At 37.6% G+C, this 57,671-nt stretch carries 42 protein-coding genes (1 of these 42 cut by a window edge); 18 read left to right on the forward strand and 24 right to left on the reverse strand.

Features of this window, described 5'->3' with window-relative positions:
* A partial coding sequence (locus tag ADM90_RS02310; RefSeq protein ID WP_200908508.1) for a transposase occupies nt 1-467 on the forward strand: 467 nt, incomplete at its 5' end.
* Between the two features lie 422 nt (nt 468-889).
* Complete coding sequence (locus ADM90_RS02315; protein ID WP_053993456.1) at nt 890-2,536, forward strand: FIVAR domain-containing protein; 1,647 nt, start codon at nt 890-892, stop codon at nt 2,534-2,536.
* A 45-nt stretch (nt 2,537-2,581) separates the two neighbouring features.
* On the opposite strand, the gene ADM90_RS02320 is transcribed toward ADM90_RS02315, so the two are convergent.
* Nucleotides 2,582-3,742 carry a response regulator gene (locus ADM90_RS02320; protein WP_053993457.1) on the reverse strand — a complete coding sequence of 387 codons (1,161 nt, stop codon included), beginning with the start codon at nt 3,740-3,742 and terminating at the stop codon, nt 2,582-2,584.
* 362 nt (nt 3,743-4,104) lie between these two features.
* Here ADM90_RS02320 and ADM90_RS02325 point away from each other — a divergent pair, with 362 nt between their 5' ends.
* The gene (locus ADM90_RS02325; RefSeq protein WP_161804049.1) at nt 4,105-6,936 is read left to right on the forward strand and encodes a hybrid sensor histidine kinase/response regulator; all 2,832 of its coding nucleotides are present in this window, start codon (nt 4,105-4,107) and stop codon (nt 6,934-6,936) included.
* 126 nt (nt 6,937-7,062) lie between these two features.
* Here the strand turns inward: ADM90_RS02325 and ADM90_RS02330 are convergent, their stop codons facing one another.
* The 3 genes from ADM90_RS02330 to ADM90_RS24430 all read right to left on the reverse strand — a co-directional run bounded on the left by ADM90_RS02330 (nt 7,063) and on the right by ADM90_RS24430 (nt 13,614).
* Nucleotides 7,063-7,809, reverse strand: a complete 747-nt coding sequence (locus ADM90_RS02330) for a peptidoglycan recognition protein family protein (protein WP_053993459.1) — start codon at nt 7,807-7,809, stop codon at nt 7,063-7,065.
* 538 nt (nt 7,810-8,347) lie between these two features.
* Complete coding sequence (locus tag ADM90_RS23585) at nt 8,348-13,462, reverse strand: S-layer homology domain-containing protein (RefSeq protein WP_083448429.1); 5,115 nt, start codon at nt 13,460-13,462, stop codon at nt 8,348-8,350.
* A 2-nt stretch (nt 13,463-13,464) separates the two neighbouring features.
* Nucleotides 13,465-13,614 carry a hypothetical protein gene (locus ADM90_RS24430; RefSeq protein WP_161804050.1) on the reverse strand — a complete coding sequence of 50 codons (150 nt, stop codon included), beginning with the start codon at nt 13,612-13,614 and terminating at the stop codon, nt 13,465-13,467.
* 381 nt (nt 13,615-13,995) lie between these two features.
* Between ADM90_RS24430 and ADM90_RS02340 the strand changes: the two genes are divergently transcribed.
* Nucleotides 13,996-15,285 carry a GumC domain-containing protein gene (locus ADM90_RS02340; protein ID WP_053993460.1) on the forward strand — a complete coding sequence of 430 codons (1,290 nt, stop codon included), beginning with the start codon at nt 13,996-13,998 and terminating at the stop codon, nt 15,283-15,285.
* Nucleotides 15,286-15,500: 215 nt separating this feature from the next.
* Here ADM90_RS02340 and ADM90_RS02345 read toward each other — a convergent pair whose 3' ends face one another.
* The 4 genes from ADM90_RS02345 to ADM90_RS02360 form a co-directional block, all read right to left on the reverse strand.
* Complete coding sequence (locus ADM90_RS02345; RefSeq protein ID WP_053993461.1) at nt 15,501-17,423, reverse strand: AraC family transcriptional regulator; 1,923 nt, start codon at nt 17,421-17,423, stop codon at nt 15,501-15,503.
* 136 nt (nt 17,424-17,559) lie between these two features.
* A complete protein-coding gene (locus ADM90_RS02350; protein WP_053993462.1) occupies nt 17,560-19,470 on the reverse strand; it encodes a helix-turn-helix domain-containing protein in 1,911 nt (636 codons plus the stop codon).
* Between the two features lie 144 nt (nt 19,471-19,614).
* Nucleotides 19,615-20,559, reverse strand: coding sequence for an ABC transporter substrate-binding protein (locus ADM90_RS02355; RefSeq protein WP_053993463.1), 945 nt, complete (start codon nt 20,557-20,559; stop codon nt 19,615-19,617).
* A 102-nt stretch (nt 20,560-20,661) separates the two neighbouring features.
* Nucleotides 20,662-22,224: an AraC family transcriptional regulator gene (locus tag ADM90_RS02360; protein ID WP_053993464.1), complete on the reverse strand. Its 1,563-nt coding sequence runs from the start codon at nt 22,222-22,224 to the stop codon at nt 20,662-20,664.
* 94 nt (nt 22,225-22,318) lie between these two features.
* Between ADM90_RS02360 and ADM90_RS02365 the strand changes: the two genes are divergently transcribed.
* The 8 genes from ADM90_RS02365 to ADM90_RS02400 all read left to right on the forward strand — a co-directional run bounded on the left by ADM90_RS02365 (nt 22,319) and on the right by ADM90_RS02400 (nt 31,533).
* Entirely contained in the window at nt 22,319-23,260 is a 942-nt protein-coding gene (locus tag ADM90_RS02365) for an ABC transporter substrate-binding protein (RefSeq protein ID WP_235473272.1), read from the forward strand.
* 349 nt (nt 23,261-23,609) lie between these two features.
* Complete coding sequence (locus ADM90_RS02370) at nt 23,610-24,668, forward strand: AAA family ATPase (RefSeq protein WP_053993466.1); 1,059 nt, start codon at nt 23,610-23,612, stop codon at nt 24,666-24,668.
* On the forward strand, nt 24,661-25,206 hold the full coding sequence (locus tag ADM90_RS02375; protein WP_053993467.1) for a DUF6661 family protein: 546 nt from the start codon (nt 24,661-24,663) through the stop codon (nt 25,204-25,206). The genes ADM90_RS02370 and ADM90_RS02375 overlap by 8 nt, the downstream gene beginning before the upstream one ends.
* 590 nt (nt 25,207-25,796) lie before the next feature.
* On the forward strand, nt 25,797-26,753 hold the full coding sequence (locus ADM90_RS02380) for an ABC transporter substrate-binding protein (protein WP_235473274.1): 957 nt from the start codon (nt 25,797-25,799) through the stop codon (nt 26,751-26,753).
* A gap of 97 nt (nt 26,754-26,850) precedes the next feature.
* Nucleotides 26,851-28,473 carry an AraC family transcriptional regulator gene (locus tag ADM90_RS02385; protein WP_053993469.1) on the forward strand — a complete coding sequence of 541 codons (1,623 nt, stop codon included), beginning with the start codon at nt 26,851-26,853 and terminating at the stop codon, nt 28,471-28,473.
* Between the two features lie 34 nt (nt 28,474-28,507).
* The gene (locus tag ADM90_RS02390; protein ID WP_053993470.1) at nt 28,508-29,692 is read left to right on the forward strand and encodes a helix-turn-helix domain-containing protein; all 1,185 of its coding nucleotides are present in this window, start codon (nt 28,508-28,510) and stop codon (nt 29,690-29,692) included.
* 45 nt (nt 29,693-29,737) lie between these two features.
* Entirely contained in the window at nt 29,738-30,736 is a 999-nt protein-coding gene (locus ADM90_RS02395) for an ABC transporter substrate-binding protein (RefSeq protein WP_053993471.1), read from the forward strand.
* Nucleotides 30,733-31,533 (forward strand): alpha/beta hydrolase, encoded by an 801-nt coding sequence (locus ADM90_RS02400; RefSeq protein WP_053993472.1) that lies wholly within the window; start codon nt 30,733-30,735, stop codon nt 31,531-31,533. The genes ADM90_RS02395 and ADM90_RS02400 overlap by 4 nt, the downstream gene beginning before the upstream one ends.
* Nucleotides 31,534-31,621: 88 nt before the next feature.
* Here ADM90_RS02400 and ADM90_RS02405 read toward each other — a convergent pair whose 3' ends face one another.
* A complete protein-coding gene (locus ADM90_RS02405) occupies nt 31,622-35,971 on the reverse strand; it encodes an S-layer homology domain-containing protein (RefSeq protein ID WP_053993473.1) in 4,350 nt (1,449 codons plus the stop codon).
* 525 nt (nt 35,972-36,496) lie between these two features.
* Entirely contained in the window at nt 36,497-38,047 is a 1,551-nt protein-coding gene (locus tag ADM90_RS02410; RefSeq protein ID WP_053993474.1) for a sensor domain-containing diguanylate cyclase, read from the reverse strand.
* A 549-nt stretch (nt 38,048-38,596) separates the two neighbouring features.
* Between ADM90_RS02410 and ADM90_RS02415 the strand changes: the two genes are divergently transcribed.
* Nucleotides 38,597-39,781, forward strand: coding sequence for a CaiB/BaiF CoA transferase family protein (locus ADM90_RS02415; protein ID WP_053993475.1), 1,185 nt, complete (start codon nt 38,597-38,599; stop codon nt 39,779-39,781).
* 50 nt (nt 39,782-39,831) lie between these two features.
* On the opposite strand, the gene ADM90_RS02420 is transcribed toward ADM90_RS02415, so the two are convergent.
* The 4 genes from ADM90_RS02420 to ADM90_RS02435 all read right to left on the reverse strand — a co-directional run bounded on the left by ADM90_RS02420 (nt 39,832) and on the right by ADM90_RS02435 (nt 44,325).
* A complete protein-coding gene (locus tag ADM90_RS02420; RefSeq protein WP_053993476.1) occupies nt 39,832-41,307 on the reverse strand; it encodes a hypothetical protein in 1,476 nt (491 codons plus the stop codon).
* A 174-nt stretch (nt 41,308-41,481) separates the two neighbouring features.
* Nucleotides 41,482-42,036 (reverse strand): HPP family protein, encoded by a 555-nt coding sequence (locus tag ADM90_RS02425; RefSeq protein ID WP_053993477.1) that lies wholly within the window; start codon nt 42,034-42,036, stop codon nt 41,482-41,484.
* A 232-nt stretch (nt 42,037-42,268) separates the two neighbouring features.
* Entirely contained in the window at nt 42,269-43,627 is a 1,359-nt protein-coding gene (locus tag ADM90_RS02430; RefSeq protein ID WP_053993478.1) for an acetamidase/formamidase family protein, read from the reverse strand.
* An 83-nt stretch (nt 43,628-43,710) separates the two neighbouring features.
* Nucleotides 43,711-44,325, reverse strand: a complete 615-nt coding sequence (locus tag ADM90_RS02435) for a PH domain-containing protein (RefSeq protein WP_053993479.1) — start codon at nt 44,323-44,325, stop codon at nt 43,711-43,713.
* A 257-nt stretch (nt 44,326-44,582) separates the two neighbouring features.
* Between ADM90_RS02435 and ADM90_RS02440 the strand changes: the two genes are divergently transcribed.
* From ADM90_RS02440 to ADM90_RS02450, 3 genes are read left to right on the forward strand one after another with little or no spacing between them, the layout of a single operon-like run.
* Entirely contained in the window at nt 44,583-45,305 is a 723-nt protein-coding gene (locus ADM90_RS02440) for a response regulator transcription factor (protein WP_053993480.1), read from the forward strand.
* On the forward strand, nt 45,302-46,681 hold the full coding sequence (locus ADM90_RS02445) for a sensor histidine kinase (RefSeq protein WP_053993481.1): 1,380 nt from the start codon (nt 45,302-45,304) through the stop codon (nt 46,679-46,681). The genes ADM90_RS02440 and ADM90_RS02445 overlap by 4 nt, the downstream gene beginning before the upstream one ends.
* Before the next feature lie 30 nt (nt 46,682-46,711).
* Nucleotides 46,712-47,542 carry a hypothetical protein gene (locus ADM90_RS02450; RefSeq protein WP_053993482.1) on the forward strand — a complete coding sequence of 277 codons (831 nt, stop codon included), beginning with the start codon at nt 46,712-46,714 and terminating at the stop codon, nt 47,540-47,542.
* A gap of 400 nt (nt 47,543-47,942) precedes the next feature.
* Here the strand turns inward: ADM90_RS02450 and ADM90_RS02455 are convergent, their stop codons facing one another.
* The 10 genes from ADM90_RS02455 to ADM90_RS02500 all read right to left on the reverse strand — a co-directional run bounded on the left by ADM90_RS02455 (nt 47,943) and on the right by ADM90_RS02500 (nt 55,742).
* Entirely contained in the window at nt 47,943-48,173 is a 231-nt protein-coding gene (locus ADM90_RS02455) for a hypothetical protein (protein WP_053993483.1), read from the reverse strand.
* A 204-nt stretch (nt 48,174-48,377) separates the two neighbouring features.
* Nucleotides 48,378-48,584 (reverse strand): hypothetical protein, encoded by a 207-nt coding sequence (locus tag ADM90_RS02460; RefSeq protein WP_053993484.1) that lies wholly within the window; start codon nt 48,582-48,584, stop codon nt 48,378-48,380.
* Nucleotides 48,585-48,601: 17 nt separating this feature from the next.
* Nucleotides 48,602-49,009 (reverse strand): hypothetical protein, encoded by a 408-nt coding sequence (locus ADM90_RS02465; RefSeq protein WP_053993485.1) that lies wholly within the window; start codon nt 49,007-49,009, stop codon nt 48,602-48,604.
* Nucleotides 49,010-49,130: 121 nt separating this feature from the next.
* Entirely contained in the window at nt 49,131-49,490 is a 360-nt protein-coding gene (locus tag ADM90_RS02470) for a YxeA family protein (protein ID WP_053993486.1), read from the reverse strand.
* Nucleotide 49,491: 1 nt separating this feature from the next.
* Nucleotides 49,492-51,360 carry an ABC transporter permease gene (locus ADM90_RS02475; RefSeq protein WP_053993487.1) on the reverse strand — a complete coding sequence of 623 codons (1,869 nt, stop codon included), beginning with the start codon at nt 51,358-51,360 and terminating at the stop codon, nt 49,492-49,494.
* Nucleotides 51,347-52,114, reverse strand: coding sequence for an ABC transporter ATP-binding protein (locus ADM90_RS02480; protein WP_053993488.1), 768 nt, complete (start codon nt 52,112-52,114; stop codon nt 51,347-51,349). Before ADM90_RS02480 ends, ADM90_RS02475 begins: the two co-directional genes overlap by 14 nt.
* Before the next feature lie 204 nt (nt 52,115-52,318).
* A complete protein-coding gene (locus tag ADM90_RS02485) occupies nt 52,319-52,795 on the reverse strand; it encodes a glutathione peroxidase (protein ID WP_053993489.1) in 477 nt (158 codons plus the stop codon).
* A gap of 14 nt (nt 52,796-52,809) precedes the next feature.
* Nucleotides 52,810-54,144 (reverse strand): FAD-dependent oxidoreductase, encoded by a 1,335-nt coding sequence (locus ADM90_RS02490; RefSeq protein ID WP_053993490.1) that lies wholly within the window; start codon nt 54,142-54,144, stop codon nt 52,810-52,812.
* A 13-nt stretch (nt 54,145-54,157) separates the two neighbouring features.
* Nucleotides 54,158-55,303 (reverse strand): VanZ family protein, encoded by a 1,146-nt coding sequence (locus tag ADM90_RS02495; RefSeq protein WP_053993491.1) that lies wholly within the window; start codon nt 55,301-55,303, stop codon nt 54,158-54,160.
* Between the two features lie 151 nt (nt 55,304-55,454).
* Entirely contained in the window at nt 55,455-55,742 is a 288-nt protein-coding gene (locus tag ADM90_RS02500; protein ID WP_053993492.1) for a DUF6509 family protein, read from the reverse strand.
* A 142-nt stretch (nt 55,743-55,884) separates the two neighbouring features.
* Here ADM90_RS02500 and ADM90_RS02505 point away from each other — a divergent pair, with 142 nt between their 5' ends.
* Together ADM90_RS02505 and ADM90_RS02510 are read left to right on the forward strand one after the other, a co-directional pair.
* Nucleotides 55,885-57,063 carry a serine-tRNA(Ala) deacylase AlaX gene (locus tag ADM90_RS02505; protein WP_053993493.1) on the forward strand — a complete coding sequence of 393 codons (1,179 nt, stop codon included), beginning with the start codon at nt 55,885-55,887 and terminating at the stop codon, nt 57,061-57,063.
* A 244-nt stretch (nt 57,064-57,307) separates the two neighbouring features.
* Nucleotides 57,308-57,671: the start of a gluconate 2-dehydrogenase subunit 3 family protein gene (locus tag ADM90_RS02510; RefSeq protein ID WP_053993494.1), read on the forward strand. Its footprint extends 386 nt past the window's final position; the window shows 364 of its 750 coding nt (coding positions 1-364); the start codon lies at nt 57,308-57,310; its stop codon lies beyond the right edge, outside the window.

The raw sequence follows: 57,671 nt of genomic DNA on the forward strand, positions 1-57,671 counted from the left end.
CAAAATATCAGGTGTGCCTTGTCCATGTGGCACGCAATATCATGCATAAAGTCCGAGTAGAAGATCGCAAGGAAGTGTGCGAGGATTTTAAAACGATTCACCAGGCAAAGAACGCTGAAGCAGCGAAAAAAGCGCTCGAGACGTTCTGCGAAAAATGGGGCAAATCGTATAAAAAAGTCGCACAAGGCTTACTCGAAAACCCGTATTTACTGACGTTTTACGGCTTTCCCAAGGCGATTTGGCGAAGCATCTACTCGACGAATTTAATCGAGTCGTTCAATAAGCAAATCAAAAAATATACAAAGCGCAAGGAACAGTTCCCGAACGAAGAATCGTTGGAGCGCTTTTTAGTGACGCAGTTCGAAGACTATAATCAACGTTTCGCCACACGCTGCCACATCGGCTTCAATCAGGCCCGTGCAAAGCTAGAAGAAATGTTTGAGCAGCTGCACGAACCGGCAAACTAGACCGGGACGCGCCAGCGCGAAATTTGAGTGTGTAGGAAAGGGCTAGCCCTTTCCTACACACTCAAATCAACACTTCGAACAAGTACAATTGAATACACAGGTGATGAGTTCCCTTGAACGGGTGAATCGTCATTTACACAAAAATATTGACAGTACCCTTTTTCATCCCTAACACCTCACTTTGCTATTAATCATAAAGGATGCCCGTTTATAGCACAATAAAATATTTATCGAATACAGTAGAAAATTACATTATTATAGATAAATTTGCGGATATTATTGCAAGGATTTAGAAGGTATAAACAAGGACTTATGCCTTATTTAATTTTATATTTATAGTAAAACATGCGTCAACAATTCTATATTATAGAAGAATATGATATATTATCTATTAATTCGAAAAAAGATTGGAGTGACCACTAATGAGAAATAAAACGCTATCCATATTAATGTCTACGGCCATTACAGCCTCCTTAGTATTACCAGTATCTACTGCCAATGCTACTTCCTCTCTCAATCAGTCAAATTTATATGAGGCCCAGATAGCAGCAAAAACAACGGTGAAAGGTGAATCTGTCACAATAAGAAGCGTTACAAAAGACACGGTTCTGACAACCAATGGCACATTTAGAGTTAAAGACTCATTGAAGCCTCTTTTCGATACTTCAAATAAAGCAGCCTTAACAAATGCTCGAGCTACACTTGTCGTAAAAAATGGTCAAATTACAGACGTTACAGCACTAACATTAAATAAAGCAGGTACAAATAAAAAATCTGTATACTTTGACGCTGGAGATGCACAAATCTCAGGTAACCTTACCGTCAATGCGGACTATATGAAAATTCAAGAAGTCACTGTTGATGGTCAGCTTATTATTACAAATAAAGTGAAAAAGGCAATTACATTGGATGAGGTATCCGTTGGCGAAACAATTACACTAAAGCCTCTTTTAACAAAAAAAGCAAATTGGCTCTATGTTACTTTAATAGATACAAAAGCTGCCCATATCGACTTGACACGTACTAAAGTCAGTGTATCTTCTAATCAAACGATTGCAAAGGTGGATATAACAGGTGACGTGCCATCCTTTGAAGTGATGGGAGATGTAGAAAAGCTCACAATAGATGTGGACAGTAATTTCAGCCTCTACGGTGAAGGGAAAATTGAACAAGTTATTGTGGAAGGCGGTAAAAAAGTAGCCTTAGATTCAGACCACCATGTAAACAAGGTACAGGTAGACAATCAAAATGTCTCTGTGACGCTACCTGTTGTTGATAAAAAAGAACTCAATACATTACTTGCCTCCCCACCATATGTCCACGTATCTATTAACGGATATGATGTTTTAACAACAGAAAAGTGGACAATACAGGCAGATCGTACTGTATTTGAAACAGCAGTAGCAAGCGCAAGAGCTGTCGCTAACAATAGCAGTGCCTCACAAGAACAAGTGAAAAATGCTATTTCACACTACAAAAATGCACTAGCTGTCTATCAAGCTGTGCAAAAAAATGGCACAAAATATGGCTATGGCGATAAAGCCTCACTACAATCATTAATTTATTCAGTTCAATATGTATCGGTTTCTTGGTACAACGGCTCAGATGTTTATAATAATGCTCCTTGGACAACACAAGCTGAAAAAAATGCATTGGAATCCGCAGTTTCATCTGCACAAGCAGTTGTCAATAATTATAATGCAACGCAAAATGAAATCGTCAATGCTACTACGCAGTTAAACAATGCCATTTGGATCTATAAAAATGCTTATAAATATGGAACAAATGGCTATTATGTTGATAAAACTAATTTACAAACATTAATTAATTCAGCTAATGCTGCATCCTATGGTGTAATTATTTCTGCTTACGGAGACGGTAGTGATGTTTCTATTTACAACTACTGGACTACTCAATATGATTTGAATACGCTTAATTCTTATATTAACCAAGCCAATACAGTGTTTAACAATCCTTATTCCACTCAAAATGAAATTTCTACTGCCTATAATAATTTAAATAGCGCACTTAGTAACTTTAATCTAGCAAAAAGGTATAAATCCTACTAATGAAAAAGGACTCTGCAACCCGCAGAGTCCCTTTCATCTATTATGCTAACTAAAAGCATCCATTCGTGATAGCTCGTTAATCTGCTTCCAGCTTCGATACCAGCTTTCTACTTCCTCACACGGCTCCACTGCGAAATGCTCCCGAAGCATTTTCTTTAATAACAAATATTGCTCCTCCACAGCAGCCGCATTATTCAGCAAATCATATAGCTTCATCAAGGTGAAATAGTTTTCCTCCTCATCAGCGCAAAGTGCTTGAACCCTTTCCCGTACCTTCACAGCAGCAATGTAGTTTTGATTTATACTATAAAATTCACTTAATTGAGAGGCATGATGTAACCATAGTCGCCTCAAGCGCTCTCGCTCACCTTCAGCCCATAGATAATCGCAATCTCCTAAAAAATCACCCGTATACATTTGAAATACCTGTTCATGTTCTTCTAAGGTCGTTGCTTGGACGCGCGATAATAATTTTAAGCGAGATAGCCATTGTTCTACATCAACGACCGCATTTTCAACTAATAATTTATAGCCGGAATTTAACAAAGGACTTGAAATTTGAATGCTATCCAATCCATAGTGCTTTAATGTTTGACGTATTGTATAAATAGCTGTGTAAAGTTGCTTGGATGCTTTATCAATATCAGATTCTGGCCAAAATAACTCTAAAATGGTATCACGATAGATGACTTCATTACGATGATTCAGCATATAGGCAAATAACTCCTTTGCCTTAGATGTCCGCCATTTCATAAGCTGTGTATGACCGTCTGGTGACACAACATATAGCCCTCCAAAAAGCTTAAGCATTGTATGTTGTGCTGTAGCCTTTTTGTTTTTATTTGAGATTTTCCCAAGCCGTTCTAAGGTTTTTTCTAAACGCGGAATTTGTATAGGCTTCAATAAATAATCAATGGCATGTAGATTAAATGCATCAATTGCATATTGATCGAACCCTGTAGTAAATACAATCTCCACGTTAGGTAATAATTCTTGAATTTTTTCGCCTAATGCTAAGCCATCCATACCAGGCATCACTATATCTAAAAATACAACGTTTGGTTGTAGTTTTTCAATATGATTTAACACCGTTAGAGAATCGGTATATTCGCCAACGATTTCAATTCCAGGAACCTTACTTTTCTCAAGTAAAGTTCTTAGTCTCGTTAATGGTAAATGCTCATCATCTATTAGCACGATTCTCATGTGTACCCCTCCTTTTGGCTTATTCCTTATTATTATCGTTTACTTTTTATAAAGTTTGATAGAGAACTTACTACTTTAGAAGGTGAATTGAAGCTGTTTGTCGAAAAATTATAGTTATGATGAAAAAGAAAATATTATCCAAAAATTTCAAAATACTGTTGTTTTCTGGGCTGTTTTTTTGCTTTCTTACCCTTCTTCGCTTTACTTGGATGGATTTTACAAATATTTCAGAAGGAGTCGCTGCTAAACAAGGAGCGATCGATTTAACAAGCATAGATACTAGTCATGATTTTAAAGTTAGGCTCCAAAAGGAATGGGAGCTTTATCCTAACACCCTTCTTTTTTCAGAAAACACCAAATCAATGGGGTCACAAAAGGTTTATACAGATCAGCCCGAAGCTTGGGATCAGTATTTTCCACATAATGATGAAGTTCGTTATGGCTCTTATCGCTTAAAAATTTTAAAGGAACATGCTTCTCCTCAGATGTATGGCATCACAATACCTGAGGGCTTAGCTCCTTATGAGCTTTATGTAAATGGTCAATTAATTGGAGGGCTTGGAAACCTGACCTTAGATAATAAATATAACGCTCCTATTGGCAGACCTATTACGCATTATTTTACGCTAAATACAAGCGAAAGCGAAATTATTATACAAGGTGTGCAAATAAATCATTATGTACCGGGTGGTTTTAGCCGAGAAATAATTTTTGGTGATTTGCACTCAATGGAACAAGCCACATTCTTTTCTATTACTACTCAACTGGCAGTGTGCTTAATTTTTTCCTTTTATTTACTCTTTACAATTTTACTATGGATTATAGGTATTAGAGATAGATCGCTTTTTTACTTTGCAATGATTCTTATTTTTACATGTATTACGGTACTCATTTCCAGCAATAAAGTTTTATATAACTATATACCGATTAACTGGATTTGGGCAAATAGGCTGTTTTATTTTTCATACATCAATACCATGATGTTCTTTGTATTATTTCTACGTGAATTGATGAGGGAATATGCTAAGCCTAAAATATTGACGATTGTCCCATTGATCTGTGCTGCCTATCTATTATTTATTTTAACAGCACCTATTGAAAATATTCTTAAAACAAAAATTATATTTATCATACTTTTTATTCTCTCTCCTATCATTATAACTATCTTCACCTTGAATATAGTTATTAAAGGCCAAAGAGGTGTAATCTTTTTATTATTAACTGGAACAGCTATCGTAACCAATTCATTATTTTACTCTTTAAAGCAAAATAAAATATTGCCATATAGTCATTATCCTTTTGATTTACTAATCGGTATTACTGCTTTATCAGCATTTTGGTTTGCACGTTACTTCCAAACAACCATGCAAACGGAAGAGCTTTCTGTAAAATTACAAAAAGAAATTCATACAAAGGACGACTTTTTAGCAAATACCTCTCATGAACTACGCAATCCTCTGCATGGCATGCTGAGTATTGCTCAAACACTGTTGGCTAAGCAGGATCAAGCCTTCGCTAAACAAGATCAAGATGACTTACGGCTACTTGTAAGAATTGGTAATCATATGACCTCTATGCTGGATGATTTATTGGATTTAGTGAAATTAAAAGAAAAAACATTACGCCTACAGCCTAAACCATTAAATACGTATAATCTCGCTAGTGGGGTATGCAATATGTTTCGTTTTATGCTAAAGGGCAAGCCTATTGAGCTTATTGTGCGTATACCAAAAGATGCTCCTCTTGTCTTAGCAGATGAAACACGTCTCATTCAAATTTTTGCAAACTTAATCCACAATGCCATTAAATTTACTGAACAGGGCTCTATTACAATTGATGCTGAAGTAGTTAGTAAAAAGCTGTATATATCTGTTACAGACACAGGAGCTGGCATTGAAAAAGAGCTGCAAGAAAGAATTTTCGAGCCTTACGAGCAGGCTGATTCAACCATAACATCTGTTGGTGGGGGATTGGGATTAGGTTTAAGTATTTGTAAGGAGCTTGTGTCCTTGCATGGGGGAACACTATCAATGTCCTCCATTATCGGAAAAGGCTCAACCTTTACTTTCTCATTGCCAGTTGCTAAAACACGCAATATCGAAAATGATGGATTAAATATTGACCAGGATACAACATTATTCAAATATGCTCCATTATTAGATGATTTATCAGTAGAGCCTAGCATTACAGCTACTATGGATAAGGATTCATTGGTAACAAGCCGTTCACGCGTGCTTATCGTTGATGATGATGCTGTAAACCTACAAATACTTGTGAATGCTTTTTCGACGGAGTCCTTTGAAATTGAAACGGCTTTAAGTGGAGCTGAGGCTCTCGAAAAACTGCAAGAAAATAGCTTTGATTTAGTTATTTCTGATATTATGATGCCGCATATGTCTGGCTATGAGCTGGCTGAGCATATTCGTGAAAAGTTTTCTATTTCAGAGCTACCAATACTATTCTTAACAGCTCGACAGCAAAGTGAGGATATTCGACTTGCCTTTTTAAGTGGAGCCAATGACTATGTAAAAAAGCCAATGGAATACATGGAGCTAAAATCACGCGTGCAGGCACTTATTCAAATGAGGCAGTCCAGTGAGGAACGCCTGCGTATCGAGGCTGCATGGCTTCAAGCACAAATACAGCCTCACTTTTTCTTCAATACACTAAACTCTATTATTTCGTTACATGGTGTAGATGATGAAAAAATGGAGGAATTATTGCTTGCCTTTAGTGATTATTTACAAATGAGCTTCGATTTTAAAAATGCTGATTTAATCGTGCCAATCGATTACGAATTAAAGCTTGTGCGTGCCTATATTGCTATCGAGCAAATTCGCTTTGGCGATAAAATACAGGTAATGTGGGATATTCCTCAGCATATCGAGTTATTTGTGCCACCTCTAACTATACAAACCCTTGTTGAAAATGCTATTCAACATGGTATTTTACAACAGAGAGAAGGGGGTACTGTCACGATCTCTATTAAAGAGGATAAGAAGCATTTTACAATAGCTATCTCTGATAATGGAGTTGGCTTTGAGCATAAGGGTCCTAAAAAGAAATCAAGTGTTGGTCTTGTCAACACAGAACAACGTCTAAAGCAGTTATTTGGTGTCACATTAACAATAGACAGTGTAATCGGTCAGGGCACAAAGATTTCCTTCTCTGTTCCTAAGACTGATAGAAAATAAAACCAAAAAAGACTAGGCTTACAATAAAGAAGCCCAGTCTTTTTTGGTTTGTTTAAGGTTTAAGACATTGACAAGATTACATAGCATAGCTTACCATATGCTCCTAAACAAATTCTGAACAAAGTATTATTCAGCAATCACATCGGTAACTTCGGAAAGCTGGGCAGCCTTTATTTTCTTCTCAGCTGCCTTTGCTTCAGCTTTACTTGTAAAGTATGCTGTCTTAAGTCTCCATTTATCACTTATCTGCTCCATATATACACCCCAGCCAAAGCGATACTTCAATACATCATGGACATTTTCAGCGGCTTGTCGCGTTTCATATGTACCTGTTACAACATGATACTTCTCTATATCAGTCAGCATTTTTCTTTTTCGTACAGTTCCTGTTGGTGTATTTTTTATATAGGAGAGAAATTGTAACCAATTGGCTTGTCCTTCTCGCATTTTTCGCGGACAATTTTTGCCACTAAAATAATAATGCTGAACGACATTCTCGATCGGAATGCTTTCATCCCTCATAATTCTAGCAACTACCTCAGCCGTATTATGGACAGCTTGCAAATAATCTCCATCTGAATTTACACATATCGTAATTTGAATACCTTGTAAATTCCCCTTAGCTGACCCTGCCCCTCCACAGGCATAGTCAAATTCAAACGACTGAACAGCCTCCCTATCATCCACCGTTAAATGCCAACTCGCCTCTCGATGCATACCATTAAACTGTAATCGTGCATAGGCATCTGCATCAGCCCCTGATTTTTCATTATCTGTTTCATGAATAACAATATATTTCTTTGTATTTTGTTTTCCATACGTTACTTTAGCTGCCTGTGCTTCGGGAACTAAATATTGACGCCATACCACCATTCTATCCCATCCCTCAAATCATCATTGACATTTTTTACATTGAATACATTCGCAATTCTTTACTATTTCTAAACTAAAGAATAATACTTCTAGCTTACGCCAATGGACTCAACAAGTTCTGAACAATGCTCGATAAACAGAAAAAGACTAGGCACTAAAACACCCAGTCCATTTTGATATTTGTACGTTGTGATGTTCGTAATTATCACAGCTTTAACTTACCATATTCCTCTCAACAAGTTCTGAACAATGATAAAAAGCTAAAGTTACCTTGTATATTATGGTATGGAAAACCCGATATTATCTATATTTCTGTCTTCGTTTAATTCTTTACGCCCACACGCTGAATTACCTTCATCAACAATGAACTTTATGCGGGAACTAGCTCCTCTGTATTTTGGCTTAGCTCTTCTATACATTACATGATGTAAGCTTCTATCCTTTAATTCTTCGGAAAACAATGCAATGCTTTTGGCTTCTGTACAACCTAGAAAAAACAGGCATAGAGCTACTCCCCATGCCTGTTTTTCCTACTTGCTTATTCAGCTAGCTGTTCGTTACCATCCTTGTCTACATAATAAGCATGTGAACTTGCTGCTTCTTCAATCTCTTTAAATGCCCAGTGCGTCATTTTGACATCTGGGAAGCTTGGTGTAGTGACACCATGTAATGGACCACGCTCAAACATACGATTAATCATGACCACTGCCTGTGCACGTGTTAAGGCAGCGTTTGGTGCGAAGCGGTCATTGTCTAACCCATTGATAATGCCTGCTGCACGGTTTGCTTCAATAATCCACTGTGCCCAGTGTCCTTTTGTATCCTTGAATGTTAAAGCTATATTTTCTTCCACAGCCAGTTCTTTGAAGTTCGACACGACCGTTGCCATTTCCGCACGTGTAATATTCGCGCCTGCATGGAAGTTGCCTTCATTATCACCGTTCATGATACCCTGTTCCTTGACAAACGCAATCGCGCCTGCTGCTGGATGATTGGTTTGGACATCTTTAAATGGGGCTTGCTTCACTTGTTCCTCTGTATAGCCTAAAATACGTGCTAGCATGAACGCTACTTGCGCGCGTGTTACGTTTTTATCTGGACCAAATGTGCCATCTGGGAAGCCCTGGATATACGCGGCATGTGTGCCCTCTGCTTCCTTGGCTACCTGAATAATCGTAAAGGTACTGAATTTTTCTACTGTAAAGCGCAGACCTGGTTTGCCATCCTGCATCGTTACCACTTCTGGATGAACAACCTTTTTCTCCCCATCTGTATGCTCAATAAATACAGCTAAACTAGCTAAAAAGGCCTGACGCTCTGCTGCATTTGTTGGCAAAGTCACATCACGCAATGGTAATGTCACCACGACTGGACGAGACGATAAGTTGGTTTCAATCGTCATTGGACGTGCGACCACATGCACATCATTACTTGCCAATGTTTCACGTACCACACGCTCTGCACGGGCACGCTCCTCAATTGCCTGACGTTCGCTTTCTTTTTTCACAGGTACTAAGCGGAAATAGAAGTTATCGTCTACCCCATTCATCGAGCTATTTGGAATGGCAATATGGGCATTGTCTGTCGCAATTTCTAAATCTAAACCATTGTCACGTAAAACTTGTAAGGCTTCCTTTGGTACTTCTACTGTTGCTTGATCGACAGCGTCCTGTACATCTGGAATAACGATACGTGCAATGGTGTTGCCAATCTCTTTTGCCTTTGCCACTGCTTCTTGTGCTTGCTCAGCTGTTAAATTGACAAAGTCTGTCACACGCCCATCTGGATGGGTTGTACGCTCAATTTCTACCGTTGTTTTTTCCAGTGGATGTTCACCATCCACCTCTAAATCCACATGGATGATTGTTTTTGTCTCTTTTGGTGCTTCTGGTGTCGGGGTTGGTGCTGGCGTTGTTGTACCGCCACCGCCGCCCGTATTGCCACTGCTACCAGAACTCGCTTCACGGTATACCTTAATTGTATACTGTTTCACATTGCCATTTGCATCCGTTACTGTCATAACCATCGTATTCCAGCCTACCTGAAGCGGGATTTGATTGAGTGTACCTGGCTGCCCATTCACAGTTGTTGTCACGGTTGCACCATTTTCGACTGGAATTGCTGTAAAGTCAATGCTGGCTGTTGGATAGCCAACATTCATTGTGTAATCCGTTGTATCCGTTTGGAAGCTTGGGCTTAACGAGCCACCTGTTGATAGTGTTAAAGCACTTAACCCCTGTCCAACGTTTACAAGGGCATTTTGTGCCGCTGTTAATTGGGCGAGTGCCTGATTTACCTCTTCTTGTGTAGCTGTTGGATTATTAATGACCTTTTTCGCCGTTGCTAGCTTTGCCTGATATTCCTGCCAAGTTGCTGGCGTGTAGGGTCCCGCTGCTTCTACCTGTGGTTCCTCGCCCACTTTGGCAATCAGAGGTGCTTTATCTACTGTAGCTACTGTAAACGTATGTTGCTTGGTAACCGTTTGCTGACCATTTGTTGCTGTCGCTGTGACGGTGTATGTGCCATTTGGTAAATCTACTGGCGGTGTATAGCTCCATTCACCCGTTACGGGGTCCACATCGACATTTACATCTACTTCCACTACTTCACCATTTGGCTCTTTTGTGAGTGTAATCGTCACTGTCGATGGTGTCGTTGTCACATCTACTGTTCCACTGATTTCTGGTCGTGGATTCGTTGTGACTGTGTCTGGCTGTGTAATTTGGAATGCTGCGCTATATGGATTTTCTACTTCTTTATTAAAGGCTGCTACCTTCGCTCCATTTGTGCCTTCTAATGAGCCTGTACCATCATATTCTACCGTTACTGTTTTTCCAGTTACATCTGGTGTGTTCGGGAATGTTAACACAAGTTTACCGTCTACTACTTCAAAATTTGTTGGTGTTACTTTCACACCATCTACATCAATTGCAAAGCCTGTTAAATCCGTTAATGTAATGTCTTTATTGAAGTCCACTGTGATTTTATTGCCACTTGCTGTTTGCTCAAGCAAGGCTGTTGTTGGTTGTGGCACTACTTTTACTAACTTCCCACGTGCTTCTTGTAATTTTCCTAGTGCTACGTCTACCTGTTCCTGTGTTGCTGTTGGATTTGTTAAAATAAGTGTTGCTTCCTCTAACGCCTCCTCTAGCTCTTGCCAGCTTTCTGGTGTATATTCTTCCTCAACTAACGCATCAACCTCATCTACTTCTTTGTGAAGGTCTGTTTTATCCACAAATACCACTTTTTTAGATGCGCTTAATATAAATGCTTCATCTCCTGGCATACCGCCATACTCGATAACATAGCCTCTAACAGTATTATTTGTTGGAGAATAGTCATTCCATTTTCCAGCTTTAGCTCCTGGACCAAAGATATGTGCTACATACTCTATATTGCCAGAATTATTTGGTTCAACAGTTCCATCCCAATTTGTATAAGCGTTATTTACTGGTCCTGGATTTAGATCTGCGGGAGTTCCTGCACGATAGCCATCATAGAAAGCTAAGCCTTTTCCATCATCAGCTAAACCTTCTGGACCTGTTACCCACCGCCAATCACCACGCATTGTTTTTTCAGGGCTTGCCTCTGTACGGTTAATATCTTTTGCACCAAGCCAACCAAGACCTTGTGTTTTATCCTTTACAAACGTATTTTCCTCCTCAGTTGTAATTGTTACTAAATAACCTTTACGTCCAAAATAACTTTTTCCTTCTGCTTGTATCTTTGCCGCAAACCAGGAAATCGTTGCCTGAGTATCTATATAATCATAGAAATGCCCATTTGCACTGTAGGCTAAGGCGTTTCCTAAGGTAAAGATAATATTACGCTCACTACGATCAGTTGAGGTTGTCATAAATTGAACATTACGCAAAGCCTCTTGATATTCTGCAATAGACGCTGCACCGCTTAATTTTAAAATTCCTGTTGTACTATCATAATTACCTGTGATATTAGGTGTATTCGTAAATATAAGACTATCTCCTGATTTGAAATTCTCAATTGCTACGTTTGCACCGTTTAAATCATTCTCATAGCCTGCTAAAACAGTTGAATCAATTGTTACACCTGTGTCTATTATTATAGGAACATTCTCAAGTACATTATTGATAACGACCGCTACTGTATCTCCAGGAGATGTTGTAATAGCAGCTCCAGTTATCGGTTGTTTCAAATTGTCCCTTGCTGCATTTAAATTAGCTAATGCTGTTGCTACCTCATCAATTGTTTTACTAACATCTTCTAATACAACCTTTGCCTCTGCTAACGCTTGTTTAAAGACTGTCCATGTTGACACTGTATAGTCTGTCTCTTGTAAGTTTTCATCATTAATCTCATTAACACGTGTTTCTAAAGCTTTTTTATCCACATGTTTTACAAACGTAAAGAATCCACCATTTACAAACTCACTATTTGGTAATGTGACTGTGCCTGTTGTTTGGTTAAGTGGATATGCTTTTGTTGTTGCTTTAGGGAAGTTATTATTAGATTCATGCACATAAAGATATAACTGATAGTCGGCTGATTTTGCTTCTTCTACTTGTAATGTAATTTCTTCGTTAGTCCATATTCCATTTTTCTCTACTTTAAACACACGTGGCATAATCTTTGTTGTATTTGTGGTAGATTCAGTATGAGCAATTGTAGAAGGTAAATCCGTATTAGGAATTTCTATCGAGTAAAGACCTGATTGGTCATTATCACTAAATGTAAAGAACGTTAAGTTATTGTCGATTTCATTGCTATTATCTTTATTCGATACTTCAACTGTATCACCAAGTGCAATCGTCACAAACGCACCCTCTGCTTGTGATTTAGATTGCTTTTGATACAATGCACCATTATTATCTCGACCAATACCTGTGATACGGTGACCATAACCTGTGTTCTCACTTGCTGTCCACATGTTTGTGCTACCATTACTCGCTACATAATCAGTCGCATTACCATTTTCATCTTTAATTGTTAAACCATATTTTAAGCCGAGATAGCTGTTGACTTTTTGACGTTCTAAAGGAGTAAGCTCTCTGTTATATAATAATACTTCGCCTAGTATACCGTCGTAGCGTTTGGAATGAGAAGAGCCTAGGTAATAAGCTCCTTCAGTAGCTGATGATGCATAGTTAATCGTATTAGTTGAATTTTCTTCTAAATTTATACCATTAACAGTGAGCTTCATTTTATCTCCACTACTAATTACATTTAGAACATCGAGTTTTCCTAATTCAGGATTTTCATAACTAATACTTCCCGTACTACTAAAATACGTTCTAATATTTGATGACGTATACTCCGTATTATTGGCTACATATGCACCACCGAATTCCCATGGTATCCCTTTGTCGCTATTGCCTGCGTTAGCGCCTACGGGTGTTTGCACAGAGAATATCTCTCTTGCGTTACTACTATCAAAGGTAGTCCACGGTGCAGAATATTGACCATCAAGTGCATTGCCATCTGCCCTAAAGCTTCTTAACCCGTAATTGAAATTAATGAGTGATTGAGGATCATTCTTTTTAATTTTTCTCCCACTATAATTATCCCATACTCTATCTATAGCTAAATCTTGCAGTTTTTCAACAGGAACTCCATCACCTAACTCTGAATCTACACTTTTCTCTACGTCCACCCATGAAATTAGTCCATCACTCACTCCTACTCCCCAGGATAAACGCCTGCTGTGTATTCAGTATCAGCCTTGGCTTGTGGAGCTCCTACAAAAGACAAACTGCTGGCGACTAATGTTGTTGCAAGAAAGGTGTTTAGTGAACACCTCCACCATTTTTGTTGCTTTGTTTTGTACATACTATGCCCTCCTATCTATTCTTTATTTAGTTATAAAAAAGTTCATTAAGTATGTAATCTCCCCCTCTACATTAGATTTTTCTAAAAGAAATTAGAAACCTCCACCTTTAACTATATAAAACCGATATATACAAAAAATATACAAGGGCCCTACTAGGTATAAAACACTCATATGCGATTGCTGTTAACCCATACATGAAAAGTTTTTTTCACAGAAAAAACAGATAATGTCCTACCATCATCTGTTTGACATGCGAATATCATTTAGCCAAAAAGTTCATCCAAAATTTCTAGGCTATGCTAAAATTAAGATAACACCATATATTGGGCAAATTTCCGTTTCATCGACTATTCATCATAAAATAGGGGGCATCTTATCATATGAAAAATAAAAAAAAGTTGGCTTTATTGTCTATTGTGGCTGTTCCTTCGCTTCTTTACAGTACGCCAACATTAGCGGCTGAAGTGATAGAACACCCACAAACAGCCTATATCGCAAATAATTCTTACAATGCCAATGTAGCAAATACTGTACAGCTTATTAACAATATTAATAATACAACCGCTACCTTCCAAGCCAATTTAGAGGCTGCGCTGAAAGCCTATAATGCTTTAACAGAAGTGGAGAAGCAATATGTTACAAACCATGCTACGTTGTCAGCACATCAGCAAACAAGGCTGACTTATCGTAAGCTTGCTACTCAAATTGAAGAAAAGCTGGCTTCTGTAGACGCTACATCTGCTAATTATTATACAAATGTGGTGGAGACAAGGGATTGGTATAATACATTAAATGCTGCACAAAAATCCTTTATTAGTGAGGCTGCGCGAAAAATATTAACATCCACTGTTACACCCAATACATCACTCAATACAGTTGTCGCTAAAATTCAATTACTCAATGCCTCTCGCTCCTCCTTCCATAAGGATGTAGCAGATGCTCGTGCAGAGCTGAATGCCTTGCGTAGGTTTTCAAATGTCTCTTTACCTTCTGGCATTGAACAGCTATTGCTAGATGCTGAACAGCTTGTTGCCAATGACAAGACTGCTGCCAAGAAAGTAGAGGATGCTATTGCTGCTTTATCCTCTACAACCTCTACGGCTCATGATGTTCAGACCGTTAAAACAGCATTTGAAGCTTTAACGCCTGTACAGCAGCAGCTTGTGCCAAATGTTTGGACGTTAGTGGATTTTATACAGGGCGAATATACACTGCCGACAAAAGAAAATATACCTAAAAAACCTGACTCATCAGCTAGTGCAGCCATTCCTGGTGAAATCACAGCTATGACAAAAAGTAAAAAGACGTATAAAGCCAAAATTAACGTCGCCGCCTCCGAGGTTAACACAGAACGCTTTATTTTAACGACAAAGGACAAAATAACGATTATTATTCCGCCACTTTATACACTAGTCAATGAAGATGAAGGAGTAATGGAGATTCAAGTAACCAAAAGAGGCAATCGTATTACACTTGCAGTCACACTCAATAAAGAGCCTGTGGTATTTGATGCCAATATGGAAATCATAATTGAGGGTTTAACAGCAAATTCATCTATTATCCACTCTAATGAGTTAGGCAATCGAGTACCTGCCGATTTCATTATCAGTGGAAATCGACATATTGTCCAAACAACTATATCGGATACGTTCCAAATCGTATACAACTAAATTAAAAGTACTAAAGAAATATTAACGAGACCTATGTGGGTTTCCCCCCAATTAAAAATAGGTTTAAAAGAGAAGAACGTAAGCTTTCTATATATTAATAAAAAAGTAATAGACAAAGTCGATTTTTTACTTTGTCTATTACTAACTAAAAATATACGCTCCATAATGTTAGGCATCAATAAAGATTTATCAGGCGAATCATCAATTTTTTAAAATTATTTTGTCTTAGCTACTAGTTGCTCCACAATGAAATCTAGCTGTTTCGATAATGAATAGATGTCGTTGTAGTAACAAAAACCAAAATCCATTTCAATAAGCCTTCCTTCTTGAATGGCAGGAATATTAGACCAAACTGGATGATCCGTTAAATCCACCATGCCTTCATAGGATGAACGGATCACGTAATCACCTGCATAATCCGTTAATACTTCTAAAGAAACATCAATTGCCTCATCGGTGTTGTTTTTATTATCAATTTTCTGTTGAATAATGTCTGGTGCTTTCATTCCTAAGTACTCATAAATAGCTTGGGAACCGCGTCCAAAGGTATAACTTGTCACAACTGACATTTTCCCTTTGCCGCCTTCCATAATACTAACCGTTTTATCTGAAATACCTGCCTCTTTTAATTTCTCTTGACTATCCTCTACCTTTGTATAGAAATTAACTAAAAGCTCTTTTGCTTCTTTCTCTTTCCCTAGTACTTCACCAATCTTCGTTAAACGTTCATCTAGTGATATTGAGAAATCAATCATAACAGTAGGTGCAATTCTTTGCATTTGATCATAAAGCTCATCCTTACTTGGAATAATGATGACATCAGGTTTTAATTGGATCACTGCCTCAACATTTGGTTCAAACCATTCACCTAAACTTTCAACTGTTTTTAATTCTTCCTCAAATGCTGCTCCCTCTTGTATTTTAGAGGAGCCCACTGGTGTCACATCAACTGCTAGTACATCACCTGTATAATACATCACCACAACTCGCTCAGGGTTAACGGGTATTTCTACGTCTCCTTTCATAGTAGAGACAATTTTTGTTTGTGATTCGCTGACTGCTTGAGTGGTAGAAGCTTGTTTTTCCCCGCCTCCTGCATTGGTTGATGCTCCACTACTGCAAGCACTTAATAAAAGCGTCAGGCATAGAAAGAGTGTTGCAATAGCTGATAATCCTCTTTTATTCATCGGTTCATACTTCCTTTCATTATATTGATAACCATTCTCAATATAATCTTGGAAGCTCCAATCAACAATGGAGTATCTTTCAGACATTGAAGGACTATCTTTTACTAGATGCCTTACTTGTTCCTTTTGACGGTATTTTGTGGGTGAAACGCCCACTCTCTTTTTGAAAAGTCTACTAAAATAATAAACATCGCTATAGCCGACACCCATAGCGATATCGCGTAAGCTAGCATTTGTCTTCTCAAGCAAAATTGAAGCTTTTTCAATACGTAACTGAATGAGATACTCGATTGGACTACATCCTATTTGTTGCTTGAATTGAATGGATAAATGAGACGGACTATAGCGTAGCGCCCTCGCAATTGATTCTAAAGTCAATGGCTGTGCATAGTTTTCTTCTAAATAGGCTTTAATTTGACTAGGGACATTCAGCTTTTGAATGTTACCACTGTCCTGATCTAATTGCATGAAAATGTCATTCAATAATTGATAGAATAGCGATTTAACGGTAAATTTGCTAAGGTTATTAGCATTTTCCCACTTCTTATACATATAATATATTTTTTCAAACATTGTAATAGGTGAGTTAGGAACAAGACTATATTGATAGTTGAAAGGATTATTTCTTTGCATGGCACTTGCTATCATTTTATTTGAGGTTAAAGGAACGGAAGCTCGATAAAATATTAAAAAATATTCAAAGCCTTTGTCTGTAGCCACTATTTGTAAAGTAGAGCCCTTTCCACCATGAATAAGATGAAAGCCTTCTAATGTGTAGTTTGTTAAATCGATCTGGACTTCCGCACCACCACCTGTGGCATAAAGAAACATATTAGCAGGTATTTTAAATGTTTTTCCTATTTCCTCAGGTTTTAATAGCTCATATCTTATATCGAGCACTTTGATCGTTGCATGATTCCAAAGAAATAGAAACTCCTCTTTTGGTAGCATCCTACATCATTCCTTCCAATTCTTCACTACCTCCAAGTTTATTACAATTGATAATCATTCTCAATATAAATTCTGTATAAAATATAGAAAAACCACTCAAACAATCCAATGCTTGAGTGATCTTATGGAATTTCATTTATTTTTCCTTTGCATGCTGTACTAGCATTTCTGTCACTTCTTCGATCTGTCCTAGGATTGAAATAGGATCTGAAAACCAGAAGCTCCAGCCATCAATTTCAAAAATTTGTTCATTTTGTACAGCATCTAACGTTTTCCAAACTGGTTCGTTTTTATAATCATATGTTTCTGTCGCTTTATCAACAGCTATAAAAATATAATCACCCGCATAATTGGGAAGTAATTCAGGTGATAATTCCAGCCACGGCTTTTCAGGATCAATATCCTCTACTACTTTTGCGGGTAGAGTTAGCCCAAGCCCATCATAAAATGATCGCCCTGTATAACCATTACCATATAATGTTATGTTATTTTTTGCGCCACCAGCAAAAATCGTCACTGTTTGATCCTTACCAATAATACCTTGAACGGTTTGTCTGGCTTTTTCTACTCGTTGATTATAGTCATCCAACCAAGCTTTCACTTCTTCCTCTTTGTCTAAAATTTTACTAAACTCCTCCAATGTTACATCCATTTCTAAATTAAAGGGTATTAAGACTGTAGGCGCAATTTTGGCATATGCTTCGTATTTCTTATCGTCTCCAGTAATAATAAGGTCAGGGTTTAACTCAACTACTGCTTCAAGGGAATCCTCAAAATAAGTAATTCCTTCATTATGCTCTTTCAGATAAGGGCTTTTCATATAAAGCTCCTGTGTTCCTACCGGTTTAATGCCCATAGTTAATAAAAAACCTGGATAATAATCAGTTACGATACGCTTGGGATCAACAGGAATCTCTACATCCCCCTTCACAGTGGATACAATTTTTGTTGTCGACTGCACTTCCGTTGACTCATTAGCTGATGCTTTTGTTTCTCCATTAGTAGAAGTGGGAATAGCAGTACCAGAACATGCACTAAGCAATAAAGTGAAGCATAGCAATAAAGTCGCCATCATAGAGGACTTTGTTTTTTTAGTCATCGGTAAATCTCCTTTTAACTTATATTGATAATAATTATCATTATCAATATAAGGTCGTAGCCACTTTTTATCATTAGACAAAGCAAGCCGATACATAGGACGATACGATTTTTGCTTAGCTGGCTGTTGTTTAAATTGCATTGGCGTTTGCCCGCTGTATTTTTTGAAGATACGAATAAAATAAGAAACATCTTCGTAGCCAACACTCGATGCTATCTCTTGTATACTTAAAGGTGTATGTAATAATAACTGTTGTGCTTTTTGAATTCTGGTATAGATAAGATAATCAATGATACTTCTACCCGTTTTCTGCTTAAATTGCTTCGCTATATAGGGCACACTATAATTCAACATTTGGGCAAGCGATTCTCGTGTGATCGGCTGATAATAGTATTCTTCTATATAATTTTGAATCTGCTCCACAAGGTCTGGTTGCCGAACAATCACCTGCTGTTGATATAACTGCTGCAAAAGTTCATAAATGAATTGATAAAAAAGGGCTTTGACATGAAAATGCGCTAGCTTGCCCTGTTTGAGCCATTCCTGATACATACTTTCAGCTTTTTGCTGTAACGTAAGTGCATTGGAAACTTGAAAAACATATTGAAGCTGAAAAGGCTTTTCACGTTCCCACAACGGTAGCAAACCTTTTTTATGAGGAAGAGGTAGGGTTGCTTTATAGAGAATTAAATAATACTCCACACTATCTTCTACAGCACTGATATGTAGGCAACTCCCTTTACCAATATGAGCTATATAAAAATTCTCTATCTTATAGGGTTTACTGTCTAGCAATATATTAGCTTTTCCTTTTATCGTGTACAAAAAACCGCTAGCTGGTAAACGATACGAGCTATGCTGTTCATCATATTGCATCCTTATAAAACGAATATCAAACACTTGAATGGAGGCAGCTTTCCACAGAAGGATATGATCATCTATATTCACGATTTGCTTTCACACCTTTCTAGTCAAATCATAGAATGGTTCCTCTATAACTATTATAAATGATAAACATTCTCAATAATATCTTAAAATAAAATAACAAAAAAGAAGCACCTTTATCACTAAAGATACTTCTAATTATTTAGCTTATTTTTTATTCGTTAGCCAGTTTGTTAATTCTTCTACCTGAGCCAACACGGCTGTTGGGTCATAATACCATGAACGCTCCTCAGGCCAAACATAAAGATGATCGTTTTTTACGGCTGGCAGGCTACCCCATATTGGATCCTTCTTAAAATCTTCAACTGTGCGATCATCTGAAGTCAAAATAATGTAGTCTCCTGCATAATCTGCCAGTACCTCCTCGGAAATTTCAGCCCACTGCTTTTCCATAATTTCATCCGCTACTTTAGAAGGTGGTTTGCGACCAAGAGCCTGATAGACGGGTTGTCCACCACGTCCAAAATTATCACCATATGCATAATACGTTTTGCCTGCATCCTCTATAATAGAGAAGCTTGCATCCTTTGGAATAATCGCATCTACCTGTACTTTGGCATCGGCAATCTTTTGATCATATTGCGCCAGCCAATCCTTAGCTTCTTGCTCTTTGCCAAGCAACTCACCGAAATAAGTAAGTTCTTCGTGTGCATCCTTCAATTCACCATAAGGTATGACAACTGTAGGAGCAATTTTACTTAAAGCATCATAATTTTCCCCATTGCCAGTAATAATCAAGTCCGGTTTGAGCGCTATAATCTTCTCAATGGACGGTTTCCCATAATCACCTATTTCTTCTACATCCTTTAATGCATCCTTTAAATAATAGTTTTCAAGAGCCAATCCAGGCGCTCCCACAGGTTTCACATCTAATACAAGTAAACTAGCGATATACTCCTCTGCTACAATACGCTGTGGATTAGTCGGAATAACAATTTCACCATTTGTTGTCTGAACCGTTTTTGTTTCTGCTTCTTTTATATCTTGTTCTGCAGTTGGACTAGCGACCTTTTCCTTTTCTCCACAAGCCGTTAACAATAGCAGTAATAATAGAAATAGTGGTGCTAAGAATTTTCTATTTTGCTTCAGCAATCTTTTTCCCTCCATACATATCAATTGATAATTATTCTCATTCATTGTAGAAGAGGGTGAAAAATTTGTCTATGCACAAGAATGATTTACCATCTTGCACTTTTATGATGTCAGTACCTTCATTAATTCCTTCAATTGAGCTGCTGTAGATAACGGATCATAGCCATAAAATAACTCGTACTGATTGATAAAATACACTCGCTGCTTTTGTACAGCCTCCATTGTCCGCCATTCTTCTGAATGTAACAGCTTGATAAGGCGTTTTTTAGCTAGATCGTTAGTAGGAAGAGCTGTGATAAAAATATAATCAGCCGGATAATGAGCGATCTCTTCAAGCTCTACTGTAAAAAACCCCGTATGCTCAATTTTTTCAGCAATAATTGCATCTGGACGCCGAAATCCTAAATCCTCATATAATATATGACTTCCCCTACCATAACTGCTGTCTATACAATAAGCTGCGGCATTATTGCCTAATTCCCAAACAATTGCTGTACCTCTTGAACCGATCTGTTGATCTAACAGAGAGTTACAGGCAAGGATTTGCTCCTCATATTGCTGTAGCCAGCTACCAAATCGCTCTTGCCTATTGACAATATTAGAAATAAGACGAAATTGATCTCGCCAGCTTAATTGCTGACAGGGTAGTTCGACTACTGGTGCTAATGCTAGTAAGGATTGTTTGTCATGCCCCTTGTTATAGTTAATAATGACATCTGGGCAGGCTGCTGTGATTTCCTGATAATTGGAGACCACATTGTGCTCATAACCTATCAATTTATGCCGAGATGGTACTGTTTTTATATTTTCTATAAATGGAGAAAATACGCCTAATTCTGGAATAATACCGAGAGCCAGTAAGCATGCTGTATGGTTTGTGTTAAGGGTAATAACACGTTTTGGCTTCTGATAATAGACCTTAGGCGATATACCAACCAGCTCTTTAAACTTTCGACTTAAATACGTCCCCTCCCTATAGCCTACATTCTGCGCAAGATCATCTAGTTTGGGCATATCATAAAGTAGTTTTTTCTGTGACGCTCGTATTCTCAGCATTGTTAAATATTTACTGAATGTATAGCCTGTATGTTTACGGAATACACGTGAAAAATGTTCTGGGCTTACTTGTGCTTTTGTAGCCATTTGCTCCCTTGTTAAATCCTCATGGAAATGTATGGAAATATAGTCTACTACCTTTTGAACCCACATTCCCTCTTGTTGCTGCTTACTAGCCCATAGTTCGCTATAAACAGTTTCTAATAGTTCAGCGAATAATTTTTGTAAACGAAAAGGATGATTGTGCTCAAAAACTCTCGCTTCTTTTTCTAATGCTATTGCTATATCTATAAGCTTGGATGAACCTTTTGCAATCAAAGCTATATCATGGGCTATTTTTGCTCCGTATGGACGATATTGAAGAGCAAGCCCTGCAATTCGATTCGGTTCTAATAGCTGAAAATCATCAGGATGATTCCATAGTAAAACTGAGCGTGCATGAAGTTCTCTATACCTACCCTGAAAGCAATATTTTACATGGCCATCATAAACAATGATGATCCAAGGCCATAAAGTGGATTCTTCATTGTGATGGAGCATTTCTTCTAATCGCATGATTCGAATAGGCTGATAAAAAGTATAGGGTAGTAAACGATCATCTCTAGTCATTTTTATTATATCTCCCACTCATTGATATTGATTATCATTTTCATTATAATGAAATAAATAAAGAGAAAGCAATATATTTAGGAGGCTTATCACTTTGACTAAGAAGCATCTTATCTTGACTGTAATATTTATGTTTTCCATTGTATTAGCTGCCTGTGGAAATCAATCTTCTACATCAGATAAAGACAGTCAAACAGAGCAAAATCGTATATTAACAGATTCATTAGGACATGAGGTCACAATTCCTGAAAAGCCCCAGCGTGTAATAGCACCTTATTTAGAGGATCATCTTATAGCATTAGGCATTATGCCTGTTGCCCAATGGTCTGTCAAGGGTGGCTCCGTTCAAGGCTATCTTCAGGATTCTTTAAAGGATATTCCAACGATTGAATTTGATCTTCCTTTTGAGGCTGTGACGAGCTTTGATCCAGATTTAATTATTATTGGCTCACCTGATATTGCGGAGGGTGAAAAATATGAGCAATATAGCAAAATTGCCCCAACCTATGTAATGGGAACAGAGGATAGTAATTGGCGTAATAAGCTATTAAAAGTAGGCGAAATTTTTGGACAAACAGAAAAAGCTAACGAAGTCCTAGCTGAATATGAGCAAGCTGCTAAAGAGGCTAAAGAAAAAATTGAAAGTCAGATTGATCATCCATCAGCAGCGGTCATCTGGAATATTAAAAATACAATTTATATGGTGAGTGACACAGCTTCTAGTGGTGTCGTACTATACAATGACCTTGGTTTGCAAGTACCGAACCTTGTAAAGGAAGTATCAGCCTCTGCAACAAGTGATTGGTCACAAGTATCTTTAGAAAAATTTGTACAAATCGATGCCGATTATCTGTTTGTTATCAATAGTGTTAGTGCGGGAAGCGCTGATTTGTTAAGCGATCCCCTTTTAGCCAATATCCCTGCGATTAAAAATGACCATGTCTATGAATTTGATCAAAGTTCAAGCTGGTTATATTCAGGAGCTATTGCCAACCGTCAAATTATTCAAAATGTTGTAGATAGCATAGCAAAGTAAAAAAATCCCTTCAGCGTCCTAAAGCTGAAGGGTTTTATTATGCTCTATATCTTACAAATTCTCGTGAATTTATCCTTAAAAACTGTTACTTCGGAATAAAGTTTAATCAAAAACATCCAGCAACCTCATATTTTACGGTAAACTAAATATACAATTTTTATAAAAAAGTTTGGTCATTTTCACATATTACTGTTTAACAATTGTACTCGATTGTTAAACAAATTTTGGCTGATTCTAAAGAATATTTCACTTAATTAGTTTAAAATGATAAAATTTGAACAAGATTAATAAGAGTAGTTTTTTCCATTTTCTAAATTTCTACTTCTGATAATTAATGGAGGTCTTAACTATGACTAACGGTGTCATTGAAAAAATAGAATTAGAAAACTTCACAATTTTTAATTCTACCAAAGTAAACTTTTCAAAAAACATTAATGTTTTATGTGGAATGAATGGTGTAGGAAAAACTCATTTAATGAAAACTTTATATAGTGTATGTGCTACTAATAACGAATTAAATAATACAAAAAAGCATGAAGAATACTTAGCCCAAAAGTTAATTGGTGTATTTAGACCAGATCAACTCGGCAGATTAGTGAAAAGAAAGCCTGGAAGGCATAGAGCTAATGTAAAAATTAAATTAACTAATAATAGCACACTTGCATTTTCTTTTTCTACTAGTAGCTCCAAATCTGTCAGCACTGAACATGATGAAAATTTCAAACATATAAATAATGCTATATTTATTCCGGTTAAGGAAATTATTTCAGCAACTGAAAATTTTTCTGCGCTCTACGAAGAATATCATATAGCTTTTGAAGAAACCTACTATGATTTAAACAAACAATTATTACGTCCATTGAAAAAAGGACCAAGTAATTCTACACAAAAAAAACTATTAAAAACTCTAGAAGATGTAATAGACGGAAAAATAGTACAAGAGAATGGTCGTTTTTATTTTGTAAAGCCCAAACAGGGAAAATTAGAAATGGGACTTTTAGCAGAAGGATACAGAAAAATTGCAACTATTTTTTATTTAATTGCCAATGGCACACTTGAAAAAGACTCTATTTTATTTTGGGATGAGCCAGAGTCAAATATGAACCCCAAAATGATTCCTATCATTACAGAACTTTTTATTGAATTAGCAAAAATGGGCGTTCAATTATTTATTTCCACTCATAGTTACTTTTTATTAAAAAGATTAGGCATGTATGCCGAATATCAAAATGATAAAAGTAAATTAGATATTCGCTTTATTTCTATGTATAAAAATCCGGATGCTAAGGACACAGACGATATTCTTATAGAAAGTTGTTCACAAGTAGCAGATTTAAATTATAACCCAATAGAAGATGAGTTTTTGAAGCTTTATAACGAGCAGCAGGAGTTGTTTTTCCGTGATTAATTTAATCGAAAGTAATATGAACTTTGAATTTCCTGAAGATATCAAAGTTATTAAACTAGATGATACAACCTTTTATAGAGAACATTTTATGAAGCTTCCTTCTTCTAAAAGTATTGATTTTTTAATAGAGGATAATAATAACTTTTTACTAATAGAAGTGAAGAATTTCAAACTAGCTCTTAAAAATAAAGATACTAAAAATAGGTTTCAAACAGGTAACAAGGATAGCCTTTCACTGGAAGTTGCACTGAAAGTCCGGGATTCTATCTCATGTATATTAGGAGCTACTCGTACATCTCAAGAAAGCGAAATAAGTTCTTATAAAAATATCTTAAAACATAATATCAATTTAAAAGTTATTTTATTATTAATTCCACCTCCATTTTATACAGAGCGTGAAAACATCGCAATCAAAATAGCTCTACAAGATGATTTAAAAAAGAAATTAAAATGGTTAAATGCTAAGATTCATATTTTAGATGATAATGATTTTACGAAAATGAAACCAGATATAAAAATTACTAATACAGCTATTTAGCATTAAAGACATATTAGATTAATAGTACAAACCAAGACCATGGTTTGTACTACTATTTTTATAGTAGAAAGGTAACTATAAGTAGTTTCTAATAGGATCTATATATCTCGCTTCATAGCAATATGAGTTAATTGCTATAGCTAGTAATGTCGTATAAACTTCAGCCCTGCAAAAAATAGAGCGATAGCAGCCTACCAAAAGTTAGTGAAGAATACTAGACCCCTTAAGCCTAAAATGATACAGCCTCCTTACATATTTTGTACCAATGCGCATCGTGACTACACCTGAAAGCCTAACAGTTAGTAAATAGCCTAAAACTTAAGTAACCAGACTACGAGGTCGTAAAGCCCAATTCCTCCTGAATAAATGGTAAAGTAATTCCATAAGTTATACGACCAAAACCCCCTAGTTGTAACAATTAATAGCATACCTGTTATGACAGACACTCAAAAGTTTCTCATCTTTAAAAATGCAACTAGATTTTTGGACAAACCTCAATGTTCCCTCTTCAATTTGTCCATTGTCCTAGACCATGGACTCATTTATGCTAGCCTATATCGATAATGATTATCATTTATGGAGGAAAAGACATGAAAAAATTAAATCGACATATGCTTATTTGCAGCCTATTTCTATTAATAGGAATGCTACTGGCTGCTTGTAGCTCTAGCAATGATGAAACGAATGAGGAAGAGACAACAAAGACAGAAGCAACAACTCGTATGTATAAGGATTATTTAGATCATGAGGTTGAAATTCCAGTAAATCCGGAAAGAGTGGTTTATCACGGTGAAGGCTATGGTGATGTATTAGCCCTAGATGCCAAAACAGTTGGTGCTGGTTTTTCTTGGATTACAAATTATGCGTGGGAAAACCGTGTGAAAGATGTGGAGGACGTAGGTTTTCCTATCAATGTTGAGAAAACACTAGAGCTAAAGCCAGACCTTATTATTATTGCCACGTCTGATGAAAAAACCTATGAACAGCTTTCAAAGATTGCACCAACTATTGTGCTGGATACCTTTGCCCCTATCGAAGAGCGCTTGGCTGAACTTGGGGAGATATTCAATAAAAAACAAGAAGCAGCGGATTGGCTAAATAATTATAAGGAAAAAGCAGATACAATGTGGAAGTCCTTAGTGGATGAAGGCGTTATAAAAGAAAATGAAACGGCTACTGTTTTAACCTATTATCCTGGCGATCGTCTGTTTGTAATGGCACGTACAGGGCTTTCACAGGTTCTTTATGACTCGAATATCTTGAAGCCTGGGGACAAAATACAACAAATCCTTGATGAGGAAACAGGATTTGCGGAAATTTCTACAGAGCTTCTTCCTGACTATGCAGGGGATCATATTTTTGTCCTAACACCAGTGGTTGATGATGCAAAACAATCGACTGAGGAAATGATGGAAAGCAGCATTTGGAAGAACCTACCTGCTGTGAAAAATGGGCATGTATATACGATCGATATTCAAAAAAGTGATAGCGATGCCTCAACTAGAGAATGGCTGTTAACACAAATACCTACTATGCTAAAAAAATAGATAACAAGAGACATTTCATCTTTGTTGAAATGTCTCTTTACTTTCTATACAATACAGTTAATTGATAATCATTTTCATTTAGTAAGGAAGTGAACAAATGGAAGACAAAAAATCAGCTTCTATTCACAATGATTTACTATTTCATTTAGAGGATATTGACTGTATTTCACAGAGCTATCCGTTTATCTCGACTTCTCATCATATGATGATACTTTTTATAGATGGCTGTGGGACATTAACGATTGATGATAGTCCCTATTTGGTGACGAAGGGGAAAATTTTCCTCGTACAGCCTCAGTCTATGATTGATTTATCGGAGCTCAGTAAAGAATTCCGTTTCTATAAAATAGCATTTACAGCTTTCCAGTTAAAACAAGGGGCCCCTTCACCCTATCTAGGTCCCATTTTTTCTGAGGAAGTAGAGTATACCCTTTACCCAAATACGCGCTTTATTCGTCTCATAGAAGATCTACCTAACTTAGATTATCTTAAGCAACAGGGGGCCTTGTATGAACTATTAAATTTACTATTCGAACATCAGCTTCATATGAACTACCAATTAACGATGACAAAGGCCGTTGAGGAGACCATCAACTATATACATAGCTATTATCAACAGCCCTTAACAGTGAAAAAGCTAGCGGAACTTGCCCATATCGCTCACTGGCAATATAGTACAATCTTTCAAACTTTAACAGGAAAGAAACCGCTAGATTATATTACAGATTTACGTCTTACAAAGGCCAAGGAATTATTGCTACAAACAAATGAACCGTTAAAGGCTATTGCACAGCGGGTTGGATTTGATGATGAATATTACTTTAATCGCCGCTTCCGACAAGTGGTTGGGATTCCGCCAAAACAGTTTGCACGACAATCTAAACAAAAAACTGTTGTAAAAGATTGGACAGGACACGAGGTAGCCATTCCTCGCTCACCACATCGTGTTATTTATCATGGAGAAACGTTTGGGGATATGTTGATTTTTGATGTGCAACCAATAGGTGGTGACAAAAACTCTATTAGTAAATCCTTCTATAAAAACCATGTTCCTTATATTCAAGATGTTGCCTTTCCAATCAATCTTGAAAAATCTTCGAAGCTGAACCCTGATTTAATTATCTTTACAAATAATGACGAGCAGCAATATCAAGCACTATCTTCTATTGCACCAACGATTACCCTAAATTCCTGGGATTCATTAGAGGAACGGGTTCTTTTATTAGGACGGTGGCTTAGCCAACAACAGCGTGCAGAAGATTGGCTAGAACACTTTAAAACCCAAGAAAAAACGATGTGGCAGCAGCTTCAAACAGTTGTAGAGCCTGGTGAATCGGCATCTGTTTTGACTTTTGATCATGGCAAACGCCTTTTTATTATGGGCTGTACAGGTCTATCCACTGCCCTTTTCCATCCAGATGGATTTCAGCCTCACCCACAAGTCAAAAAACTACTTCAAGCAGGCGAGGGGTATAGAGAAATACCAATAGATCACTTACCTCAGTATGCTGGTGACCGCATCTTTATGTTGTTATCTGATAAACCCGAATCGCAAATGGCTACGATTGAATTGATTAATAGCGATATTTGGAAAGGACTCCCTGCTGTACAAACTAACCATGCTTATTTAGTGGATGCAACAAAGTGGAATTACGGAGATGCCTTTACAAGAGAGAAGTTACTCGGTGCATTGCCAAAGCTATTGGTTACTGCCAGGTAATTCTCATACTTATAATAAGGGGTGACATTCATATATGAAAACGGAAAGTAGAACAGATACGACAACTCAAATATCACTAAAGGATATTCGAGATTATATTGCTAAAAACCATCATCAACCTCTCACAATTGAGCATCTAGCACTCATTTCTGGTCTGAGTTCCAGCTACTTTGGAGAGGCCTTTAAAAAGGCATTCGGTCAAAGTGCCACAGATTATTTAACGGCGCTACGCATTGGACATGCCAAGCAATTACTGCGTGAAACCGATTTATTACTTCGTGAGATTGCTAGAAAAGTTGGTTACAGTGACGAATTTTATTTTAGTCGAAAATTTAAAAAGGAAGTTGGGATTTCACCTTCTGCTTATAGTAAAATGGCTCGCCAGCGAATTTCTACTTTTTCGGTATCCGCTACTGGAAACTTATTAGCGCTTGGTATCATACCAGTAGCAGCTCCGCTGAATGCTAAATGGAGTCCTTATTATTACAATCATTACCAAGAGAAAATTCCAGTGCATGTTAATATATTTGATGCAGAATCAGAGGACAACTTCAAAAAATTAGCCTCTGCTAAGCCAGACATTCATATTTTTCAAGAGGAACCCTCCCTCTCCATGCTTGATTGGCTTCAAACAATCGGCATCAAAAATGTCTATATACAAGCAAAGGATTGGCGAACACAACTGAGAGAAATAGCTGTAGCTGTCAAAAAGCAAAGCGTGGGTGAGCATTTCATTCAAACATATGAACAAAAGGTATTACAGGCAAGGTTAGAAATTAATCAAGTTACTGGAAACGATACGTTTGCCGTTCTTCGTTTATGCGGTGATCAATTATTTTTATATTGTAATAAAGGGATTCAGGATGTACTGTTTACAGATTTGCAGCTGCGTCCTGTCAATGCGCAACAACAAACATATAACGAGCTTATTACACTTGATCGGCTAGTCAATTTAAACCCTGACCGTTTGCTATTTATCATTTGTCCAGATTCGCCAACTCGAAATTATTGGCTTACTTTACAATACCTTGATCGATGGAAAGAGCTCCATGCCGTAAAAAATGGACATGTCTATGTTTTACCTTCGAATCCTTGGTTTGAATACTCAGCTATTGCTATAAACCGAATGCTAGATGAAATGTTGCTTATGCTAACCGGAAAAAATCCAAATCCTTTTCCTGTCCCCGTCCATGGTAACGTATCTGACGGTGATTTATAATTCTATTTGAGAATGATTATCACTGGAAGGAGACTTTGATGAACAATGAAACAAAATTGTCGTAATCAATGTCATACAATTATAAAATCTGCCTATTTATTAGCGATGTTTTTGCTAACTATTGGCATATTAACGGCCTGCAATACCCAATCAAGCAATAAAGAGGAACAGGTAGAAACGCAGGCAACCTCCGAAAGTACAAAGGAGCAAAATGTTTATCCGTTAACACTAAAAGATGAGGTCGGTAATGAGGTAACACTATCAGCTAAGCCTACTAAAATTTTTGCACCTGTCATGGAGGATTCGTTATTAGCTCTTGGTATCAAGCCTACTATGCAATGGTCCAACGGTGTTAAACCACAGCTCTATTTACAAGATCAGCTACAGGGTGTACCTGAAATTAGCTTTGCAAGTGGTCCCCCATCAGCCGAAGCAATTATGGCAGATAAACCAGACTTAATTATTTTGCACAATTCATTTTATATGGAAAATGGCACATATGAAAAATACGCAAAAATCGCACCAACCTACGTGTTCAATAATGCTGCAAGTGATTTAGAAAGCTCTATTAAAATTTTAGGACAACTATTTGATGAAACAGACAAAGCTGAGCAAGCTTTACAGGGTTATCAAGAAAAAGTAGATGCCGCAAAAACAAAGCTTTCCTCCATAACAGAGGGTAAAAAAGTTGCGTTAATTCGCTTTAATGCAAAAGGTATGTTTTTTATGACGGATGAGTATTTCAGCGGGTATGTCCTAACACATGAATTAGGATTCGAACAAAGCAGCTACGTGAAAAACGGTGCCTTCGAAATATCATTAGAGATTCTACCTGAACTAGATGCAGATTATATTTTCTTAATTAATGATGGTAACCTTGGCGATGAATTTTTAAATGAGCTGAAGAACAGTCAAATATGGCAAAGTACGGCAGCCTTCAAAAACAATCAAGTATTTGAAACATCCGAGGATTACTGGCTAAATGGTGGTATTCATGCACAAGGTAAAGTAATAGAGGATGTATTGGAGTTTCTAGCGCTATGACAATAATGACAAAGAAACCATATACATCCGAAAACTACTTTGAATTTGCCATGTCGTCTCACCAACAGCTAGCCTATCGCATTTTAATTGCAGCCCCAACAGATGCGCCACCAGCAGATGGTTATACTGTTATCTACGTCTTAGATGGGGACGCTCTTTTTCCAACGCTTGCTGAGGCAGTGAAATTACAAACACGTAAACCAAAAGGCTATGATCCCATTCTTGTTATTGGCATCGGCTATCCCTCAAAAGAACCCTTTGATATGGAGCGACGCTGTCACGATTTTACACTACCTGTTAGTGAAGAACATCTGCCACCACGCCCAGATGGAACGCCTTGGCCTCCAAACGGCAAAGCCAATGAGTTCTTAGATTTTATTGAATACGAGCTTATGCCCACTGTCGAAAAGGAATGGCCTATCAATAAAAAGAAACAAGCAATTGTTGGTCATTCCTTAGGCGGTCTTTTCACATTGTATGCTCTATGTGCAAGTCCCCATTTATTTAGTCATGTAGTAGTCGGAAGTCCCTCTGTTTGGTGGGCTAACAATGCCGTACTAAAAGAAATAGACAGATTTGCTGAAGCTTGGAACAGTCAGTATACTATTCATCTTCTACTTACAATCGGTGCTAACGAGCTGTCAGATATGCTCGAAGGAGCTGATCAAGCGGCTGAACAAATGAAGCGGCTAAGTGGCAAAAACATTCATACTACTTATGTGAAGTTTGATGAGGAGGACCATGTGAGTGTTCTTCCTAGCATGCTTGGTCGAATTCCTCGGTTTTTATATTTCTAATTAAAATATGGGTATATCCGCTCAGTCAGTGGAAGGAATAAAAATAAAAACCAAGTAGACCTGTAGGAGCCTACTTGGTTTTCGATATTTATGGAGTTGAAGTAGTAGAATCGTATCCTACTCTTGCATAAATCTTATTTAAATTACCATATTTATCTTCTATAACTATCGTTATCCAATCGTTTTCAACAAATTGAATTGAATGTCTAGGTTTTGCCTGCGCACGTGCATTGCCGATCTGCATTGTCCCTGTGCCTGTCGCTAGTGCTTCAATTGTTTTGTCTTTAATTCCGTTAAGTACGTCTAATGGTTTTCGATCTCTAATTACTGCTTCATCTTTTAATCTTGATTCTGTCACAAAGTAATACTTTAATGTTTCATTAGGCTCATAGTTTTGCTCGGTTGTGGAAGTTAAATCAAAGAGTATATTTAATTGTTGGTTATTTGTATTAGGTTCAAACTTAATAAACACAAATCCTGCATCTAAAGTTCGGTACTTATAAAGACCTGTATTTATGAAATTATGCCCTATATAATTTGGCAGAATCATAAAGTCTCTAGTACCATCTTTCATTGTTACTGTTATTGTGCGATTTATATCTATTGGTGTTTTCGGTCTAATAATTAGCTGACTATCCTCCGTTGTATTTGTTCCTACCGTATAGCTAACAGGTTCATATTGATCTGTCACATCCGCACCAAGCCTATCTGTAATTGTAAGAACCTCTGCTAAATCCAGATTTACTGTATCTCCTGTACTTATAAGTTCCGATTTACCTTCTGCATTCTCACGCATAATCGTCTCGTTAAATGTGAGAGTCAGTGTATTATCGCTGTTGTTACGATAAATTAATCCTGGATAATCCTTATTATCCATTGGTGATTTCATACCGATTCTTGGTGGCGTACCATCCGAATAGAAATTTTGCTTCATTAAGCCTGTTGCTGTTCGATTATGGTCATTATAGTCACTATTTGCCTGATAAATTGTAAAGTTACCATATGTGTCCTCTGCTCCCACATAAACAACATAATCTGTATGAGGCTTTAATGTTACACCTCTTGCCTCTACTGTTCCAGAAAGACCACTTCCTATTTTTTCAACAGATGGTCTACCTTTTAACTCAGCTTCTAAACGTTGCTCATTTGCTGGAACACTTAAGTTCGCATCTGGATTGTCAATCCAATTCCCCTCTTCATCTTGAATTTTCTTTTCAACAAACCAATAATGCACCGTTGCTGTTTCATTCGTTTCAAAGCTAATTGTTGCTTTTGTATCATTATTTGCCATTGGCTTAATTTCCAAGCCTCGGATAAGCGGTGCTTTCACATCATTAAATACTTCTCTAGGACCCGCAATTCGCGAAAGCTCACCACCACGATCTCTTAATACCATATAAACGGAGTAATTATTAAATGGATTTAAGGCATTCTGTGCTACAGATACAGGGAATTTTTGTGTAGTTGCTTCTAAATCGGCTGTACCTGTACCGCTTGTCACATAAATATTATTTCCATTTATTTGGAACTTGTTCGATCTATTTGTACTGTTAAATTCATTAATAAAATCACGCGCTGTAATTTCATGATCTGTTAAATATTGCTGTAATGTTTTTGTTACACCATTATCTATCACCACATTCGGTAAAATCATATAGTAGTATGTCCCGGCCTTATTTGGACTAAATTCAACTTCCGCTCGTCTAAATCCGTCCGATTCATCAGCTCTATTGATAACATTTTCAATCGTTATAACAGGCATTACTGTGTCTGCATGCTTATATTCTGCATAGTTACGAACTGGGTCACCCGGCTGTACGGTATTTATATTTTCAAATGCATTATCTGCTAAATCTTTTACACCAGGTAATACAGTTACACGCAATGTATCACCATTAACAAAACCTGTATCAGATGGAATCGTTAGCAATACTTTTCTACTGCCTGCTTCATATTTTACTGCTGATGGTTTAATGCCCCGTTCTCCTGTAACATTAACGATAACAGTACCTGTTAATAAATAATTATCAATATTGTTGGCACTTTCTGGATCTAACGCCTCACTCACCGTTAGCTCGAACTGATTATTATTTTTCCGTTCTAATTGTCCTAATCCCACATATGGATGAACAAGATCCAACTCCGATGTTGTAAATTCTCGTGCCACAGGAGGGTCTACTGATAAATTACCCGAAGCATCTCGCATAACAACATAAAGCTGATAAACCGTTTCAGCCTCTAAACCTGTGAGCATTCCTTCAACACCTAGTTTACCAGCTACTGCTTTATCGCTACCTGTTGGATTCGCGATAATATCCTCTGTTGTTGGATCTGGGGCTGTTGTTTTTGGACGTACGTAATAGTAGTAATCCCCAGGCTCACTCGCTGTAAATGTAAACTCTGCACGTGTGCCCCCATGTAAAGGTGTAACTTGTAGTGATCTTACAACTGGCGGTGATGCATCCTTCATCTGGAACGATTCTGACACAATATCCGAGGCATTCTTCGCGCCATCCACAACTAGAATATAGATTACATATTCCTTTTTCTCCCCTAGATTGGAAACTCTAATGGTATTTGTACCATTGACTGCTGCAGCGGTGCCATGCGCTATATTTTGATTGGAAAGACGGTCAATCATTTCACGTCTTGTTGGTGCATCTGCATCCGCTTCACGTACAATATAGTAGTATGTGCCCACTTCATTTGAATTGAATTTCACTTCAATCTCACTGCCATTTAATACCTGTAGATCGGTAATGCTGACAGTAGGCTTTGTTTTATCATCAGGCTGCTGATTGTCAATATCATCTTTATCAATCGGCTTACCATCTGGGTCTGTAATACTACCTACATTGTCTTTATCCTCTAGGAAGTCGTCGAAGATATTATTTGGCGTTTCGCCCTTAGGAATAACTACTTTATCGATATATGTGTAGTCGCCAATATCAATCTTGCCGTATTTATTTTCAACATATAATGTACCCACTCGCCCATCAATATATAGCTCAAGGTCTTTGTTACCCTTGTAATTAATCCAATCAATATTGCCTTCGCCATAAATGGTAAGCTTTGTTTCTGTATTGATATTTAATGTACCAATATCACCTTGAATTTCAAATTCTTGTACACTACCATTAATATCTACACGTGGTAGCTTTGTATTTGTTTCAATTTTTGTCCCTGATTGTGATACGACTAGGCGTGACACTGTACTGTTATAGAATATAAGATGCTTTTCAACATTCTTCATTTCCTGCTTTTCTTTTGTCCAGTTCACAAAAGGCTTCTCTTGTTCAGCATCTGGTTTAGTCCAATTTTGCAAATCATTTGTTGGATTATTAGTAGATGAAGCTTCTTCCTCGTTATCTGGATTAGACCAATTGATAAAGGAAGTATTTAAGCTTGCCACGCGTCCCATTGTTAATGGCTGATTATAAGTAGTACCTAGACGTAAGGATGGACGCACTGTTTCATTAACAAACACTGTACCTGTTAGTGTAATATTTGAAAACTCAATATAGTTACCATTCACAACGATGGACGCGCCAAGAGAACCATAATCCCCATCGAATTCAAGGAAGCTTGAACTTGTGCCACTTGCATTTAAAGTTAATTTTGACACAGAGAGGAGGCTTTTCCCTGAAAGGTTACCCTCAATCAGTGCGCCTTTTAAAACCTCTGCATTGTCCTCATTGAAAATATGCGCAAGGCTATCTGAAACTCTATAGGCTTCTCCGTTAATATAAATAGCATCCTCATCGACCTTTGTAATCTTAAAGGATGTTTCATTGCTCTTTTTCTCTTGTGCACCAACAACAAACGATGCAAATTGTCCCCGCGTTACAGGCTCAAATGGAGAAAATGTAACAGGTGTTGTTCCCTCTGTAATATTCAAATCAATTAATGTTTGAATATAAATAGCATTGCTCGATTTGCTATCAACATCCTTGAATATATGATTATACGTAGGAGATACCTCTAAATGGAAAGCTAATACAATAATTTTAGCTAGCTCGCCACGAGTAATAGGCTCGTTTGGCATAAATGTACTATTTGAATAGCCAGACATAATGCCTGCATTTTGTAATGCCGCTACAGAGCGATAAAATTCACTACTTTTAGGCACATCTTTGTAATAAGGATCTTGCACATTTTTAGTATCTAGTTTTAAAGCAGTTGCCAGCATCTTGGCAGCCTGCCCTCGCGTTACACTTACATCTGGTCGGAATGTATTATCCAAAAAACCATCAATAACACCTTGCGAATATAATTTTAATATATCATTATAATGATCTGAGTATTGGTCAATATCCTTGAAGGGTGATGTAGCCGCTGCCGCTTTTTGCGGTGGAGGCACAACAACAGCAATCCCACTTGTAGCAAATACCGTAGCAATCATGGCTTTGTTTACTTTTTGGATTTTAGTTTTATCCATCTCACTCGTCCTTTCATTTATGTAGGCTGATACGTACAAATATCATTTTTCTCATATTCTTTATATCGACCAATAGCTAGCGAACCTTCATAGATAAATATAAGAAATTCAAATAAAATATAATTTCAAAGCTAAAATCCTTGATTACAGGCATTGATTGATGTCTTTTCTGTTTAATTACCTCTCACTAACCTTTTCTTTTTTGAGCGCCCTCAAGCGAAGCCGCCTCTTTCCCCAATCAAGTAAATATCCAACACCACCATAAAAAAACCAAGAAGCATCGGTGCCTCTTGGTTTTCGCGATATATAGGCATACATCTACTCGTCCTTGCGATGTCATAAGGGAAAGGGGGACAACCTTATGTTTTATCAAGATGAGTAAAAGATGCAGCCCGAGTTACATATTCATTTGAACATGGCTTAGAAGTCATATGACGGATGACTCAAAAATAGCTTGCCCAAATGATGATTGCATTAATCATTTACCCTAAAAATTAAAGAAATAAGCGCGTTTTTAATAATTTTTTACTTAGCCATCTTTACTTGATTACGTCCAGCCTGCTTTGCAAGATACAATGCACTGTCAGCAGCCTCTATTAGTGCCTCTGTCGTATCAGCCATTTCTGGATAAACAGCAACGCCTGCAGATAATGTTACAGATCTGCCACATGGACTGTCTGCTTGGGCTAATCTTGTTCGTAATTGCTCTGCTATTTGTTCTGCCTCCTGTGCTGTTGCGTTTGGCAGAAGTATTATAAATTCTTCGCCCCCATATCGGCAGCAAACATCACCCTCACGTACTACAGCTTCCATATGTCTTGCTAAAAACTGCAATACTTTATCACCTACTGCATGACCATATGTATCATTAACACTTTTAAAGTGGTCTAAATCCAGCAAAATAATAGCATGGGGCATCTTCTTTGCCAGCCACTCAGTAAGCAAGGCATCCATCGTACGCCGATTCGTAACGCCCGTCAGTGGATCAACGGTTGATTGATCCTTGAAAAATGTAATTTGTCCATGTAAAAAGGATAAACTTCGTATCAAGACACTCTTTAAGAAATTGGCTTCATAATACCAGCCACTAACTGTTTTTAAGTCATCTACATTTTTGCTATCTAGGCTTTCCTCTGTTAATGTCGCTAATTGCTGTAGTGGATTGGCAATACGTGCTGCTGCCCAAAGTACAATAATAATCGAAATCACCATAAGGGGTATCGATTTCACAATAAATTCCTCTACACGATCAAATGAAGGAGCTAATGCTACCTGTAGAGGTTTTTGGGCAACAACACCCCAGCCTGCAGCGGTCACTGTGCTATAGCCAGCAAGCATTTCTATTCCTTTTGTATTCTCTACAAGTTGATCACCACTTTTTCCCGCCATTACAGCTTGCACGACTTTATTTTCTGTCACCACATCATTAATACGTGCCGGATCTTGATGATAGATGATGCGCCCATCCGCATCCACTACATATACATAAGAGCCATCCTTGCTATAATGTTCTCCTAATAATGTTTTAAAAATATTTGGTTCCTTTAAATAAATGGAGCCTGCTACCATGCCTAAATACTCATTTGAAGCCGAGAAAATAGGATAGGACATAAAAATAATGAGACGTCCTGTGATCGCCTCATAGGGTTTAGAAATAGTTGGTGACTTTTTAGCTAACGCTTCTTTAGCACCCGCAGATGTTAAAACCTCTCCCTTAATATCAACTGATGGTGGTGAGATCGCCAATACAAGACCCTCTGCATTGGTAATAACCACAGAATTGAACATCTGATTTTGCATTTTCAACCGATCTGTTTCCTGAAATAATACTTGTTCATTATCCATCCTTGTACTTATTTGCTTAGCGCTATAACTGAGTATTTGAAAGGCCTCGTTGAGATAGTCATCTGCAGTTGATGCCAATTTCTGAGCATACACCCGATTTGTTTCAAGTGTATTTTCCTTTATCGAATCAACATTCATTCTATATCCGCTCCAAATACTCCCAATGCTTGTAAAGAAGAATGCTGCTAGCGCTACCCCCATAATTAAATGCTTTAATTTCACCCGATGCATACTTACTAATTACCTCCTATATTATTTTTAGATGTATCTTCACAAATCGTCATTTATTACAAATAAAGACCTATTATTAGAAAAGTATGAATTCTCCAACACATATAATAATTTACTACCAAGCAACCCGCAATATATCCTTAAGATTGTATCAACAAAGAGTTACAAATCATATGGATATTTACTAAATATTCATTAAAATGTTTATAAAAAAACTTTATAATATTTTTTCTATTTAAGAGCTATCATACGATTGAATTTTCAAATAAATGATTTTTATTTATCTGAATTTTGCTAGGTAATCTAAATTCTAAATTTTTTTACTTTTTTTGCTATTCTGATATATAAAATTTAGATTGTTTATTTTATAATAAAAAATAACATAGGCAAGCCATGATTCATTCTGTTATAATACTGAATAAATTAAAATAAACTGTATTACTACAGAAATAGAAATACACTTTTTATAACAATACACATGATGGGAAAAGCGCTACTCTGTCATCCTATGGATGGTCATGTAGCCTACACAAAAAGGGGTTGAAAGATTTGGGTATTTTAAAGGGACTAAAAATTCTCGATTTTTCTGCATTACTACCAGGACCAATGGCAACAATGATATTTGCTGATTTGGGAGCAGATGTCATTCATGTTGAATCTTCAAAACGTGTTGATTTAATGCGTATTATGCCTCCCTATGATAATGATCATGAGGCATATATTCATCAACATTTAAATCGCTCTAAAAAATCAATTACATTAAATTTAAAGTCGCCAGAAGCTGTAGAAATTGTGAAGTCGCTTGTACAAGAATATGACATTATTGTTGAAGGCTTTCGACCAGGAGTTATGCAACGGCTGGGGATTGGCTATGAAGCACTAAAGGAAGTCAATCCAAAAATTATTTATTGTGCGATTACTGGCTATGGACAAACTGGTCCGTACAGCCATCGTCCTGGACATGATAATAACTATCTATCATTATCAGGCTTGCTTGATTATTCACGTCACAAGGATAAAAAGCCTGTCTCTATGGGACTTCAACTAGCAGATATTGCAGGGGGTACGATGCATGCAGCCATTGGGGTGCTTGCTGCTGCACTGCATCGTGAAAAGACAGGTGAAGGTCAATTTATTGATATTAGTATGACGGATGCTGTTTTTTCTCTCAATGCGATGTATGGCGCTGCTTTTATTGGCGGTGGTCGTGTACCACAGCCTGAGCAAGAAATTTTAAACGGTGGTAGCTATTATGATTTTTACAAAACAAAGGATGGTCGCTTTTTCTCTGTTGGAAGCTTAGAGCCCCAATTTCGAAAGCTGCTCTGTGAAGCGCTTGATATTCCTGAGCTAATTGATAATACCTTTAACGATTCCTACTACACACAAATTCGTTTTAAAGAGGCTGTACAGGATGCATTTTTGTCCAAAACGTACGATGAATGGCTGGAGGTTTTTAATGAGGACTTTGAGGGTTGTGTAGAGCCTGTACTGACATTCCCCGAAGCCTGTGAGCATCCACAGCTAAAAGCTAGAGAAATGATTGTAGATATTCCAAAGCATGATGGAACGATACAAAAGCAAATTGCTTCTCCTTTTAAGTTTAGCGGTGCACATCCTGAATATAAACATGTTGGTGCTAAGCTTGGTGAACATAATGAAGAGGTTTTACATTCATTAGGCTACGATGATGAACAAATTAGCGTTTTAACAGAAAAAGGAGTTTTAGAATAACCTAAAAGGGTCATCGAGAAAATTTTTCTTTCTCGATGGCCCTTTTGCCATTAAACATAAGCACTAATGAATCGACGAAGATTTTCAAAATGTTCATCAATTAACAAATATTTTTTATAGATTTCCATTAATTTTTCAAAAAGCTCAAACTGCTCGGTGACAAATAATACACGTAAAATATTAAGCATATGCAAGGAAGCGCTTTGTGCGACAATATGATACGGTGCTTCTGGTTGATAATAATGCCGTCGCCACTCCTCCACAGATAAACCGATATGCTGTAGTGAATTATTCACATGTAGAGCAATGTCCTGCTGAACATATGCCTCAATTGTAATAAATTGTTCTTGGCTATAATTTTTTTGTACTAATGAGGTATGGATTTTTTTATTGGACGCTAATACATGCTCCTTTAACAATGCTAGGCCATCTGTATAACGTTCCATTTTTACATAATGATCAAGTAACACTGCATATAAATTTTCTAAATAATTCAGCTGATAATTTTTAATAATGGCAGGTGGTGTTGGTTTACGGTTTGGCAGAAGCTCTCTATATTCCAATAAAATTTCTATCGCATAATTATTTAAGCGTTCATCCTCTAATAAATACTCACCATAGCGTATAGCTGCCTCACTTTGTTGCTCCCTGTTGGCGATATGAAATAAGATATAGGCAATTAACACCTTCTCCTTTTCTGTTAATGCATACATCGAATAGCGCCATTCCGTTTCAAAGGACGTAATCAGCGCTTTCACCTTTTGAACATCCCCTTCTGCTAAACAATAATGGGTCACAATTTGATAGAGTCGCAATTGTTTTTTTGCTAGGCAAGAGGGATTATGCTTATCCACATAAGTTATACACTTATCCAGTATCGCTTTATAGTTATTCACAAAGTTATCCACATGTTCACAATTTTCTCGAATAGATTGCTCAAAATGTCCCATTATTTCATAAAGAAATGTGAATTGTTCTAAAGGTCTGTGGATAAGCAGTGAATAAACCTTTTTTGCAAACAGCCAATGCCAGAATGGAGCTTTCTCTTTATACATCATATGCATAAAATATTCATCTTGAAATTTATATAAAATAATCGTTTGCAGTTCATTCACAGGCATCGGTATTTGCAGTCGTTTCCCAAAAACTAGCCAAATTACTCTCTCTAAATCCATGGTATGCTGGGCAAAAAGCTGCTCAAAAAATGTTTCTTTTCCTTTTTGTGTATAAAAAAACGCAGAGAGTCGTTCATTCACAAATTTTGCATCGAAGCCATATTGCTCAAACAACAATTGCATTTCTCCTGATACATGTCCCCAATATTTACGTGCTGTGGAAAAGGCAATATTCTTAGCAGCTTCTTCATTTACTAGAAATAGTTGCGGTGAAAGTGAAGTACCTAATATTTGAGGGTCTTCCTGTAGGGTAGACGTTGCCTCCTCCCATGCAGCAAGTAACTTTTCTACACCCTCTTCACTATTTTGTTTATATGCCATGAATAATTGCTCATCACAATCCAACAACATACCATTGGAGCCTCCCATCCAATTTAACCACTATGCATCTTCCCTTACATTGTTTGTCTTTCTTCAATATAACAAATCTTCTCCAACATATGCTAAAAAAATTGTGATATACATAGCTGGCACACAGAAAAAATCCATCTATAAAATAAGCACTTTATAGATGGACAAACACCGTCACCAAAAAACTGGATATTTTCTTGTATCTCGTAAATTATTGATTAACAACCCGAATAAAACGATAATTAAAGCTCCTATAAACACAGGCATAATCAGATAGCTCCAGCTATAGCCTCCTAAAATAATAATAATTGGATTGGCCCCTGCTGGCGGATGAATGGTTCCTAAAAAAGCCATAAAAAATATCGTTAGTCCAACACCAAGACTGATGGACAGCATATTGGAGCCTAGTAGGGAATACATCGTTAAACCAATAAATGCAGAAATTAAATGACCGCCTATAATATTGCGAGGCTGGGACAATGGGGCATTCCAAACAATAAAAACAAGCACACAGCTTCCGCCAAGTGATGCCATTAGCCAAGGAGCATTCGTATAATTCGTTAACCATAGTAAAACAAAAATACATATCAAACCACCTAGTGCTCCTGTAAAGGCATCAGCGAAGTTTGTACGCGAAGGAGCCCGTCCTCCCCCTTTCATTTTTGCAATAAAGGGTTTTATCGTATTCTTTTTTTCTAGTTTATTTTGGACATGAATCGTTTCTTCCATTTGTCACCAACCTTACTATAGACGTTTAATTTTTAAACTATTATATCAACACAACAAAAGAATTCAATTCAAATTTAAAAATTCAGATAAATATTTACAATTCCTCAAGAATTGACAATAATTGCGTTAACCATTTATATTATAAAATCAATAACGGTGACCCTTTCTGTAAAGCAACAAAAAGGCCAAGACAGCCACCGAGCTATCTTGGTCATTTATTTCTCTCTTCGTATTAATCGTACTGCCTCTTAATTGTCTTTAAAAGGCGCACTTTTTTCAAAATGCTTTTTGGAACTTGGAGGGTTGCTGTGACTACACCTGGATGACGTCCAATTTCAATGGAGCCTGTAATGGTTGCTCGATTTAATACTTCAGGCTCACTCATATCAAATAGCTTAGCAGCTCGTTGAATGGCATTATCCGTTGCCTCATTCAACGTCTTCCCTGAACCTACCACAGATACAGGGAATGCTTCTTCTACCTGCTTCACACCAAATTCCTCCGCTAGCTCGCGTGCACGGCGCTTTTCTTCCTTTGTAAAAGGTCTTGCTGTATATGGCAAATCTTCTTCATTTGGTAATAAAATCGGTCCCTCCAACGCAACTTTTTTCAAGACACTCACTTGTAGCTGGACAATACCTGCTACATCTGTTGTATGTCCTGCAATCTCCCCATCTCCCTGCATCGCATGCATATCCCCAATATAGACACCGCCACCAGGAACTTTAACAGGGCAAATAATGGTTGCTCCTTCACGAACTCTACTAATATCCATATGCCCATCTGTACGATGCTTGTCCAATTCTTCCTGTGTAAAGGCATACTCATGCGGTGCGCCAATTAAGAACGAACCAAAATCGCCCGCATTATGAGAATCTGGCATTGCCTTTGAGGGGGTTGTACCAAGCTGCCCTAAAAATGGACGCATTCTAGCCATCACCCCAATTAAATCACTTGGTGCTAATGCAACAACAGGATTTTGTACTGAATTTTCAGGTGTTCTCATATAGTTTTTCGCATCGAGCGCGATACGACGTGCACCCTCCCGCCCAACGGTCACACCTATATGCCCTTTGTGATCGAATGCCATTGTATAGCCATTCGTCATTTTAAATGGGGCTGTTTCTGTATCACATGTGGAACAGCGAATTGCTTGTCTGCCAATGCCTTTAATAACTGTACTTGGATGTAGCTTGCCACAGCCTGGGCATTTTACAGACACAAACGGATCACCAATAAATCGATCTGTGATTGCCTCATCATGACCAGATGAGGTTGCCAATGATGTCACCTGTATAGATTGAATGTTAATAACAATGGCATCTCCTACTTCAGCACCTTCTACAAAAACAGGCTTCGTGACCTCATGCCCTCCACGAATAGTTGGTGTTAGCATAGGTCCCCAGCATCCAGGCGTTGTATTGGCAATAATTGTTCCCCCATTTTTCACAGGTCCTAGCATTTGTTCTACTGGATCTAAAATTCCGTTTATAAACTCATTTACAAACAATGTCTCAACGGCTTGAGGTCGCTTGATAGAGTTGCTATTTTCCATTTCTTCTTTTTCTAGTACATGTAATTCATTGGCCATATTTGTCACGCTCCTAGTTCTAATTTTTATGTATAGAGTGCTATGTTAAAAATGCTCTCCACATGTGCAGAGAGCTATTTTCATTAATTGTTTATATATAAATTAAAAATATGTGAGAAATCATCTTTGTTGTATTTGCTTTTGTGGTCAATCATCCAATCGTTTGCAAAGCGCGTAACTTCCTTGAATGATGATGCTGGCGTAATATTGTTATTACCAATTCGCCCAAGTGATGAAGATGCGATATTTAAGCTTCTTTCTGCTACCTCTAGCTTGTAGGCATTTTGTTTTTGTTCATAGCTAATCGCATGTAGTGCTTTATATAAATCTTTAATATCATCAATAAAGCGTTTATGGATGTCGATAGATAGTGGAGAATTATTGATTGTAAATTTAATTTCGACATCAAGGTCTATTGTTCCTGCTGTTTCGAGAAAAACATCTGTAATTGAATACATTGAATAATCGTATCGTCGCAGTAATCGCTTTTTACTCAGGGCACTTTCACCGTCTACATGAATAATGGCACGATTGGTAAAGCAGTACTCATCTGCCTTTGTTTTAATTAAAAAGTAAATTTTCTCGTCGATTTCATGCAAAATAAAATCATCTGCATCTGTTTTGTCATAATCCTCTCGTGGGACAACTACCCCAATATCTGAAAGTCCAAGTGCATCTGCTGCTATTCTTTTAAACATCCTGATTCCTCCTCATGTATGATTACTCTTTCTACGCTTGTGGCTCTCTAAAGGTTTCCTTTCGCAAATAAATTTTTTAGCCCATTCTTCCTTTTTGCAATACTATCCGTCACTTTCTCCGTTCTCTCCACCAGTTCTACTACCCTATCCGCTAATTTATCTGAATCCTTCAACAAATACCTCTATTCTCGCTTTCATGGATATTTCATTTATAATAATTGTCAGTGAAGGCTTTTAAAGAAAGGACGTGTAGGCATATGCAAGAGCCAACTATTTTAATTGTAGAGGATGAAGCTGATTTAGCCAATCTGTTAAAAATCAGTCTGCAAAAGGAGGGCTATCAGCAAATTACCATAGCAGGCACTATACAGGAGGCTTGGACAAGTTTTCAGCAAATAGCACCCAATATTGTGCTGCTCGATGTAATGCTCCCAGATGGTGAGGGCTATGATTTATGTAGACGAATTCGAGAGGTATCACATGTACCTGTACTCTTTATGTCTGCGAAAACAGAAGAAATTGATAAAATTGTAGGACTAGCTATTGGCGGCGACGATTACATTACAAAGCCTTTTAGCCCTAAAGAAGTTGCCTACCGTGTTAAGGCACAATTACGAAGAGCGGGCTATCAAACACAGGATGCTCCACCAAGCAGCTCTGAAAAAGCTATACAGGTTGGACCATTTCAGCTTAATACCGATGAAACTGAGGTACAGAAGGACGGAGTTTTATTGGAGCTAACAGCGAAGGAAATTGGCTTAATGGCGTGCTTTATGCGCAATCCGAATCGCATTTTAAGTAAAGAAACACTATTTGAGCGTGTGTGGGGCGAGGATTTTTTCGGCTCTGATAATACAGTAATGGTGCATATTCGACGTTTGCGTGAAAAAATTGAGCAGGATGCTTCAAGGCCTATGTATATTACAACGGTTAAGGGGCTTGGCTATAAATTGGTTATACCGCAAGAGGCACAGCGATGAAATGGAAGCTCACCGCTCGCTTTCTTCTATCCGTGCTTTCCATTGTTTTTATTGTTATTGTCGTTAACTCCATTATCTTTATAGGCTTTTTTATGCTTCAACAGCTTCATAATTATGATGTATCCTCCTATTCAGAGGAACAATTTGTTCGTGATTTTCAGCAGTATATTGATAGTGATACAGCAACCATCCACCAAGAGGGTCTTCAGGAATTACATCAACGAAATGCATGGATTCAGGTACTTGATAAAAATGGGCAGGTGCTTGAAGACTATTTTGCACCAGATAATGCCCTTACACATTACGCGCCCATCGATATTATTCAAGTGTATAAATATAAAGAATTTGATATAGACACAACGGTTTATATGGGAATGAAGGATGAGCTTAGCTATCTCATTGGCATTAAAGGCAGTGGCGTTTCGCGCTTAGTTATGCATATTTCTGGCTCATCCACCCTACAGTTTATTGGTAAATTTGGACTCGTTATTATCATTGTGGATTTATTGATCGCGGCATTAGTAGGCTGGCTCTTTGGCCGCACATTAACAAAGCCACTCTATGCCATGATTGAACGTATTCATTACTTAAAAAATCATAAATATACTCCTATTAAAACACCTGGTGGGGTCTATAAGCCGGTTTTTGATAATTTAGATGAGGTATCACAAGAATTAGCTGCCCATGAGCAGGAGAGAAAACAACTAGAATTGATGCGTGAGGAATGGATAAGTAATGTTTCACACGATATGAAAACACCGCTCGCTTCCATTCGAGGCTATGCAGAGCTTTTAAATGATAGTCCACTCGCACCTAGTGAGCAAGCTGAGTATACAAAAATTATTGAAAGACAGGCATTGCATATGCAGGAGTTGCTGGATGATCTTAATTTAACAATGCGTCTAAGGCATCAGCAGCTTCCCCTAACATTTAATAAGGTCAATCTCGTACCATTTGTTCGTGAGATTGTGATTGATACTTTAAATTCACCACAATTTGAACTTGCAAACATTGACTTTGAGGCTACCTCTGACAATATCGAGTATTGTATTGACGAGCATTTTATGCGTCGAGCAATTATCAATTTTTTACACAATGCACTGCTTCATAATCCACCAGATGTAGCTGTTGGAGTGATGGTTGACGAGGATTCCATTACAATTGCTGATACTGGCAAGGGAATGAATGTAGAAGATTTAGAGCACATTTTTGAACGCTACTATCGAGGTACAAATACCGAGCAAACGGCTGGCACTGGCTTAGGCACAGCGATTGCTAGAGATATTATTGAAGCACATGGTGGAACTGTCACCATCACCTCTGAGGTGCGAAAAGGGACAACTGTAAGCATTTATCTAAAAAAGGAGCAGTCATAGTAGAATTTATTGTATAGGGAGGCGCTTATGATGCTTGAATGGACGAGCAATGTGTGGGGCAAGTTAATGGGGCCATATGGTTCTGGAACAGAGGTACCTGCATTCTTACAGCAGTTGACGCAGGAATATCATCAAGAAAGGGCTGATGAGCTTTTTCAAGAATATTTATTTCATCAAAACACAATTTACACGGTTACTTATGCCGCTGTTCCTTATTTAGTACACATTGCTTGTTCAACAGAAGACCTTAAAGTGCAATGTGAGCTATTTATTACATGCGGTATTATCGAGGCAAGCCGGGATCACAATGAGGCAGCTCCATTCCCCGCAACATGGATGGAATTAGCCGAACATATCGGGGCATCAACCTGTACGGATATCTACAGTGAATACCTCAAGGCTATACGTAAGATAGCATTACTAGGACCAGAAGTACTTGCTTATGCAACCCATGCTTTAGAGAACCCTGTGGAAAAGCGTTACATCCTTAGTGCTAATGCTGCTTATCAAGGGTTATACACATTGGCTAATATGCTACTGACATTTACAATGGGCGATGAATACGTTGTTACCTGCCCAAAATGTAAAGAGGAGATGTATTTATGGCCGAATGAAGACGATACATGCATACAGGCATTTACGCAGGACCCTGTGTTTAATGAGGAGCAAAATGCTCACACCATTATTCCCGCAACAAAATTTTCAAATAGAGAACAAAAAATATTGCAAGAGCAAGCACAGGCGATTGGCGAAGATAAACTTATCCGCCATTTGCCCTATTTAGCAAGCAAGATTGACTGTCCTTCATGCCATATAACTATCCAGATTTGGCCTTCATTACTCTCGTTATTTGAGTCATGAAGGTTGGTATCGTTCTAATTTATCATTTTCCGATAGAAGACGCCCACTTTAAGGAACGTGAAGGGGATAGTCCTTTGAGTAAGGGGAAGATGAATGTCGGTAGGCGTTCGCTTAAATCGTCGCACAATTAGAACGTATATGCTATAACGAACCTGTACAGCTTGCTCTTTGAAAACTGAAGATATGAGGTTGTAACAGGAAAGTTCGTCTGTTATATAAAATCTTCAACGTTCTATCGCTCTGTCTAGCCGAAAAGCGAAAACTAAGCAGTACGCTAGCCAACGGAGTCCAACGTACAATCATTGCAAGTTTTTCACCGTAGGGACTACGGGTAGAGCCTGCTACTATAACTAGACATTGGTCTGGTGTTCGCAGGAATCCCACACTTCTATAAGTGGGGTTAGTTCAAAGGTACATCTTTTTTAGTGATGCGGCTATAAAATTTAATGACTGGCACAATCATAATAGTGATAATAGCCGCAGTTAAACTATACTTCACAATCCATGTAGGTTCATAAATATTCTCTGACCCTACTGGATTATACAGTATCGTTAAAATAACTCCTTGAAGAAGATCTGATACTATTAATAGTATCGCTATTACCAGAAAAATCCCTATTATTTTTTTCATTCGTTTCCCCCTATATTTAGCTCTGTTCATTTAGACAGGAATCTCCCACAGTTTAACTATGCCTTTGTGCAATTTTATAGTCAATCGCAATACCCCGCTTTAAATGTATGTTTACGGTTAAATTGTTTAGCTGGAATTGTAATATCGCCTTGTTCTCCTGGAGCTAGCTTTTTTCTATGTTCTCATTGATTTTTATTATCACGTCTAGCTCCTCATTGTTTTTTCTAATAAATATGTCCTTTGGAATCCTACCAAGCTCGTTAGTTTAGCAGAATCAATATCCATACCCTCTGGCATTCCTATATAGTAATTTTCTTGTAGCTCTGTTCTATCTAGCAAAAAAGCAGGAGCAGTACAAGAGTAGCTCCTATCGCAATTATCAATAGAATTACCTTGCCCATTTTTCTTCATTTCATCGCTATCCCCTATTACCTTTGACTAAGTCCATATTCCATTCGGATATTTCCGCCATTGTGTAAAGGGGCAGCTTTAAACTCATAGGTTTTCGCAAAAAATCCAACAGAGGTAGAAATATGCCCCTGTTCCCCTGGTTGAAAAATCGCTCCACCCTTTTCATCTATCGTAATTTTAATATCCGTATTTCCTGTATTTTTAATCCAAAAGTTAAGCATTTCGCCATTCCTTTTGGATACTCTATATTTATCTATAAATTGACCACCAGAATATGTACCTCTTGCAATATCTATGCCATGTAGCGTGATAACCTGATGGCTATACTTAGATTGAGCCATAAAGTTTACAGAAACAGGAATGATCAGAACTGTGGCAATGCTTATCGTTAAAATCAATAGCAGTAGCTTGCTTTCCTTTTTCATCTCCATCCCCCTATTTCGAAATTACATTATCATGTATATTATAACAATATTTCCATACATAAATCACCGAATTTTTCTATAAAAAAAGGTAGAGACGATTATCTCTACCTTAACCTGCTTGCTATTTTATTTGCTTCTGCACCTTTACAGGTAATTTATTGAACTGGATTTCATCATAGGAAGTGACCTCTGATTCCTTTTTTACATAGAGCTGTAAATAGGCATCCTGGCGTAAGTTTTTTTGCGCTGAAAACTTCAATATTTTTTCTTCTCCCTTGTCATTAAGGGCGGGCAGTTCGTACCAATATGTTGTAAAAATTTCGCCGTTATCTGCCTTGTGCTCCTCTGCTTCTCCATCTGCTGTAATTTGAACGTAGTATGCATCTTTATTTAAACGATTAAAATCTACCGTTATTAGTACAATTAAGCCGGCAATAAATAACATCAATAATGCGCCGATTCCTAAAAATGCTTGTTTCATATTAATTCTCCCGTCTCACAATTTTGTAGAACGCACGTACTGTAAAGATATAGTAAATAAAGTAAATGGCTGAATATGCAACCATCCATAGAATTACGGGCTTTGTAATATTCATATTAAATAATTGTGAAAATGCTAGTAAGGCAAAGACGCTATGCATGATGCCCACAATAAGCGGTGCACTAAAGATAACAGCTACCTGTCCTGCCACTGTCTTTAGGATTTGCTTACTATTCACACCTATTTTATTTAAAATTGCATATTTCGCCTGATCTTCCTCAGCTTCCGTTAAAATTTTGAAATAAATAATACTTCCTGTTGCTGCTAGAAACACCAGACCTAAAAAGCTTCCGACAAACAATAATGCACCGACCGTAGCCAAACTATCCTCATAGCTTTGGGGAACACTAGAGAAGTTCTCTTGCTGCTCGTTAGACAATTGCTTATAAATAATCTGTGATATGTCCTGCTGCTTTAAATCCTTGTCCATGCCAACAACCTGCATTGTCACAGCTTCGGCATCCGTAGCAGCAAATTCCTGATCGTTTACAACGAGTACTGTTCCTGCTGGTATAAAATTTAGGACGCTTTCTGTCAGCATTTTATCAACATAAAAGGAATCCCCATTCTCTAGCTTAAAGTCTTCACCCGTAAAATCATGTGAAAAACGTTCATCAAAGGCTGCATCCAGTAAGATGGTTGAGCCATTTGCAATATGCTGCTCTCCATCCTTGCCTTGTAATTGCGCTAAACGATTATAGTCCGTTTCTTTCAATAATGTGTATTCAAAAAATGCGAAGTCATTATCAACACGTAAATTTTTCACAGCTAGTGATTCATGATATAAGACATCTTGCTGAGGAAATTCTACGGTATCACCTTTCCACATAAAGGTATTGGGTAGCATCTGACGGACACTTGCTTCTGCATTGTAATACATACCAAAGACACCACCACCAGCAGTAATCGTTGTGGCACTTAAAATTGCAATGATTGACAACGATTTTGCATTGGCTCGGATACGATATAATAATTGAGAGACACCGATTAAATTTAAGCCCTTCCATGACCATGATGTCGCTTTTTTCAAGGCTGTTAACACAAATACGCTAACGCTGTGGAATAATAGATAGGTGCCTGCGATTGTTACACCAATTACTAGCAGCGGCGTACCTAAGAACGTGAATAATTTCCAAATACTACTTGTAAACATATCAGAGGCAGCCGTATAATAGCCAAATGCTATCAGTACAGTTCCCAATAATGCAGCGATCAACGATACACGTGGAATTTGCTCCCCCTGTTTGTCTGCATGAAATAAATCAATTAGCTTAAATTGATAAATCACACGATAGCCCTGTAAGGATGTGAATAAAAACATTAGTGTAAAAATGCCCGTTGTATTAATTAGTGCCTCCATTGAAAATGTCAGGCTACCAACCACTTCATAGCCCATTAAGCGTACTAGTATCATTAATAGCCCTTGGGACATAAAGAAACCTAGAATGATACCAAACACTAGAGAGACAAGCCCTATGACTAGGTTTTCAAAAAAGAGCATTAAGCCAATTTTTTGCTTACGTACACCTAGTAACGAGTAAAGGGCTACTTCTTTTTTCCGCTTCTTCATAAAAAATGAATTAGAATAGGCCATAAAGATAACAATAAAGAACAGAAGCACTACTGACGATGCACTCATTAATCCCTTAATTTGCTGCGCGGATTGCTTTAAAGCTGCAAGGTCATCATTATATTTCAGTGTGACAAATGTAAAGTAAATAACGATACTAAATACCATCGAGGCAATATATAAAAAGTAATTCGATAAATTGCGCTGAATATTTTTACGCGCTAAACTAAATAACGTCATTTACTCCACCCCCGATGCTGGACAGCACCTGCAAGATCTCTTGGAAAAACTGCTTTCTTGTTAAGGCTCCTCGATGAATTTCCTTCGATAACTGCCCATCCTGAATAAATAGTATGCGCTGACAGAAACTAGCCGCAAAGGCATCATGCGTGACCATCATAATAGTAGCTGCCTGGGATTGATTTAAATCACTTAGGCTTTCTAGTAAATCTGTTGCAGATTTTGAATCAAGCGCACCTGTCGGCTCATCAGCAAAGATTAGTTTTGGCTCAGTCACTAATGCTCGTGAGGAGGCTGTACGTTGCTTTTGTCCACCCGAAATTTGATAAGGATATTTATCAAGTAAATCACTTATGCTAAACAATGCAGCAATGCGGTCAACCCTTGCGTTAATAGCCTTTGTTGGCATCTTCGCAATCGCCAGTGGTAAAACAATATTTTCTCGCACTGTTAAAGAATCGAGCAAGTTATAATCCTGGAAGATAAACCCTAAATTCTCACGGCGGAAATCTGCTAATTCAGCGTCCTTCATACGTGCTAGGTTAGTATCTTCAATAATAATTTCACCAGTCGTTGGCGTATCAATCGTTGCTAATACATTAAGAAGCGTAGATTTACCAGCTCCAGAAGGACCCATTACCCCAATAAACTCTCCCTTTGCTACTTCAAATGATATATCCGATAGCGCTGTAAAAGTATTTGCGCCTTTGCCGTAAGTTTTTCCAACGTTTTGTACCTTTAATATTGGCGTCATTTACGCTCACCTCTTCTTTCTGACTTTAGTATACGAGTCCAAACTTACAGCAAATTTGTCGCAAGCTTACAGCAACCTTAAATCATTTGTTATTGACCCATTTCTATGTTTTATTGACCAAACTTCGCATTTTATTGACCAATTTTTAAGGTTTATTAACCAAAAAGGACTCATGCACAGCTTTGTGCATGAATCCTTCCAATTTTATGATTCTAAAACTTGCTTAATATCTTCCTCAATGCTACTTGGCTTATCTGCTGGGGCGTAGCGTCCAATAACCTCTCCATTGCGGTTTACAAGGAATTTTGTAAAGTTCCATTTAACACTATTGCCTAAAAATCCTTTGGAGTGAGAAGTGAGATAATCGAAAATAGGATGTGCCTTCTTGCCATTTACATCAACAATGTCATGCATCGGGAAGGTCACGCCATATGTTAATCGACATTGGGAGGCCGCTTCCTCAGCAGTCGCTAGCTCCTGTTTAAATTGATTGGATGGAAATCCTAGTACAACAAGACCTTCCTCCTGATATTTTTCATAGAGCCCTTCTAATTCTTCAAATTGTGGTGTAAAGCCACATTTGGAAGCTGTATTAACAATTAGCATAGGCTTTCCTTTATAACGTTCTAGGCTATAGACCGTACCATCCTCTAAGGTTACGTTAATATCATAAATGCTCATCGCTCTACCTCCTATTATAAACGTCCATTCATTCTTGCCACCTGCTGCAAAGGGTCCCAAACACCGTTGAATGGTGGTGCATAGGCCAAATCTAAATCTAGCAAATCAGGTAAGGTCATTTTACTATATAATGCCGTCGCAAACACATCGATACGCTTATCGACTCCCGCTGGTCCCACGATTTGCGCACCTAATAGCAATTGATCACGCTTGCGAACGATCACTTTAATAAACATACGTTGTGCACCTGGATAATAGCCAGCTATATGGCGTGCAGATAATTTAAATGCCTCATAGTCAAAGCCAAGCTCTTTAGCATCGCGCTCATTAATACCTGTTGTAGCGATAGTTAAATTGAAAAATTTTAAAATAGAAGTGCCCACAATTCCTCTAAAAGGCGCAAATTTCCCTGACATATTGAGACCAGCTAAACGACCTTGTTTATTGGCAGTCGTTCCTAAAGGTATATAATCTAAACGTTCTTTCACAATGTTGAAATGTGTTGCACAATCGCCAGCTGCATAAATATTTTCAATAGACGTCTCTAAATGACGATTTACAATGATCGCTCCATTTTTTGCAAATGCCATTCCAGTATCCTTTAAAAACTGTGTATTTGGTTTTATGCCTGAAGCAACAATCACTAAATCCGTCTCCAAAACGCCGTTATCTGTAATAACATGTTCCACTCGTTTATTTCCTTCAAATGCTTCAACGCTCGTATTTAATAACAGCTCTACATCGTTCTTTTTTGCTTCCTCATGAACATGTTGGGCAAGCTCCTCATCTAAAATACGTGCTACATGACTTCCCCGTTGAATTAGTCTTACCTTTTTCCCACAGGCATGGATCGTTTCAGCCATTTCTAAACCAATATAGCCACCACCTATGATGGTTACCTGCTCAATATCTGGTGTTAAATCTGCCAATAAATCTTCTAGTTGAGGGATTGTTTTTACCGTATGGATACCTTCTAGCTCAATCCCCTTTTTCACAGGCATGACTGGACTAGCTCCCGTTGCAATAAGAAGTTTATCGTAGGTAATCTCAAAATGATCGCCACTTGCTTGTGTACCTGTAATAACCTTCTTCTCTATATCTACATGCTCTACCTCATAGCCAACTCTTGCATCAATGCCATACTTATCTCGAAAAGTCTCGACATCTCTTGCAATTAAACGTTTGGTTGATGAAATACGACCATCTACAACATAAGGCAATCCACATTGCCCATATGAATAAATAAAACCACGTTCTAAAGTAGTTATTTCTGCTCCTGGAACATTCCGATAAATTTCCATTGCTGCAGACATACCTGCAGCATCTCCCCCAATGATGACGTATTTCATTCTACAAGCCCCCTTATTTTTTCCTTGTTGCCATTAAATCTGCATATTGATCGATATACAAACGTCGTTTTCCACCACTTACGATGACGCGTACCATATGAATAGCTATGATCATTGTAAGTGCAAAACCTGCTATTGCGGTAAGCAGAGAAATGACAATTTGCAGAACATAAAATGGTGAATCCATATCTAATTGGATGTCACCTAATGTTGTAATAGCCTCTGATAAACACAAGGTAGCGATAATAGCAATACAGCGACGCCATGATTGCTTTACGATACTTTTGCCATTCTTGTTGACCATTGTAAAACGCATCACCTTCATACCTAGCGTTGCTCCATTCATCATACTTGGCATCAAACCAAAGAGTACCATGTACAGAGCCGTTTTCACTAAGAATTCAAAAGTACCGCTATACTCTGTCAGAACACCAATAATCATCCAAACTGATTGGACGATAAATAAATCAATGACCAGAGCTAGTAAAATAGAAATTGGCTTAACAATATCGTTTTTTTCCATTTCAGCAGCTTTAGCCTCAACCTCTTCATGAGAGGGGAATAATGCCCAAACAATTGGTGCTAAGAAGAAGCCTAAGAGCGCACCTACACTGTTTAGTAATAAGTCATCGACATCAAAGATTCGGTATGCGCAATTAAAGATGCCATAAATGCCTGTTCTTTGTGTGACCTCATAAAACAATGTTAGCAAAAAGCTAATTAAAAATGCACGTTTCCAGTACCTTCTTTCTTTAAGAAAATAGCGCAAGTAAACGCCGAATGGCATTAGTAGTAAAAAATTAAAGAAGGCTTGAAAAAATGCCTGCTGTTTTGTGATAGCAAGCCATGTAGATGGATTTGTGACAACAACGCCACTATCCTTTAAAACATCATCAACAAATTGAAAAAGACGCAAATTAGTATGAACGGTGTCCGGGGATTGAAGTGAGCAAGTATCTCTGGTAGATGGAAATGGTAATAATACTAAACAAAGCGCAGTTAAAAAGTAAAAAATAAATGAGAACATGATAATGGTTTTGGACATCGATAAATATCCATACTTGCGATACGTATAAATCAGCCATGGTATAAATAGTACAAAGGATAAAATAATGGTTATGAAAAATGCTATAAAAATGGATTGTGTGTACGTTGACATAGAAACACCTCTCTCTTTAAATTGCCCTATTTTCTAAACACTAAAACTAAGTTTAATCCTTCCATACTACATGTATATTTCATCAAGCTTACATAATCCTTAATTCAATAAAAAAACAGGTAAAGAATATATATTCTCTACCTGTTACTTACTATGCTTTCGCTATTTCTTCTTTGCAGAATGTCAAAATTTCTTCTAGTTCATCATCCTCTAATGCAAAGTCTAAATATTCACCTTCAGCCTTTTCCATGATGAAGTAATTTAATATAAATGGTTCTTCGTCTTTTTCACCAATAAGAACACGAATTTCAATGCCAGCTTCGTGGTAAAGCTCATCCTCTTCATCAATTTCTACATCCAGAATAAATTCATAACGCTTACCTTCAATAATATTGGTTGGGTCTAAAATTTCTTCCATTGAGAATTGTGTAATGTCCATTCTTCTAACTCCTTTATCTTTAGCTGTTCTTTTCTATATTAAATCAATTTCAGCATGGGTCAACTAGAAAAGCCATATACACCTTTAAATAATTATGCCACAATTAAATGGCAGTTATTTCATATAATAAGGAGGCTTTTTCTTGAAGGAGCTATTATATTATCGAGATGTGATGCTACGTGAATTTGACGCAAGCATTGTTCGCAAAGAAAAGGATGAGGCTGGTCGTCCATATGTTGTGTTATCGAATACAGCCTTCTACCCAACTGGCGGAGGTCAGCCTCACGATACAGGTACTTTGAATAATGTGCCTGTGGTAGATGTTGAAAAAATAGACGATGAAATTCGCCACTATATTCAAGGTGAGTTATCTGCTTTAGATGGTGTTGTGCATGGAAAATTGGATTGGTCAAGACGCTTCGACCATATGCAGCAGCATGCAGGGCAGCATATTTTAACAGCTGCATTTGTCGAGCTTTTTGATGCACAGACGGTAAGCTTTCATCTAGGAAAGGAGCAGGTGACCATTGATATTGCTGTAGATACACTGACAGAGCAACAGCTTGCAGCAGCAGAGGCTAGAGCAAATGCTATTATTTTAGAAAACCGTCCAATTGAAACAATATGGGTTACAGAAAATGAACTTGTCGCCTATCAGCTTCGAAAGAAAGTAGCCGTATCAGGAGATATTCGCCTTGTGATTATACCTGATTTTGATTACAACGGCTGTGGAGGAACCCATCCAGCTTCTACAGGACAGGTTAGTGCCATTAAAATTCTCGGCACTGAAAAAATAAAAGGCCATGTACGTGTCTCCTTTGTTTGTGGACAACGAGTGTTAGCTGAGCTGGCTATGCGAAAAAAAGTATTAGCTGATGTTGCGCGCCAATTAAGTGTGCCTGAAATTGAAGCGGCAACAGCACTTACAAAAATACTGAAAGCTCAAAAAAATACAGAAAAGGCACTGACAGCCGCAAAAGAGTCGCTATTAAAATATGAAGCGCAGGTACTTATGGCACAAAACACTAGGCTTGTGGCAGCAGTCTTTGATCAGCGAACAATGCAGGAACTGCAAAAAATAGCTCGTATCATTGTGACGGAGCAAGCAGATATGATGGCTCTCCTAGTATCTCAAAATGAGGACAAGCTACAATTTGTTGCTGCGAAAGGGAAATATATAGAAAAAAGCATGAAGGATATCGCTGACAAGGTACTACCACTTATCAATGGTAAAGGTGGCGGAAGCGACCAAATGGTACAAGGTGGCGGTGACTGTACAATGACTAAAGAAGAATTACTAAAAGCTATGCAAAATATTTAATTATCCTAAAGAGAAGCTGTTCATTGAACAACTTCTCTTTTTATCTTGGTTCAGCAGATGTTTGTTGTACCAAAAGCGAAGCGGTAGGTCCTATTGCACCAAGGCGTAATCAATGGCAATACCTCGCCATTTTCTCTATTAACTGAAATTAATACTTTTTCCAACAAAAATTGATTATAATTCACATTTTTTGCTGATGATTAAAGATAGAAAGGATTTCAAACATTTTGAGGGGAGGCTTTCTATGAGCACAGATAAAAATAATGTTTCGCGCCGTGATTTTTTAAAGACAACTGGTATTGCAGCGGGGACATTAGTCGGCGGTGGATTAATAGGTGGCCTAGTAGGCTATAACATCAATGGTAAGGGAACTTCTACTATGGAGCATGGTGGGCATGGTGCTACAAATGAAGCGACTGCTTCACCAAAGGCTAAAATGTTTTTTAGAAGGGATACAGATTTTAATATTTTGGCAAAAGCGACTGAACGAATTTTCCCAGAAGATGATTTAGGCCCAGGCGCGATAGGCTTGGATGTTCCCTACTTTATCGATCATCAACTGGCAGGACAATATGGCAGTAATTCTAAAGAATATATGCAAGGTCCCT

Origin of the sequence: Lysinibacillus macroides (assembly GCF_001281525.1) — a bacterium.
In the GTDB taxonomy this organism is placed as follows: Bacteria; Bacillota; Bacilli; order Bacillales_A; family Planococcaceae; genus Lysinibacillus; species Lysinibacillus macroides.

What these genes read in the sequence shown, in the direction of transcription:
- ADM90_RS02490 (WP_053993490.1), bottom strand. Translation starts at nt 54,144, where the DNA reads ATGAAATACGTCATCATTGGGGGAGATGCTGCAGGTATGTCTGCAGCA.
- ADM90_RS02390 (WP_053993470.1), top strand. Translation starts at nt 28,508, where the DNA reads ATGAAAACGGAAAGTAGAACAGATACGACAACTCAAATATCACTAAAG.
- ADM90_RS02315 (WP_053993456.1), top strand. Translation starts at nt 890, where the DNA reads ATGAGAAATAAAACGCTATCCATATTAATGTCTACGGCCATTACAGCC.
- ADM90_RS02440 (WP_053993480.1), top strand. Translation starts at nt 44,583, where the DNA reads ATGCAAGAGCCAACTATTTTAATTGTAGAGGATGAAGCTGATTTAGCC.
- ADM90_RS02455 (WP_053993483.1), bottom strand. Translation starts at nt 48,173, where the DNA reads ATGAAAAAAATAATAGGGATTTTTCTGGTAATAGCGATACTATTAATA.
- ADM90_RS02395 (WP_053993471.1), top strand. Translation starts at nt 29,738, where the DNA reads ATGAAACAAAATTGTCGTAATCAATGTCATACAATTATAAAATCTGCC.
- ADM90_RS02360 (WP_053993464.1), bottom strand. Translation starts at nt 22,224, where the DNA reads ATGACTAGAGATGATCGTTTACTACCCTATACTTTTTATCAGCCTATT.
- ADM90_RS02500 (WP_053993492.1), bottom strand. Translation starts at nt 55,742, where the DNA reads ATGGACATTACACAATTCTCAATGGAAGAAATTTTAGACCCAACCAAT.
- ADM90_RS02405 (WP_053993473.1), bottom strand. Translation starts at nt 35,971, where the DNA reads ATGGATAAAACTAAAATCCAAAAAGTAAACAAAGCCATGATTGCTACG.
- ADM90_RS02325 (WP_161804049.1), top strand. Translation starts at nt 4,105, where the DNA reads ATGGGGTCACAAAAGGTTTATACAGATCAGCCCGAAGCTTGGGATCAG.
- ADM90_RS02475 (WP_053993487.1), bottom strand. Translation starts at nt 51,360, where the DNA reads ATGACGTTATTTAGTTTAGCGCGTAAAAATATTCAGCGCAATTTATCG.
- ADM90_RS02450 (WP_053993482.1), top strand. Translation starts at nt 46,712, where the DNA reads ATGCTTGAATGGACGAGCAATGTGTGGGGCAAGTTAATGGGGCCATAT.
- ADM90_RS02380 (WP_235473274.1), top strand. Translation starts at nt 25,797, where the DNA reads ATGAAAAAATTAAATCGACATATGCTTATTTGCAGCCTATTTCTATTA.
- ADM90_RS02340 (WP_053993460.1), top strand. Translation starts at nt 13,996, where the DNA reads ATGAAAAATAAAAAAAAGTTGGCTTTATTGTCTATTGTGGCTGTTCCT.
- ADM90_RS02470 (WP_053993486.1), bottom strand. Translation starts at nt 49,490, where the DNA reads ATGAAACAAGCATTTTTAGGAATCGGCGCATTATTGATGTTATTTATT.
- ADM90_RS02465 (WP_053993485.1), bottom strand. Translation starts at nt 49,009, where the DNA reads ATGAAAAAGGAAAGCAAGCTACTGCTATTGATTTTAACGATAAGCATT.
- ADM90_RS02460 (WP_053993484.1), bottom strand. Translation starts at nt 48,584, where the DNA reads ATGAAGAAAAATGGGCAAGGTAATTCTATTGATAATTGCGATAGGAGC.
- ADM90_RS24430 (WP_161804050.1), bottom strand. Translation starts at nt 13,614, where the DNA reads ATGTACAAAACAAAGCAACAAAAATGGTGGAGGTGTTCACTAAACACC.
- ADM90_RS02430 (WP_053993478.1), bottom strand. Translation starts at nt 43,627, where the DNA reads ATGGCCAATGAATTACATGTACTAGAAAAAGAAGAAATGGAAAATAGC.
- ADM90_RS02480 (WP_053993488.1), bottom strand. Translation starts at nt 52,114, where the DNA reads ATGACGCCAATATTAAAGGTACAAAACGTTGGAAAAACTTACGGCAAA.
- ADM90_RS02410 (WP_053993474.1), bottom strand. Translation starts at nt 38,047, where the DNA reads ATGCATCGGGTGAAATTAAAGCATTTAATTATGGGGGTAGCGCTAGCA.
- ADM90_RS02330 (WP_053993459.1), bottom strand. Translation starts at nt 7,809, where the DNA reads ATGGTGGTATGGCGTCAATATTTAGTTCCCGAAGCACAGGCAGCTAAA.
- ADM90_RS02425 (WP_053993477.1), bottom strand. Translation starts at nt 42,036, where the DNA reads ATGGAAGAAACGATTCATGTCCAAAATAAACTAGAAAAAAAGAATACG.
- ADM90_RS02495 (WP_053993491.1), bottom strand. Translation starts at nt 55,303, where the DNA reads ATGTCAACGTACACACAATCCATTTTTATAGCATTTTTCATAACCATT.
- ADM90_RS02445 (WP_053993481.1), top strand. Translation starts at nt 45,302, where the DNA reads ATGAAATGGAAGCTCACCGCTCGCTTTCTTCTATCCGTGCTTTCCATT.
- ADM90_RS02435 (WP_053993479.1), bottom strand. Translation starts at nt 44,325, where the DNA reads ATGTTTAAAAGAATAGCAGCAGATGCACTTGGACTTTCAGATATTGGG.
- ADM90_RS02400 (WP_053993472.1), top strand. Translation starts at nt 30,733, where the DNA reads ATGACAATAATGACAAAGAAACCATATACATCCGAAAACTACTTTGAA.
- ADM90_RS02485 (WP_053993489.1), bottom strand. Translation starts at nt 52,795, where the DNA reads ATGAGCATTTATGATATTAACGTAACCTTAGAGGATGGTACGGTCTAT.
- ADM90_RS02385 (WP_053993469.1), top strand. Translation starts at nt 26,851, where the DNA reads ATGGAAGACAAAAAATCAGCTTCTATTCACAATGATTTACTATTTCAT.
- ADM90_RS02370 (WP_053993466.1), top strand. Translation starts at nt 23,610, where the DNA reads ATGACTAACGGTGTCATTGAAAAAATAGAATTAGAAAACTTCACAATT.
- ADM90_RS02420 (WP_053993476.1), bottom strand. Translation starts at nt 41,307, where the DNA reads ATGTTGTTGGATTGTGATGAGCAATTATTCATGGCATATAAACAAAAT.
- ADM90_RS02345 (WP_053993461.1), bottom strand. Translation starts at nt 17,423, where the DNA reads ATGCTACCAAAAGAGGAGTTTCTATTTCTTTGGAATCATGCAACGATC.
- ADM90_RS02320 (WP_053993457.1), bottom strand. Translation starts at nt 3,742, where the DNA reads ATGAGAATCGTGCTAATAGATGATGAGCATTTACCATTAACGAGACTA.